A 57,671-nucleotide genomic window follows, 5' to 3' on the forward strand; every position below is an offset into this window, starting at 1 on the left:
AGATATGGTAGAAATTTTTAAACTTGGTGGAATGGAAGTAACGAAAGAAGACGTAGTTGATATGCTTACAAAAATAAAGAGAGCGCCTCAGCACGAACCTGAAAACCCTGATGTGGAAGAAGATGAGTACGTAAAAACATGCGATATGATGATGTTAGAGGCATTTTTAAATGGATTTATTACTTTAAAAAGAGGAAAGCAAGATCCGAAACCAGGACAACCGGCACCTGTACAAAGCAAAGAGAGTGCGAATAACCTTCTTCTAAAGAAAATGAAAATCGCACTTTCATTAACGAGTGAAGATGTACTTGATATACTAGATAGCGTAGGCGTTACGGTGACTAAGGGAGAACTAGGCGCTCTATTAAGAAAAAAAGGCCATAAAAATTACAAAGAGTGCGGCGATAGATACGCAAGGAATTTCATTAAGGGATTAGCTGTAAAGTATAGAGGATAATGAGTCCGTCAAAGCAGCAAATGGTATAATAGGTAGAGTAGGACGTTCGTATCCTACTCTTTTTATATGTAAAATAATACATTAGGTGATGAAATGGTACATACTTATTTAGGTGAGACAATTAATTTTCATATAACTTATAAGAAGAAAAAATCAGTGCGTCTTTTTGTAGATTCTTACGGAAATGTAGAAGTACAAGCTCCGAAAGGGACACCTGTTGAATATTTAGTCCAGTTGCTAGAGGAGAAGTGGGATTGGATTCAGACAACCTGTAAGGAAATGGAGGAGCGAGCGCGTGGACCACAGGAAAAGGATTATGATCAAGGAGAAGGCTTTTTGTATTTAGGAAATACGTATCCGATACAAATTTCTCAAGATACAAATATTACGCAAGACAATGCAGTGTTTGAAGGAGATAAGCTACATATTTATGTGAAAGATCTTAAAGATGAGAAAATACAGCAAGCTTTAAAACGATTTTATTATAAGCAGTGTAAAACTTTAGTAGAGAAGAGTATTAAAGCGCATCAAAGTAACTTTAAAACAAAACCACGTTCTATTCGTATTACAGATAGTAGTCGCACGTGGGGTACTTGTGATTCGAATTTACAACTAACCTTCAATTGGAAGCTAGCGATGGCACCACAGCGAGTAATTGATTATGTAGTTGTTCATGAAATGTGTCATATGGTTCATTTAAATCATGATCGCTCTTTTTGGCGTCTTGTCGGGAAGATCATGCCTGATTATAAGGAAATGGAGAACTGGTTAGCGTTATCTAGTTGGAAGATGACGGTTTAGTGATGCACTTATTGTCAATCTTTGTCGGTAAGTCGATTTATTTCAAAAATCGCTGATATATTTGGGGTTGCGGTCGATATGTTCAAGGAAGAGAAAGCAAAAGGAGATGTTACAGCAGCCATCTCCCTTTTTCTGGTGTAGCAATTATCTCCCAAACTTCACAACAAAATCTTCATCCACCTTCTCCATTTCATACCCACGATACCCTTCCGAAAGCAACGCCTGTTGTCCACCAGCATTGTTCATTGGAACGCTCTTAATCTCCGTCCAATCTTTTTCCTTGTCTTCACGCAATTCCTTCACAAAAACATACCGCATACTACCACCATACTTCTCCTTCAGTGCAGCAATCTCCATCCCTTGTGAGAACTTATCTTTTAAACTTGGAATGTTAAAAGGTGCAACAGTGCAGCACACATAATCATATTTGCCGTTTTCTTTTTGTAATTCGTCCATGATGACTGTCGCTAATATTTTTTGCATCCCATTTCCGCGGCAGTTCGGATGAACGTTTGAGATTTCTTGATAGATGACGCGGTGTAGTTCACTTTCTGGTAAGCCGATATCAAGTCCTAAATGTTCATCGTCGATAGGAGGGACGAGTAGGGCGCGAAATGCGATGAGTTCGTTTTTGATAAAAGCACCGATCATCATGCCATTTCCTTCTAGAATGTATTGAAATTCTTCTAACGATAGTGGTTGTAAGCGACTTTTATCCTCAAGCGTCTCAACTACAACGTTTTGTAGTGATAAGATTTGTTCGATGTTCTCTAGTGTGAGTAATGTAACGTGAAATTGCTCATTATTTTGTTTTAATCTGCCTTCGTATAGAACTGTCATGCGTTAGTCCTCCTTTAGCGTACAACGTCTTGAAAGACGGTAAGTTCTTGCAGGATATCCTCATTTATTTCAATGCCGAGTCCTGGCTTTTCGTTTAAGCGAATAAATGGTACGTCGTAATGTAAGTTTCCGATGTCTTTCGTGAACTTTAATGGACCTGTTAGCTCGACGCTCGTAATGATTTTTTTCGAGAAAGCGACATGGAATCCTGCGGAAGAGGCAACGGATGATTCGACCATAGATCCAACTTGGCATTCAATGCCTGCCATTTCAGCTTGATGAGCGAGTTTTACAGCGGGATATATGCCGCCGCATTTCATTAGTTTTATGTTTACTTTATCAGCAGCGTCTAATTTAATAATTTGGCGCATTTCACGAGAGCTCTTTAATCCTTCATCAATCATAAGCGGAAGGTCTGTTTTCGAACGAATGTGAGCCATTGCGTCAATATCGTCTGCGACAACAGGCTGTTCAATCCAGTCGATGTTTACATGACCTAATGAACGAAGTGCTGTTAATGTGTTGGCGCTATTTTTCCACCCTTGGTTTACATCAACGCGAATCGCAATATCATTTCCTACACGTTCACGTACCGCTTCAATTCTTTTTACATCTTCTTTTACATTTGTACCGACTTTCATTTTGAAAGATTGGTAACCTTTCTGAATCATAGAGGCAGCTTCTTCAGCCATTTCTTCTGGATTTGCGATACTTAAGACGTGAGTGACAGGAAATTCTTCATGGTAGCGTCCGCCAATTAATTGATATATAGGTTGATTTAGTTTTTTGCCCATTATATCAAAACAAGCAATATCTATTGCAGCTTTTGCAGTAGGAACACCGTAAATTGTATTGTCCATCATATCGTGTATTTTCTCGATATTCATTGGATTTTGCCCGATAAGAGCAGGAGCTAGTGTATGCTTTAAAGTATGGAAAGTACTTTCCCACGATTCGCCTGTAACGTGATCATCAGCGACGCCTTCACCATAACCGATAATGCCTTCGTCTGTTTCCATTTTGACAATAATAGAAGGCATATCAGAATAAGAACCGTAACTAATAACAAACGGATCGCGAAGCGGTAAACGAATTGCATAAAGGTGAATAGCTGTAATTTTCATTGAATAAAGACCCCTTCCTGTTTACAATGGTTTTGTACATTTGATATAGTTGACGTTAAATAGTCGTTAATTAATGATAAGGAGTTAGAGAAATGATGATAAAAATTGCAGTTGTCGGTTCAAAAGAGTTTATGGAGACACTTTTACCTATTGCTCATAAAATAGAAGAAATAGAAATTGATCCATATATTTACCTTCATCCGGCAGAATCTTCTGAACTATTAAAGCGTTTAAAGCCTTGTGATTTCATCTTTTTCTCAGGTGCTTTACCTTATTATATGGCAAAAGAAATAAGAGAACAATTACGAATTCCGAGTACGTACTTACAGCAAGACGAGACAACCATCGCATCTTCCATTCTTTCTGTCATGTATCACCAAGGTATTCAACCACATCAAATCTCAATTGATTTAGTAGACCGCTCATTTATTGTAAATGTGCTCGAGGATATCGGTATAAAAGAAAGTCCACAAGTGTTTGATTATGAAAATATGCTGTGGAGTAAAGATGAAATAAATAGAGTTATTGATTTTCATGTAGCTAAATATCAATCTGGAGAAGCTCATTTAGCTTTAACTAGTATTCATGCTGTCTATGATGAACTTCAAAAAATAGGTATTCCTTCAGAACGTATGATAGATCCAAAGCAATCTATTATACATGGGTTAAAAGATGCAAAAATAAAAGCTGAGTTAGCAAGAAGCCATTCAGCTACTGTTGGTGCTTGTATTATTTCTTCTTTAGAATTACGAGATGTTTTGCTTGAGCAATTAAATGTCATTTCAAAAGAACTACGTGGTTCATTTAAAACAATTGATGAAATGACGTTCATTTTGTATACAACTCGTGGTGATATTGAATCCATTATAAAAACAAATATGATAAATAATTTATTTGCGAGTATAGAAGGAACGATAGCTATTGGATTTGGTTACGGAAAAACTGTGAAAGAAGCGGAGCAAAATGCTAAAATCGCCCAAGGTTTCGCGAAGAATAATCCAATAGACCACTGTTTTTATATACTAACAAGTGATAAAGAACTATTTGGTCCGTTCCCGAAAGAACAGAGAGTACAAAGTTTGAAGAACGACAACCCGGAACTAATGAAAATAGCGAAGGAAACGAAACTTAGCCCAGCAAATTTATCAAAGATTATTCAATTTAGTCAATCACATCCGTCATTGAAGTTTACAGCAGCAGATCTTTCTGAATACTTACAAGTGACTCGACGATCAACTGAAAGGTTATTAAAGAAACTAGTTGATTATGGGTATGTTCATATTTGCGGCGAGGAAATGCCTTATCAACAAGGGCGTCCTCGCGCAATATACGAACTGAATTTACCGTTATCTTTAAGCTTCTAATTGAGCTTTTTGTTTTTTTAGTAGTTCCGCTTTTTCAATGTCAGATAGTTTCGTAATTGTGAGACCAGTTATACCGTAAATAATCGAGATAATAGGTACGATGAAATTCAATATAGCATAAGGAGCATATTCGAAAGCACCTACGCCGAGTGTTGCGAGTATAAATACACCGCATGTATTCCAAGGTACAAAAACAGAAGTTAATGTTCCGCCATCTTCTAATGCTCTGGATAAATTTTTAGAATGTAGTCCTTTTTCTGTGTATGCATTCGCGTACATTCTTGAAGGAACAACAATCGAGATATATTGTTCAGAGCAAGTAAGGTTTGTTGCAAAGCAAGATGCGATAGTTGAAGCGATAAGTCCTTTTGCTGATGTCGCTAATTTTAAAATTTGATTTACAATGGAGCGAAGAATACCTGTATGTTCTAATACTCCTCCGAAAGTCATAGCGACAATGGTCATAGAGACGGTATTCATCATAGAGCTTAAACCACCACGATTAAATAGCTCGTCTACTAGCTTGTTGCCAGTGTCTATGACAAATCCACTTTGGAGTGCAGCAACAGCTGATGAGACAGAACCACCTTGAATAAAGACTTGTGATAAAAATCCTAAAATAATACCTACGAGAATAGCTGGTATAGCAGGAACTTTTTTAGCAACTAACACCATAACGACTACAGGTATGATTAGTAGGAAAGGCGAGATAACAAAGTTTTGCTGCAATACTTGTAACGTTTGCTCGATACTTTTTGCATCAATATTGTTAGCGCCGAAGCTTCTTCCTAAGAACGCATAAACGATAAGAGTAATAATTAAACCTGGAATTGTAGTAAATAACATATGACGAATATGTGTGAATAAATCTGTATTTGTTAATCCTGCGGCTAAGTTTGTTGTGTCTGAAAGCGGTGACATTTTATCGCCGAAATAAGAACCGGAAATGATAGCACCGGCAACCATTGGAGCTGGGATTCCCATACTAAGGCCAATGCCCATTCCTGCAACACCAATTGTTCCCATTGTAGACCAAGAGCTACCGATAGCTAATGCAACAATAGAACAAATAATTGTAATTGAAACTAAAAATAGTGATGGAGTTAATAGATTTAAACCGTAATAAATCATTGTTGCGACGATTCCACCACCAATCCAAGCACCGATCGTTAAACCTACTAGGATAATGATAACGATAGCGGGTAATGCGAGGCGAATTCCTTTATACATTGCTTCTTCAATGTCGTTCCATTTGTAACCGTAACGCCAAGCGACGATGGAAGCAACGGTTGTACCGATAATAAGTGGGACGTGAGGGCTTTGTTTTAATACAACAATTGTAACCATCATAACTGCAACTGTAATGATAATAGGAATCATGGCTACACCAAAAGGTATTTCTTTTTTCATAAAGGTCCTCCTTGTTATGTATGTTTGTTTGTATTTTTAGAATTGTCGTAAAATAGACGTTTATTAGGTTATGATAACTAAAAATATATGTAAGCGTCAATATAAAAGACAGAAAATAAGTAATATTCTAGTTGTTTGTTTAGTTTGTAATATAGATGTAGAGTAAGCTTTTTTAGTGTTTAAAAATAAATAATTGACTTTTTTCTTAAAATTCAATATGTTCATAAAAACATCTGTTTTTCATAAGTATAATTAACCTAAATGGTTTTGGAATTTGGGAAGGAGAATGTAGCTTTGAAAACATTAGAACTACAAGAGCGTTTAACTGAAATTTTTCAGCATTTACATGAAAACCCTGAAGTGAGTTGGAAAGAGTATGAAACGACAGCGTATATTACTAACTTTTTAAAAGAAGAAGGAATTTCATATAAAATATTTGATGATTGCCCAGGCGTGATTGCTGAAATTGGAAGCGGAAATCCTGTTATTGCGATTCGCGCTGATATGGATGCACTTTGGCAAGAAGTGAATGGAGAATTTAAAGCGAATCATTCGTGTGGTCACGATGCTCATATGACGATTGTAATGGGACTTATTTTACAATTAAAGAATATGAGATGGAAAAGTGGTACAGTTAGATTTATTTTTCAGCCAGCAGAAGAGAAAGGGAATGGTGCTTTAAAAATGGTAGAGAAAGGTGCTGTGGATGATGCGGATTTCCTATTCGGTGTTCATTTGCGCCCGATTGAAGAACTATCTTTGAAACAGGCTGCCCCATCAATTCGTCACGGAGCAGCAGGATTTTTAGAGGGTACGATTCACGGAGAAGATGCACATGGAGCACGCCCACATCAAGGGATAAATGCAATTGATGTTATTTCCATGATTAATATCGGTTTGAAAAACATATGGCTACCACCGCAAAGTTCCTATTCAGTAAAGATGACGAGGTGCCAAGCTGGTGGTGATAATTTAAATATTATTCCGGGTAACGGGCATTTTAGCTTAGATGTCAGAGCGGAGAGTAATACATTATTAGAAGAATTGAAGAAAAAAATAGAGCATGTCATAGAATCAGCTGCATCGATGGGATCGAAAACTTCATATGAGTGGATTGATCTCGCGCCAGGAGCTGAAGTTTCAGAAGAAGCTGAGCGATTTATGCGTAAAGGTATTCTTGAAGTGTATGGGGAAGATAAATGTACGGGGCCACTTTATACGACAGGAAGCGATGATTTCCATTACTACACAGTGAAGAAACCACATTTAAAAGCTGTCATGCTTGGATTAGGAGCAGACCTACAACCTGGATTACACCATCCGTATATGAAGTTCGATCATAGTTGTATTATGGATGGGGTAGAAATATTAAAACAAACTGTATTGAAAGTGTTAGAAGACAGGGGCTAGGGAGCTCCTGTTTTTTTGTAGGAACTTGTCGTTAAGTCGATATCCTTTGTCGAAACGTAGATATATTGAAAAAATCGTCGATATAATTTCACGTACCTATTATTTCGATGAAAAATGAGCATCCAGTACATGGTGTATAATAATAAGTACCATTTTTTAATAGGAGAAGTCGAATGAACGAACAATATTATGATGCAGTTTTAAATATAAAAACAGTCGGTGAGCAAAAAGGATTTAACAAGTCTATGCATTATCATCGTTATGAACCGACGCCGTATAGCGGATTAGATGAGTTATTGAATCAATATGAAATAAGAAGTAGCGACCAGATTGTAGACTTTGGATGTGGAAAAGGACGATTGAACTTTTATATGCACCATAAGTGCGGTGCTTCAGCGATTGGAATTGAAATGAATGAAGAGTTTTATAAAGAAGCGTTGGATAATCTTGATCGTTATGCACGCAAGGTAAGAAACAGTAAAGATAAAATTGGGTTTGAATGCTGTTTAGCGCAGGAATATGAGATTGATCCGCGTGATAACCGATTTTATTTCTTCAACCCATTTTCTGTACAAGTATTTATGAACGTAGTAAATAACATTTTACTTTCTGTAGAAGAAATGGGGAGAGAAGTGGATATTATTTTATATTATCCTTCTGAGGACTATATTTTCTTCTTAGAAAATCAGACTGCGTTTGAGCTGAAGAGGGAAGTAAGATTGCCTGGGGCTTATGAGAAGAATGGGAATGAGAGGTTTTTAGTGTATAGATTGGAGTGTTAATGTATGGGTGCTTGGGGAGTAGCAATATTATCAGACGATATTGCTGAAGATATTAAGTTACTATATAAGGATTTGTTAGCAAATGAATATTCAAATGAGGAAGCAAGTAGGATTGTAATTGAGGAGTACAAGAATGAATTAGATGATGAAGAAACTATTGCCTTTTGGTTAGTATTTGCTTCCATACAATGGAGGTTAGGGAGACTTCAAGAGAATGTTAAGCAGGAGGCATTGCAAATAATAGAGAGTGGTACAGATTTAGCTCGCTGGGAAGAAGAACCTAAATTACAGAAGAAACGTGAAGTAGTTTTAAATAAATTAAGAGAACAGTTAAATTCTCCGCAGCCAGAAGCGAAAAAAGTACCGAAGAGATTTATAGCTAATACTTCTTTAAAAGCAGGTGATGCTGTTAGTTATGAATTAGTATCGGGGAATTATATTATCCTTAAAGTCATTGAGATTGTTGAGGAATGGCATGGAGATCGATATCCTCTGTTCGAAATGTGTGATTGGGAAGGGAAAGAGATTCCTTCAAAAGAAGAAATAGACCAATTAGAATTGAAAATAAAGATTTATGAGGGTGGAAAACAGGAAGGTGTAAAAATTGCTATTTATCCGGCCGGAAAAAGAGACAGCACATTAAAAAGAATCAAAGTAGTGGCAGAGGATGTAAAAGTAGTATTGGATATAGGGTCGCCGTATACAATACTATGTTGGAAGGATTTGGACGACTACGTAGATACATTGTAATAAAAAGGACGCATTACCTAATTGGTAATGCGTCTTTTACTCACGTCTATATTAGTTACGGATTAAGTAATCAAATGCACCTAAAGCTGCGTTTGCACCTGAACCCATAGAGATGATGATTTGTTTGTACGGATTATTTGTACAGTCACCTGCAGCAAACACTCCTGGTACGTTTGTAGCGCCGTGCTTGTCTGTTACGATTTCACCGCGAACGCGTTCAACTGTTTCGCCTAACCAGTCTGTGTTTGGAACAAGACCGATTTGTACGAATACACCTTGTAATTCAACGTGATGAACTTCTTCAGTTTCACGATCGATGTAAGAAATACCGTTTACTTTATCAGTACCAGTAATTTCTTTCGTTTGAACGTTTTTCAGAACAGTTACGTTTGGTAAGCTGTTAAGACGTTCTTGTAATACAGCATCAGCTTTTAATTCTGGCATGAATTCAAGAACAGTTACGTGATTAACAATACCTGCTAAGTCGATAGCTGCTTCAATACCAGAGTTACCTCCGCCAATAACTGCTACGTCTTTTCCAGTGAATAATGGACCGTCACAGTGTGGGCAGTATGCTACACCTTTATTTTTGAACTCAGCTTCACCTGGTACGCCAACATTACGCCAGCGAGCACCTGTTGAAACGATTACGCTCTTACTTTTCAGAATAGCGCCGTTTTCAAGTTCCACTTCAATAAGTTCTTTTTTCTCTAAACGTTTCGCACGTTGTAGATTCATTACATCGATGTCGTATTCTTTAACGTGCTCTTCAAGACTTGCTACTAGCTTAGGACCTTCAGTGCGTTTTACGCTGATGAAGTTCTCAATACCCATAGTATCCATTACTTGACCACCGAAGCGTTCAGCAACGATACCAGTGCGGATTCCTTTACGTGCTGCATAAATTGCTGCACTTGCACCAGCAGGGCCGCCACCAACAACAAGAACATCGTATGGATCTTTATCAGAAAGCTCTGATGCATCTGGACCGTTACCCATTTTAGCTAAAATTTCTTCAAGTGTCATACGACCGCTTCCGAAAGATTCGCCGTTTAGGAAAACTGTTGGTACTGCCATGATGTCTTTGCTTTCTACTTCCTCTTTGAATGCAGCGCCATCAATCATAGTATGTGTAATACCAGAATTAAGAACGCTCATTACGTTAAGAGCTTGTACAACATCAGGACAGTTATGACAACTTAGGCTGATATAAGATTCAAAATGATATTCGCCTTGAATGTTTTTAATTTGATCGATTAATTTTTGTTCAACTTTTGGAGCGCGTCCACTTACTTGTAGTAAAGCTAACACTAATGAAGTAAATTCGTGTCCTAATGGAATACCAGCGAATACGACACCAGTGTCTTCACCAGGGCGGTTTACGCTAAAGCTTGGTGTTCTCTCTAATTCAACTTTTTCTACTGTAATCTTAGATGACATAGTAGCTAATTCGTCTACTAGAGCTAACATATCTTTAGATACGTCATCGTCTCCTGCGCTTACTTTAAGTAAAATATCGTTCTCCATTAATTGAAGATATTGGGATAGTTGTGTTTTTATATCTGCATCTAGTATCATTTTGATCGAACTCCTTAGATTTTGCCTACAAGGTCAAGGCTTGGTTTAAGTGTTGCAGAACCCTCTTGCCATTTAGCTGGGCAAACTTCACCTGGGTTGTTACGTACGTATTGAGCTGCTTTAATTTTGTTAACAAGAATGCTTGCGTCACGGCCGATACCGTCAGCATTGATTTCCATAGATTGGATAACGCCGTCTGGATCGATGATGAATGTACCACGAGCAGCAAGACCTTCTTCTTCCATTAAAACGTTGAAGTTTGTAGTGATTGTGCGAGTTGGGTCACCAATCATGATGTACTCGATTTTACCGATAGTTTCTGAGCTATCATGCCATGCTTTGTGAGTGAAGTGAGTGTCTGTAGATACAGAGTATACTTCAACGCCTAACTCTTTAAGAGTTGCATATTGGTTTTGTAAGTCTTCAAGTTCAGTTGGGCAAACGAATGTGAAGTCAGCTGGGTAGAAACAAACTACACTCCATTTTCCTTTTAAACTTTCGTCAGTAACTTGGATAAATTCTCCATTATGGTAAGCATTAGCTTTAAACGGTTTTACTTCTGTGCCGATTAATAACATATTAAAATTCCTCCTAAATGTTGGTTTTGAGCATCAAAAAATAGTGTGCTCATAAAATATATTTTTTAATTAACTATAATAATTCTAATTCGATATTAATTATCATATAGAAGTGGTTATTTTGTCAAGAGAATAAACGAACTTTATATCAATTTAATTAATATTTATTCTCAATTAAGGATAACAGGGAACTGAAAGGTAACTTTAAGTTTATAAATTTTCAATGATTGTTTGAAAGAGTAGTGTGTATGTTAGAGATATGGTGTAAGTGTAAATTGTTAGGAAGGAAATATTTCTTAGAAGTTGTCTTTTTGAAAAGGAACTGCTTATTTCTATTTTACAAAGAATTGTGTGATAAATAAAATAAAATGAACTAGAATCTTTTTGAACAATTTTTGTCCTCTCAAATATATAATTAGGAAGCATATTGCAATGATATAGAAACATTGACTCAAGAGGTTAACAAGATATAATAAAACCTAGATATACCTTTCAAAAAGAAGAAGATATAATATAGGATGAAAAAATTTCACCCTATTATTTTTTATAGCTTTTAGAAAACGCTTACAATTAGTGTGGAGGGGAAACCATGTCTAAGTTCACGAAGTATTTTTTAATGGAAGCTAACGATGTGATTGTATATGTGAAAGAGAAATTATGTAAGTTTGAACATGCAAAGGGGCTAAAGTGTAAAGAAATAGGTGATGGATTGGTTACAATCGACAATGGTAGAGGTAATTGATTTATTTAAGAAGAAGTTTTTAGACGCTTGGGATATTCATGTGCCAGAGATTATGGCGAAGGAAGAAGGCTTTAACGAAATCTATTTACAATCTGTATTAGAGGATATAGCTGCGGTGACGGGTCTTGAGTTAATTCGTCGTATTGTTGGGCTAGCGAAAGTAAAAGACATTACTTGTATTGAGAATGAGGAAGCACGTGCTAGAGCGGAACGTATTTGTCTTCAAGTTGCAAAGAAATTTATTTTACGAGCGAATCAATATAAAACAGGTACAAGCTTTGTAGAAACGTTAAAAGAACAGTCAATGCACTACGCGAAGTAAGGGGAGAAGATGATGGAAGAGCAATTAATACCAATCCAGTGGAAAGAGATGCTTCTGAAGTGATCAATCGCTTCGGGCAATATTCTGCTCCGAAAGAAAGTAAAGTATATAATCCAGCATTTGATGTCACGCCATATGAAAATGTAACAGCGATTATTACGGAAAAAGGGATTGTAAAAGCACCGTTTACAGAGAACTTAAAAAAGTTATTTCAATAAGTAGATAGAGTTAAAAAGTCAGTCATCATAAGCTTCATACTTAGGGGGATGTATATGTTATTACAAAAAGAAAGAGAAGAAATTGTAGCGTATGGAAAGAAAATGCTTTCTAGCGGTTTAACAAAGGGGACAGGCGGTAATATTAGTATTTTCAATCGCGAGCAAGGTCTTGTTGCCATTAGCCCAAGTGGTTTAGATTATTATGAAACGAAGCCTGAAGATGTAGTTATATTAAACTTAGATGGCGATGTAGTAGAGGGAGAGAGAAAACCATCGAGCGAACTCGATATGCACCTTATTTATTATAGAAAGCGTGAAGATATAAATGCGCTTGTGCATACACATTCTCCTTATGCGAAGACGATTGCATCATTAGGATGGGAACTGCCCGCAGTATCGTATTTAATTGCTTTCGCAGGCCCTAATGTTCGTTGTGCACCGTATGAAACATTTGGTACGAAGCAATTAGCAGAGGCGGCTTTCGAAGGGATGATTGATCGCCGTGCTGTTTTACTTGCGAATCACGGTTTAATTGCGGGTGCAAATCATATCAAAATGGCATTTACTGTTGCAGAAGAAATTGAGTTTTGTGCGCAAATTTATTATCAAACGAAAAGCGTCGGAGAGCCTAAGTTATTGCCAGAAGATGAGATGGAGAATTTGGCGAAGAAGTTTGAAGGGTATGGACAGCAATAGAATGAAACAAGAAAGACCCTCAAGATTTGACTCTTGAGGGTCTTTCTATGCCTTCTTAAGCAATAAATACATAAAGTAAGGGGCACCAATTAAAGCGACAACAATACCTGCCGGGATACCGTTAGGCTCAACGATATTTCGTCCAATTGTGTCTGCTAATAGTAATAGCCATCCGCCGATTAAAAGGGCGATAGGCATGAAGATTTGATGCCTTGGACCTACTAAAGATTTTGCGATGTGAGGAGCCATTAGTCCAATAAAGCTAATTCCTCCTGTTACGGAAACAGCTGCAGCTGCAAGCGCAACGGCCGCCACTAATAAGTATCTGCGTTCTTTTTCAATTTCAATTCCAACGCCAATTGCGACCGGTTCGTTTAATGCTAGAATGTTTAATCGGTTTGCCTTATAGAAAACAAACGGAATGAATACGATTAACCATGGAAGCATTGCTAAAACAAAGATCCAGTCATCTCCCCAAATGTTACCGGCAATCCATTTGGCGATAAAGTCCACTTTCATACGATCTGCGGATGAAATAAGGACAATCATCATTCCAGATAGTGCAAATGCAAAACCGATACCGGTTAATGTTAATCGCACCGGCTGAAGTCCAGTTGATTTACTATATGAAAATACGTAGATTAGAACAGCTGTTAGAAATGCTCCAATAAATCCAACGACAGGTAGTAAGTAAAGAAATGAACCTACATCTATTGGAAAGTATAAGAAGAAAATAGCAACAGCAACACCGGCCCCAGAGTTGATTCCGAGAATACCAGGTTCAGCTAAATCATTTCGGGTAAGTCCTTGCAGAATAGCTCCTGATAAAGCGAGAGCCATACCAGCTAATAATGTAATGACAATTCTAGGGAGTCTTAATGAGTATAAAACGAACTCCTCTTTAAAAGTTCCTTGTCCCATTAATGTTGGGAGTAGTCGATCATAAGATAAAGATGCTGAACCGAGCCCCATTCCAATTACAATAGTTGTAATGGTTAGGATAAGTAAAGCGAGTATAATAAGACGTTGTTTTCTTAGAATAGATGGGATCATGAGAACATTTTTCCTCCTTTACGTACAATGAATAGGAAGAATGGTAATCCTACAATTGCGACAATAGCAGCAACTGGTGTTTCGTACGGAGCGTTAATGGTACGTCCGATTGTATCTGCAAGTAGCATAAAGGAAGCACCAGCAATTGCTGACATCGGTATAACAAATCGGTAATCTGGACCGACAATTGGGCGTACCATGTGAGGTACCATTAAACCGATAAATGCCATATTTCCGACAAGTGCTACAGACGCACCTGCAAGTAAGATAATAATGATAAATAGAATGGTTTTAATAACAATAATTTTTTGACCTAGTCCAATAGCTACTTCTTCACTGAAACTAAGAACTGTCAATTTTTTTGCTAGTAAGATGGCGATAAAGATACTAATTGAAATGACTGGAATAATAATTTTTAATTGTCCCCAAGTTGTTCCAATTACGCCCCCAGCAGTCCAAAGTGATACCTCTTGTGAAATTTTAAAATAAATGCCGACACCTTCTGAAATTGCAAGCAAAAATGCTGAAACGGCAGCACCAGCTAATACAATTCGAAGAGGGGAGAGTCCACCTTTTTTCATCATGCCAATGCCAAATACCATAATTGCGCCAATTGCAGCACCTATAAAGCAAGCAAATGTTAAGTAAAGATAGCTGATGGAAGGGTTGAAAGCAAGTGTTAGTGCAAGCGCAGCATTTGCTCCACCAGATAGCCCTAATAATCCAGGATCGGCAAGTGGATTTCTTGTTAATCCTTGCATAATTGCTCCAGAAACAGCAAGTCCAGCTCCTACAAAAATAGCAGCAACTTCACGGGGCAAACGTATTTCGCGAATAATAGATATTTTATCCCCTTTAGCGGAGGAAGTGAGTGCTAACCATACGTCTTTTATTGAAGTATCTGCAGCACCTAATACCATTGCCACCATAAAAATAAGAAAGAATGCAATTATGCTTAAAATTAATTTGTATGTAAAAGCTATAGAACGTGTATTGTCATGTTCTTTTGTCATTCGTTTCACATCTTTTCTTTTCATAGAATAAAGGAAGAGGAATTCTTAATTTAAGAATTCCTCATGTTTGTATTATTTACCAAGAAAGCTCTTCTTGAAGAAGTCCAGTTGGAAATCTAATGTAAGTGGATCATTGAAATAGAATTCCATCATGTTTGCTTCGTATACGCGATTATTTTTTACTGCTGGGATGTTTTTATATGATTCTGTCTCTTGGAATGAGTTATCAGTATCTTTGTTTTTACTTACGATTAAGTAATCACCAGCAAACTCAGGTAATACCTCAGTAGATAATGCGTAGTAACCTTCTTTTAATGCTTTTTCTTTTACCTTTTCAGGCATTTTTAATTTCATTTCTTGGTACAGAATTTCTGTTCCACGGCCCCAGTTCTCGCCGTATACATAAAGCTGTTTGTTGAAGTTTTCTACAACAGACACTGTAGCATCTTCACCGATTTTTGCTTTAATTTCTTTACCAGCTTCTTGTGCACGTTTCTTGAAGTCATCAACCCAAGTTTTTGCTTCTTTTTCTTTGTTTAATAACTTACCAATTTCTAAATGCTGTGTTAAGTAATCAACTTTTCCGTAAGTGTATGTTACAGTAGGAGCGATTTTCTTTAACTTATCAACATTTTTAATATTTTCTAAACCGATGATTAAATCTGGATTTAGTTCAGCGATTTTTTCAACATTTTCATCTGATACTTCAGCAACATCTTTAAGTTTGCTATCAAAACGTGGGTTTTGTTTAGACCATGAATCTACCCCAACAAGATTTACACCTAATGACATTACGTTACCAGCGAATGATGATAAAACAACAACGCGTTTTGGATTTGCAGGAACTTCTACTTTACCATTTTCAGATTGGTATGTAATTGTTTCTGATTTACTACCTTTTGCATCATTCTTTTTGTCTGTAGAGCCATTGCTACAAGCGCTCATAACAAGGACGAAAAGAACTGTTAGTGAAATAAATAACTTTTTCATCGTCTGTCTCCTTTAAATAGATGATATGTGTATACAATAATTTGTTTAATTGCAATCTTTTTGAAAGAGTAGTGGTAATACAAAATATTTATTAAAAATCTTGAATGTGAGATATCACAATATAGTATTAACCATACTAATAAAAGAAGATGTAATCTCAAATTTTCTAATTATTAACAAATTGATAATGATTATCACTATTGATTCATTAAATAATATAATTTTATCTAGTTTTATTGTCAATAGTAATTTTAATTGTAAATTTTGCGGAAACAGGTTATATTTTATTGAGAATGATAATCAATGATTAGTAGCTGAGGAGTGAGCACGAATGAATCGAGAAGAATTGTTTGATGTAACTGTGATAGGTGGAGGACCTGCAGGGCTTTATTCAGCTTTTTATAGTGGACTCAGAGAAATGAAAACGAAAATAATAGAATTTCAACCACAGCTAGGTGGAAAAATACATGTTTATCCAGAGAAGATGATTTGGGATGTAGGTGGACTATTACCAGTTACAGGTGATAAATTAATTGAGCAACTTGTACAACAAGGGTTAACATTTCAGCCGGAAGTTGTATTAAATACAAAAGTAGAATCGATTATTCGTAATAAAGATGGCACTTTTACGTTAAAAGCAAACGATGGAAAAGAACACTTTTCAAAAACAGTTATTGTGGCAACTGGAAGTGGTATATTGAAACCACAAAAGTTATCAATTGAAGGTGCTGAGCGATTTGAAGTATCGAATTTAAATTATACAGTGAAATCTTTAAAGCGTTTCAAAGATAAAACGATCATTATTTCCGGCGGAGGAAATTCTGCCGTTGATTGGGCAAATGAATTAGAACCAATCGCGAAAAAAGTATACGTAACATATAGAAAAGAAGAATTATCTGGTCATGAAGCACAAGTGAAGCAACTGCTGAACAGCTCAGCTGAGTGTTTCTTTCATACATCGATTACAAAATTAATTGCTGGTGATAGTCATGAAGCGATTGAATATGTAGAATTAACGAATCATGAGACAGGTGAAGTTTCTCATTTACTGATTGATGAAGTTATTATTAATCATGGATATGAACGTGACATTACATTATTAGAAAATAGTGAGTTAGACGTTGCGATTATAGATAATTTTTATATTGCAGGGAATGCAAATAGTGAGTCTTCAGTAGACGGATTATATGCCGCTGGGGATATTTTAAAGCATGAAGGAAAATTACACTTAATTGCGGGAGCATTCCAAGATGCTGGAAATGCTGTAAATAAAGCGAAACAATTTATTCAGCCAGATGCAAGTGAGTATGGAATGGTTTCTTCGCATAATGAAGTATTTAAGAAGAGAAATCGTGAATTGATTAAACAGATGATGAAATAGTAAAGGAACAAGTATACCCCCATTTACTTCTCTATTCAAATGACGAGAGAGATAAATGGGGGTTTTCCTGTTTACTATATTTTCAATCATTATAATGACACCGGTTTCATCAGTTCATGTGAAATGAACGTTTTATTTGTAAATCCTCCTATAAAACAATGAATCTATGTTTTGCTGACGCAGAACAGTATTACATTATGCTGTTCCTTTAGCTCGTTCGTTAGGAAATGGCATATTTAATATAGAAGCAATGTACTGTTTTCCATGCATTCGAGCTAATGATTCTAATATTTGGCGAACACGTTTTGTAAGATGACCTTGTTTTTTTATTTCCTCACAATATGCGTCATAGAAAACGTATTTAGCCCAAAGGAAATCATCTTGTTGGAATAAGAAATGATTTTTGTACCATTCTCCAATTGTATGGTAACAATTGTTTTCCTGTATTGCTGCACTTTGAGAAAGAATACGATCAGATAAAGATGCAGTTAAATGAGAAATTGTGTTTTCTGTTTCAATTTGTAATGTTTTTTCTAACATTGTAATGATGTGACGAGTAGCCATATGTTAACTCTCCTTTGTGTAAATGGGTAATACCATTCTATATTTAAAAAATTCTTACTATATACTATTATACAATATATGGAATGCATCTACCTGCTTTTTAGGTTGCATTTACAAAATCTTTTTTATTTGTTTACAAAAATAAAGTAAGATACAGTATATAGGAAAAAATAATAAAGGAATGAACGAGTTGTATATAACAGTAGAAGAAGCTGCGGAGTATTTGAATTTACCAAAGTCGTATATTGAAGAGTTAATTCAGCAAAAGAAAATTCGTGCACTATTTGATGGAGAGCAATATTTATTAAATAAAGAACAATTCAATACACATTTAGAACAAATGGAGAAATATAAGCAATTAGTGGAAGAAATATTGAACGAACCCATTCCAGAAGATATGGATGTTAAAGACGAAGATTAAACTATGGGAAATCCCTTATGAAGATATGCAGAAATGTATCTTCATAAGGGATTTTTTGTTTAAAGATATTAAAGCATAAGGAGTTGTTAGCCTTTCTTCAAATTTTGATAGGTAGTAGTCTACCATGTTAAAAGCATATTTTTTTCTAGCTAGGACAAACATAGAGAACGTAACCTGTACAGATACATATACTATCAGTGCAAAAGCTTATAAATTAATGGAAGGGGTTTTCTCGTGAGTTTATTTCATTGTGATTTCTTGGAAGATTTAATTGGATCTTTTGTGAGAGTAAACAGGGGTGGTCCAGAATCTCAAAAAGGAACAATAGTCGCAGTATGTTCGGATTACTTTGTATTAAAGAATGAAAAAGGAGAGCTCTATTACTATCAGATTCGTCATCTGAAAAGCGTTACAAAAAATGTGAAAGATTGTAAAGCAGATGATTGTGGATGGTTGGAATGTGAGTGTGAAGGTGACTTTGAAAAGCTACTTCAAAGCTTCAAATATCGTTGGGTGAAAATTAATCGTGGTGGCCCAGAGAAAGTTGAAGGTATCTTACAAGATGTTTCTTGTGAGTTTGTGACATTAATTGTAAAAGAAGAAGTTATATTAGTTGCAGTACCTCATATTAAGAGTGTCACAGTAGCGTGCGAAGAGAGCGAAGAAAGTAATAATGAAAGCTGTTGTTCAGGTCGAGAGCGCGCACAAAGACCATCAAGTAGAGGAAGATAATAAGAAAGGAGGATATGAATTTGGAGAGTGTATTATGCTGTGAGCAAATTAAGTGCTTAGTTGGTGAGACTGTAAAAGTAAATCTTCGTGGCCCAGAGAGTCGAGTGGGGGTACTTGTATCGTTAGGAAGAGATTACCTTACATTACAACTCCCTCTTGGTGAATTAGTATATTACCAATTGAAACACGTGAAGAGTCTAGTTAAGAAAGTGAAAGAAAGTAAATGTGATGATTGCTATGTTTCATGTTTCTGCTCTGATGATGATACTTTTGTCGATGTATTATGTGACTTGAAGTATAAGTGGGTAAAGATTAATCGTGGCGGCCCAGAGTGTGTAGAAGGCTTATTAAGTGAAGTGCATGAGGAATGTATTACACTAGTAAACTGTGATGAGGTCATTTATATCATTAATTATCATATTAAGAGTGTGAGTCAAGTAGTTAAATGTAAAAAGAATGAAGATGAATAATGTTTAATAAATAAGAGGGGCATTATGAGGGAAAGAGAAGCACAATTTCTTATTTCGATAGTATGAAAAGGAATTACTTACTATTAAGACAGAACTTTGCCCTGATTATTTTTTTACCGAAGACAGAAAAGAAGAAATTCATAGGAAGGAGGATATAGATGAATGAGTTGAATAAAAATATTGGAGAAAATATATATATTAAATTAATCGGTGAAAAAAGATTTAAAGGTGTATTAATAGACGTAGGAAATGATATCGTTGTTCTTTACAATGGACAAGACTACGTATATATATCTTTATATCATGTACAACATTATAAAATTTTACGACCACATGATGAAGAAGTAGCAAAACCAGATGTTGATTCTGTCATTAAGAGAGAATCTCCTTCAATTTCTTTGAGGAAAGTATTAAGTACCTCTAAAGGGATTTTCACAGAAATTTATGTAGCTGGAAATGCTCCAATACATGGATATGTTACAAGTGTAATGAACGATTATATCGTTTTTTATAGCCCGGTTTATAAAACAGTGTATATATCTTTAAAGCATTTGAAATGGTTAATTCCGTATAAAGAAAATCAAGTGCCTTATGCCCTCAATAAAAATGAACTCCCCGTGAATCCATTAAATATTACGTTAGCTCGAACTTTTGAAGAACAGCTTATTAAAATGGCTGGCAAAATCATGGTGTTCGATTTAGGTGAGGAATCTAATAAAATCGGAAAGATGGCAAAAATTGATGAAGGTCATATTGAAATATTAAAGGCGCGTGATGCGAAAATGTATGTAAATATTCAACATGTAAAATCTGTCCATTGTCCGTAAGTTAATTGAAAGGGCTGGCTTTTTCTTTTATATGTAGAAGAAAAGGTCGAGCCTATTTGTTTAGTTCGATTTGAATATGAGGGAAAAAATGAATTGAATATAAATATGTTAGTATGACTGTTGAAGAGGAAATTTTGTGCGAAATTATAAAAAATATGTACGAGCTATCTTTTGATGTATTCAATTTATTTTTTTGAGGGAGAACTGCTTAACTAATATATTAAAGGGGTTTTGTTGGTGGAGCAGTTTCCAAATTCGTTATCGATTACATTACTTGGCAGTGCTGGTGGAGCAGCAAAAGCAGTTTTAGCGATTTTAAATCAAGCGATAGTAAATGAAAAAGACCCGATTTATGAAGTCATAAAGAATGTTACATTTTATTTGGTTGATATAAAACAAAAAGATAGGACGTATTATGACGAGTTGTTTCCAAATTTGAAAGATCAATTGTTTTTATCCGAAATAGACCTCCAAGATGTAGTGACATTTAAAAAGCATTTAAAAGAAAGTAGTACGAGCGTTGTTATTGATGTTTCGGGGGCAGATACGATCAGAGTATTAAGCTGTTGTAATGAACTTGGAATTTGTTATATTAATTCAGCTTTGGAAAACGAGGCAGTAGATCAGGACGATAGTTTAATCGGCTTTCAGCTTACGGAAAGATATACGAGATTTGAGAAGGAAAAAGATAAATTTACAAATACAAAAGCAATTATAGGCTCAGGTATGAATCCAGGTGTCGTGCAATGGATGATTGTTGAACTTATGAAGGAACGCCCGAATGAAAAGCCAAGAGCATGCTATATAGTAGAACATGATACGTCATTTTTGAATGATACAGCACTTATAAAGCCTCATACACTGTATGCTTCATGGGCAGTAGAGCGATTTCTAGATGAAGCGATATGGAGTTATCCGATGTATATGAGTCATCGTCGTCCTCTTTACTTTTATGAAGATGTATATGCTTCAGAGTATAAAGTAAAGTTGGGAGAGAAAGAGTTTTATGGTTGTTTGATGCCGCATGAGGAAGTTTTAATTTTAGGGAAAAACTTTAACATGGAAGTAGGGTTTCTTTACCGAATTAACGAGTATACAACAAATATAATTAGACAGAATTTAGATAAGGTAGAAGATCTATGGAATTGGAATCGTAAAGTATTTAATCCAGCCGAAGAAGAGATTGTGGGCGAGGATCTAGTCGGTGTATTACTCGTTTATGAAAATAGCGAGACCTATATGTATAACGTGATGAATAGCAGTCAAGTTTTTCATAAATATAAAACGAATGCGACATACTTCCAAGTAGGATGTGGCATTTATGCTGGCTTGTGTAGTTTACTGTTCGATAACTTTAAACAAGGTGCCTATTATGTAGAGGAATTATTATTAAATACAGAAAGTAAGTACGGAGAATATTTGAATTTATATATGAATGATTTTGTAGTTGGTGGAAATGACTTTACGGATGGATTGCTACATGATCGAGTAAGGTGGATATAAATTGTGATGAAAAGGAAGGGGAAATCTCCTTCCTTTTCCCGTTATAAGGTTACAGATTGCTCTGAAAGTAATTTCATACTTATAATTTAATGAGATAATATATATAGTTTTTGTATTGATCATGAGGAGTAGCAAGGAAGTATTGCGATTCAAAGTAGCGGAGAACTAGGAATGAAAGTGGAGATTTTTTTACCGATAGCATAATGTGCTAGAAGAAAATATTTTTCAGAAAAGTGTTCTTGTTGCGTAAATATAAACATTTTATAAAATGTTTCGAGAAGGGTTTTTTTTATAAAATACTTCGTTTATAATGGAGGAAAATATCGACATGAGATTTGTTATTCATGTAACGGTTCGGTAGTGTTAGAAAAAGAAGGGGTGCACGCGCATCCTTTTTTCTATGCAGATATTATGAAAGAGGTGGTATGATGGAATTAACATTAAATTCGACTGTATGCTTGCACACAATTCAATTTCGAAAAGAGCAAAAGAATTATATTGTAAAAGATACAATTACAGGAGAAAAATATGAAATGCCGCCACTTTGGATTGATGCATTGGCAATGATGCGTGACGGTTTTTTATTAGGGGAAATTGAGGAGAAATTAAAAGAAGAGTATCCGGAAGAAGAAATAAATATGTTAGCATTTACGAGGCAACTGTTAGAGCTAGAGCTTGTCGAAATGGTCGATGGGGAAGAAATAGCTTGTACAAAGAAGAAAGAGAAAGATTATTTAGCTTGGTTACGTCCTCGCGTTGAGCAATTCTTTCTTAGTTTAAATAAAAGAAATAGAAGCAAAGGTCAATGATGATCTTTGCTTTTTTGTATAGTTTGTTTAAAAAATTACAGCGAATGCTCTTGCGAAAGCACCGTCGCTATTTTTAATTTTTAAAGGTGCCGCTGAGAAAAAGAAACGTTTCGCATTAATGGCATCTAAGTTTGTTAAGTTTTCGATTAAATAAATATTATTCCCAAGTAGTATGTGATGAATCGGTGATGTTTCTGTCGTTACCTCGTCAGGAGAAATGAAATCTAAACCGACAGATTTTACTTTTAATTGAACTAATTCTGCAGCTAATTCTTCGGAAAGATAAAAGGCTTCTTGTTCATACGCTTCTGTATTCCATTTATTAGATAGGTTGGAATGGAAAATGACAATATCACCTTCTTTTATGTCAGCATTGTGTAATACTTCTTTAGGTAGTTTTCGTTCTTGTACATGAGTTACATCAATAAGAACAGCTTCACCTACAAATTGATCTAGGGGCAATTGATCAATAGTCGTTGCGCCTGAAATGAAATGAGCAGGAGCATCACAATGTGTACCAACATGAACGACAGAATGAAAATCTGTAACTTGATAGCCTGTCTCTTCAACACTTGTAATGGCTTCTAAATTGATTTTTGGTGTTCCAGGAAATTGAGACATATTGTTTTCAAATGTTTGGGATAGGTCAATTACTTTCACTTTAAATACCTCCAAGTATATATTTTGAAATATAAAAAACTCACCTTTCATAATCAAGAAAGATGAGTTTTGCACACAATAGTTACGTTTTATCTTTCAAAATGCAATGCATTTTGCAGGAATTAGCACCTATTCAGTTTGTATAAACTGAGGTTGCTGGGCTTCAAAGGGCCGGTCCCTCTGCCTCTCTTGATAAAGGTATATTCAATTTAAAGTTCTGAATTTTCTTGATATTAAAATTGTAATTCATTTCCTTTTTCTGTGCAACACAAAATAGGTATTCACCCAAATAAAGTTGCTCGCATATTGTAGCTTATGTAAATAGAATGCTGCGAAGGAGTGAGTGCAGTGACAGGGAATGTATTGAATTATTATGCTGGTGGAAATACAGCTAGAGGATTTCATAATTTATATGAAGAGAATTTAAAAGGACTAAACAGATTATTTATTTTAAAGGGTGGACCTGGAACGGGAAAATCTTCTTTAATTAAGGCAATAGGTCGTGAATGGGTTGAAAAGGGATATGATATTGAATTTTTACACTGTTCTTCTGATAATAAATCGGTTGATGGTGTCATTATCCCGAAGTTAAAAGTAGGAATTGTTGATGGAACATCACCGCATGTTATTGAGCCAAAAATGCCAGGAGTTGTCGAGGAGTATATTAATTTAGGGATTGCTTGGGATTCAGATAAGTTAAGAAAGCAGAAAGTGGAAATTGAACGATTTGTTTCAGAAGCAAGCAAAGCTTTTCAAGCTGCTTACGCTCGTTTTAACGAGGCATTAGTTATACATGATGAGTGGGAGAAAATATATATTAGTAATATTGATTTTAATAAAGCGAATGAACTAACCGAGCAGCTCATTCAGAAATTATTTACAGATAGAGTTGGGAAACAATCGCTTGTGAAACATCGGTTTTTAGGAGCAGCTACACCGAAAGGAGCAGTTGATTTTGTTCCTAATTTAACAGAAGGATTACCACATCGTTATTTTATAAAAGGACGCCCAGGTTCTGGGAAATCAACAATGCTCAAAAAATTAGCTAAGGTAGCAGAAGAAAAAGGATTTGAAGTTGAAGTATATCATTGTGGGTTTGATCCAAATAGTCTTGATATGGTTATCGTAAGAGAATTAGGGTTTGCGATTTTCGATAGCACCGCACCACATGAATATTTTCCGAGCCGTGAAGGTGATGAAATTATAGATATGTATGCCCTTATTGTAACACCAGGGACGGATAAGAAGTATGCGGAGGAAATTCGTGACGTCTCTATTCAATATAAAGCAAAAATGAATGAGGCGATGTCTTTTTTAGCGAAAGCGAAATCAGTTCGTGATAAATTAGAACGAATTTATATTGCTGCTATGGATTTTTCAAAAGTAGATGCATACAAAGAGGAGATTCAAAAAGAGTTTGAACGAATTGCGGTTAGTGTAACTGAAAAGAACAAGTAAAAAATAACGAATTTTGACAGGCTGTCGGAAATTTTCTGACAGCTATTTTAGTATGTAGTAAACTTAGTAATATATTTGTCGAATTTCCAAGGAAATAATCAAAAAATGGAGAGGGTATGAAATGAGAGAGAAAATTAAGTTGGAGTTAGAACGAATTGAGAAAGAAAATGATGTGAAAATTTTATTCGCTGTGGAGTCAGGGAGTCGTGCATGGGGATTTCCATCAAAAGATAGTGATTATGATGTTAGATTCGTTTATATGCACCCGGTAGAATGGTATTTATCCATTCATGATAAACGAGATGTAATTGAGTATCCGATTAGTGATGATTTAGATATAAGCGGATGGGATATAAAAAAAGCGTTACAACTATTTGCAAAGTCAAACCCAGCTTTACTCGAATGGATTCGATCACCCATTTTTTATTCGAAAAACTCTAATTTTCCAGAACAGCTTCAGCAAATGAGTGAAAAGAATTTTGATCCAAAAGCAACGATATACCATTACTTACATATGGCTTCAAAAAATTATCGTGAATTTTTGCAAGGTGAGAATGTAAAATTGAAAAAGTACTTTTATGTATTGCGTCCTATTTTGGCTTGTAAGTGGCTAGAGGAGAAAACAACTTTGCCTCCTGTAGAATTCGATCGATTAATTACAGAATTATCAATAGAGCGTAGCGTATTAGATGAAATTGAACGGTTGTTAATAAAGAAAAAGGCAGGTACTGAATTAGATGTTGGATTGAAAATTGAGGTGTTGAATCAATTTTTAGAAGAACAAATTCATTACTATCAGCAATACGTAAAAGGAATTGAAAAGGGATCAGGGATCGATATTGAGAGTTTAAATACATTGTTTCGAGATATGTTGTTTGCGGTATACGAAAAAGAGCACAAGTAAGTTTGTGCTCTTTTTATTTTGTAGGAATAATGAAAACAGATATAGCTGCAAGAAGACCTGCAAATGAGAATAAGTAAAAATTCCATGCTAAGTCATATTGCATTGTCATAATAATACCGACAAGAATAGGACCAGTAATTGCGCCAACTCGGCCAAGTCCAAGTCCCCAGCCTAAGGAAGTAGCTCGGATATGTGATGGGAAGTATTGTGTTACATATGCATTTAATATTTGAGTAATGCCAACTGATCCAATTCCAGCAAGACCAATTAAAAGATAGATGATTGTAACAGATGGTTTAATTGTTAATAGTCCAATACATATAGCTGCCATAAGATAGGAGATGCTAATAACAATTTTAGCTCCTATACGATCGGCGATTGCTCCAGCAAATAATGCACCGATAGCGGCAGTAATATTTAGCATAAGTAGGAATGATAAACTAGATCCAAGAGGGTATCCTGCCTGTCGCATCATCTGAGGTAACCAAGTATTTAAACCGTATATTAAAAACATACCCATTATATAAGTGATCCAAAAGAGCAGCGTTGCTTTTCTGTATTCTTTTGAGAATAAAGTAAGAAATCCATTTCTCTTTCGCATATTAGATGAGGGTTGATGCGTTTCATCTTTCACATAGAATTCAATTTGAAAACGATTAAGGATTTGGTCAACTTCTTTTTGGCGATTACGTGATAATAAAAATTGAATGGATTCAGGTAAATAACGAATAATGAAAGGAATAAGGAGTAGTGGAATCATTCCGATGCCAAACATAGTTCTCCATCCGAAACCTTCTAACATAAACATCGACAAAATAGCGCCTAACACGATCCCTAAAGGATAGCCAGTAAACATAAGAGCATAAATAAAAGATTGTCGCTTTTTTGGTGAATATTCAACAGTAAGTGCTGAAGCTGTTGGAATAACACCACCTAATCCGATTCCTCCGATAAACCGAGATAAACCAAATAATTCGGGAGAAGGAGCAAGTGCAGCTAGGCCCATTGTGATAGAAAAAAGTGCTAAACAGCATATAAGCGTCCATTTCCGTCCAATTAGATCTGTAATGGTTCCAACTAGAATAGCGCCAATAAACATACCAAATAAAGCATAGCTAGCAATTGTACCAGCATGTGCCGGCGAAAGTGCCCAGCTTTTGTCTTCTAGGAGCTTTGGCAGAACGGCACCGTAAATACCTAAATCATATCCATCAGCTAGAATAGCTAGCCAACAAATAAAAACAACAAGTTTTGTAATAGAGCTCGAAAAGATAGTTTCTGTAGATTCTAGATGAGGTGGAGCTGAAGGTTGCATAGTATTCCCCCTTTTAATTTGTAGATGAGTATATTATTTTATTTGGTGTTAATATTTTCCTTCTTGTATCGGAATTTATATGAAAAGGTTTTATAACAAATAAAGAAGCTCAACAGTCATTCTGTTGAACTTCTTTATTTGTTTACTCATTATCAACTCGTTTTAACGGTTGATCTGCCGGACCTTCAATAACATCTCCCTCAATTGAAAAGCGTGAACCGTGGCAAGGACAGTCCCAAGTACAATCACCATTATTCCATTCAACTTCGCAGCCGAGATGTGTACAAGTTGTATCGACAATATGTAATTTTCCATCTTTGTCCTTATAAGCACCTGCTCGTTTCCCATTAACATGTACGACAGATCCTTCACCAACTTCGAGATCTTCTGGTTTACGTAATGCAGTTTCAATCTTTCCTTCAATTAAATGTTTCGCAACATCAAGGTTTTGGGAGAGGAACGTTTTTATATCTGGATTTGCATGGAAGCGTGATGGTGCATACAGTTCTTTATATGGACTGTCTACTTTTAGAATGGAATCCTTCAGTAAATGAGCGGCAGCAGTTCCAGTTGTCATTCCCCATTTACGATATCCAGTTGCAACAAATATATTTGGATTACTTTCGTTAATATGTCCGATATAAGGGAGCTTATCTAGCGTAATTAAATCTTGTGCTGACCATCTATAAGGAACTTCATCTATTCCAAACGTTGCTTCCGCAAAAGAATAAAGTGCTTCGTAATGAAGCATCGTGTTTATTCCTTGTCCTGTTTTATGACTTTCTCCGCCAATTAAAATTAATTTTTCCCCATTGCTTGTTGTGTAGCGTAAGGAGCGTTTTGGGTCATCAATACTTAAATACATGCCACCTGGATAATCTGTTTTTGCTTTAATAGCAAGAGCATAAGAGCGTTCTGCGTACATTCGCGTAAAGAAAAAGCTATTCGCATCATAAAAAGGAAAGTGTGAACAAGAGACAACATATTCACAAGTAATGCGATGTCCGCCCTTTGTAATGACTTGTGGAGAATCTCCTTTTTCTACATCCATAGCAGTCGTTTGTTCGTAAACTTTTCCGCCCATCTCCACAAACTTTTCTAAAAGTGTTTTCAAATAAAGAAGGGGATGAAACTGGGCTTGATTTTTCATGACAAGTGCAGATTGTACTGGAATTGGAATCGATAGAGATTGAACATAGTCACAAGGTATATTTAATTTTTGATAGGCTTCATATTCTTTCGATAAACTTCTTAATCCCTTATCGGTAGTTGTATATAAATATGAATCTTCATTTGAGAAATTACAGTCGATTTTATATGTTTGCACAGTTTCATTAATAAATTGTAGAGCATGATTATTTGATTCATAGTAAAGCCCGGCTTTTTCCATACCGAAATGATTGATTAATTCATCATAAATAAGATCATGTTGCGCTGTTATCTTTGCTGTTGTATGCCCAGTCGTCCCGTTTAAAATAAGACCAGAATCAAGTAATACAACATCGATGCCTTCTTTTGCAAGTAAATAGGCAGTAGTAATACCTGTAATACCAGCACCGATAACAGCAACTTTTGTCTTTATATTTTCAGATAAAGGGGGAAAAGTCGGGATTTGAGTAGATTCAATCCAATAAGATGATGGGAATTGTGGAAATGTATCGCTTGTCATTAAGGAAACCTCCTGATTTAGAACAATTTTCCTTTTAATATTTCCATATGATATGAAATTCATGTGTGCTGTTTGAGAGGGAGGCTATTTTTATTTAAAAGAAAGATGAAATTATCTTAATATAATTATCAGATGTTGTCGGTATGAAGAGGTAGAAGTTGTGTAAAACTAGATTTAGATGAGTGTATTTGTTGTTTACATAGAGAGTTCTTGAATAAGATAGAGTCTATAGCATGGCAAAGTACGTATATGCATAATGGATGAAACCTTATAAAATCTATGTTTTTTCTTTAGTGAAATAAAGTATAATTATAAAAATATAACCAACTTTTATTACTAGGTCATAAAAGTTATTGACAATGTGGAAATTCTATTGATATGATTTATCATGTGGAAAGGTTGATAGAGAGTAAAAAGAGAAATGTTTTTCATTGATAATAAAAGCGAAAAGTAAGTGACGATAGAGTGAGTATATTTTCCTTATAATAGAGGCTTTTTTAATCACCTAGTAAAATCAATCTGGAAGCAAGAATTGATATATGTAAGTTGCGCAAGGCGCGGCATAAGAAAGGGGCAAAAGGATGAAGGAGCTTCATACGTTTGGGTGGTATGCAGCACGTGTATCACCACATTTGCCGAAAAAGGCATTTAAACCAGTTCCTACTCGTCTGTTTGGTGGACTGGCTTATTTGCTTGTGGCATTGGCGGGGTTAATATCGATTGGTGTATTTGAATTGAATGTGTGGGCTAATCTAGGAATTGCAATCGTTCTTGGATTATGTTTTGCTTCACTTGGGTTTTTAGGGCATGAGATTTTACATGGAACTGTTGTAAGAAAGGCATGGCTTCGTGATTTCTTAGGAGCGATTGCATTTATGCCATTATCAACAGGTCCTAAACTTTGGCGAAAGTGGCATAATGCAACGCATCACGTTCATACACAACATGAAGAGAATGATCCAGATGCATGGCCTACACTTGAGAAGCTTAAAAAGAGTAAGTTTTTGAGCTGGGTATATCGCATGCCTCTTCATGTACGTTCATTCTTTAGTTTTCTGTCACTAACAATTCAATTTACATTGCATTCGACTCGAATGTTCTTTCATTTTATAAAAGAGTTTAAGTCATCCAATCAAAAATCTGTATGGCTTCAACTTCTTTTGCCTTGGACTGTTTGGATTAGTTTATTGTTTATTATGGGACCTGGAAAATGGTTATTTGCATATGTGATTCCATTGTTAATTGCTAACTTTATTGTAATGGCATATATCGCAACAAATCACCGCTTAAATCCAATTGTTCCAGTAAATGATCCGTTAGCAAACTGTTTATCAGTAACAGTGCCGCGTTGGATAGACGTTTTACACTTCAATTTCTCATATCATACAGAACATCATTTGTTCCCTGCTATGAGCTCTAAATACTACCCGTTAGTAAAAGAGAAAATTAAAGAAATGTGGCCGGAACGCTATCATGAGATGCCGATGACAAAGGCTTTGGCAGCGCTATGGAATACACCACGTGTGTATTATCAAGGAAGTGAATTAGTGGATCCGCATAGAGAGCATTTCTATGGTTCTTTAGGAAATGGGCTAGATCCTCATAATATTTCATATCGTGAGGAACATATAGAGGAAGAAGAGAGTATTAAAAAAGTAAATCAGTAAAAATTGATATATGTTACAGTGAAAAAGCAAGCCATCTCAGGCTTGCTTTTTCTTATAAAGAGACTTCCTTTTTGTTCTTTGTATGGAATTGGACGGAGTTAGTTTCTTTTCGTTGTAGTCGTTTTTCCAAAAGGTTAACAAGGTAAGTGAATAGGAGAACCAGCACGAGATAATATAAACCAACAATTATGTATGTATCTAATTGTTGGAAGTTACCTGCAGCAATGGATAAACCTGATCCCCATAATTCGGACAATCCTACATATGCAACGAGGGAAGAGTCCTTTAATCCAATAATAAACTGATTTCCTAAAGGAGGAATCGATTGACGGAATGCTTGTGGTAATACAATACGGCGCATCGCTAAAGGATACGGCATACCTAGAGAGCGAGCAGCTTCCATTTGCCCACGATCGACAGATTGGATAGAGCCTCGGAAAATTTCAGTAATATATGCACCGTTATGAATTGCTAAAGCAATGGCTCCTGCCCAAAAAGGAGTAAAAACAACAACGGATGTAATCCCAAAATAGAGAATGGCGATTTGAACAATTAAAGGTGTACCACGAATAATGGCGATGTATACGTGAGCAATACTATTTAAAACTTTATTGTTAGAGATTCGAAAGAAAGCGAATAGTAATCCAATTAGTGAACCGAGTAATAGGGATGTTAGTGTTAATTGTAATGTGACAATAGTAGCTTTTAAGAGTGTGGGATAGGTAGAGATAAAAATTTCAAACATGCGTTTCACCTCATATTGTATAGATTTTAGTAGAGAATGAAATGCCCCACACAAAGTGGGGCATGATTTATGGAAACTTTGAAGGGCTAAATTACTTCGTTTTTTCCTCTTCACCAAGAATATTACGGCCAAACCATTTTTTACTGATTTTTTCATACGTACCATCTTTAATAATTTCATCTAAAGCTTTATTTACTTTCTCGACCATTTCTTTATCATCTTTACGAATAGCAATTCCCATTTCATCAAGGTTTAGTGGTTTTCCAGCTTCTTTTATATTTGATTTACCTTCTTTGATCATGCGTAAACCAACCATTTGATCTGTAATTACTGCGTCAATACGTCCAGGCTCTAAGTCCATAAGTGCAGTAATATCGCTATCGTATTCTGTAATTTGATCTGTATGTTTTGCAACAAGGTCTTTAAAGGTACTAGCTTTTACAACACCAATTTTCTTACCCTTTAAATCTTCTGGAGAAGAGATAGATGTATTCTTTTTAGCTACAAAAATTTGGGCACCAGAACGATAATAAGGATTTGAGAAATTAACAGCTTTTAAGCGTTCTTCTGTAATTGCCATACTGCCTAGTATTACATCATACTTTTTCGCTTTGAGACCTTGGATTAGCGTTTCCCATGGATTTGTAATAGGGGTTGGTTTCATATTCATTTTTTTCGCAAGTGCTTCACCTAGTTCTACATCAAAACCGACAAGTTTTCCGTCATTTTCTTTATAGTTAAAAGGTTTATATAAGCCACTCATCGCATAACGAAATTCTTTTTCACCATTTGAAGAAGTAGTAGCACTTTCCTTACTACAGGCTCCTAGTATAAAGGAAGCGCATAATGTAATACTCGCAACAATAGTTAATAGTTTTCTTTTCATAAAACCCCTCCTATATATTGATCATACGGATGGTTTTAAGTATGTTATTGAAATATTTTATTTAGATGATTAGTTGTGCACCGTATGAATGTATTTCTTTTCGTTTGAAACAGAAGTTATATTATAAAACGTTGCGTAAAAATTGTTTCGCTCGTTCATGTGATGGAGCTGAAAAGAATTGTGCTGGCGGAGCATCTTCTACAATTTTTCCATCATCCATAAAAATGACGCGATCAGCTACATCTCTTGCGAAATTCATTTCATGAGTAACAATAACCATGGTCATTCCTTCTTCAGCAAGTTCTTTCATAACTTGCAATACTTCTCCAACAAGTTCAGGGTCTAAAGCTGAGGTAGGTTCATCAAATAGCATAATTTTAGGATTCATAGCAAGCGCTCGTGCAATAGCAATACGCTGTTTTTGACCACCTGATAGGAGATGGGGCGTTACATCTGCTTTATCTTGTAGGCCGACTTTTTGCAGAAGCTGATTTCCGATTTCTTTTGCATTTGCTGCTTCTAATTTTTTTACATGAATAGGTGCTTCTATGATGTTTTCTAGTGAGGTCATATGAGGAAAGAGGTTAAAGTGTTGAAAAACCATACCGACATTTTCGCGGACTTTGTTTAAATTTGAATGCTTTGGATCAATTCGTTCACCTTGTAAGTGAATTTCACCTTCATCGTACATTTCTAAAAAGTTAAGACAGCGAAGTAATGTACTTTTACCGGAACCACTGGCACCAATTAAAACGACAACTTCTTTTTCTTGTACTTCTAAATCAATTCCTTTTAAAACGTCAAGTGAGCCAAATGATTTTACTAGATTTCGAACCTGAATCATACAAAACCCCCAGTCAAAAATATATTTTACAAATGTTGCCCCTTATTTCTGTTATTAGTCACAAATTGTCAGAATCCTTTATTTTTTTCGTGGATTTGATATTAAAGGAAATAATAATTTTTTGAAATCTCTATATCCTTCTATAATGAAAATATGGATAATAATATATAGGTAGTACTTATATTACTTATACAAAGGGGGAAAGAAGAGATGGAAAAAGAAAGGAAGACATTTTCCTTTGGCTTACGTACACAACTTATGCTATTCACTACAGTTTTAGCTTTAATTACATATTCAACAAGTATATTTTTTATTTATGTGATATATGATTATTTTCAAGGTTATGTAAGTCAAACTGCATATAATATTATCGTTATGTTATTAGGGGTAGTATGGTCTGGAATTTTAGCATATGGAGCAGCCATATTTTTAATTAAACCGCTTCGGAAGTTAGAGGAGGCGGCGAGAAAAGCGGCTGAAGGAGACATTCGTGAAGATGTTCCGTTACCGAAGACTGATGATGAAATTAAATCTTTAAGCGTTGCATTTAATATGATGCTTGGGAACTTAAGGGGCATGGTAAAAAATATTGATACAACATTTTCGTATACAAACAATCAAGTACAGCAAATTAGAAAACAAACAGGCGAAGCAACGAAACAAGCACAAGGTGTTTCTGAAACTCTTGCAGAGATTTCTTCTGGCGCTGAGCAATCAGCGGCATCAATTCAAGCGATTGTTTCCGCTGTTGATACAACAACTTCTATTGCAAGTGAAGTAGAAGAGAAAGCAAAACAGTCTGATGAGTTGTCTTCAGAAATGGTTCAAGCTTTAGGGCATAGTACTCGTGTCTTTACGTCTTTAATTCAAGGTATTCAAACATTGGCGAAAGAAAATGAAGATTCAATGCAAAATGTACAGAAGTTAGAGGAAAGAATGAAACAAGTAGAACATATTGTATCTGTTGTGAGTGAGATTGCTAGCCAAACGAATTTATTAGCACTTAATGCTTCTATTGAGGCTGCTCGTGCTGGAGAGCATGGACGGGGCTTTGCCGTTGTAGCTGAAGAAGTACGTAAACTTGCAGATGAAAGTGACCATTCTGCAAGAAATATATCGCAGTTATTACGGAATATGCAAGAGGAAGTGCAACAAGTTGCAACGAAAATGACAGAACAAGTGAAAATAGCTAAGGAAGAGGCGAAACGTGGAGAAGCTACCGAATTAATTTTAAAAGAAATGTCATCAAGTGTTATGGAAGTAGCGGATGCAACGAAGCAAATTAGTAGCTATATGAATGAACAAGTGAGTCATATTCATCAAACAGGTGCACAGACGAAGGCTGTAGCAGCAATTGCTGAAGAGACGTCAGCTGGTTCACAAGAAGTAGCACGTGTAACGTTGCAACAATCTAAAAATATGATAGCGATCGATCAATTATTAAAGGATTTAGAGAAACAAGCAACAGACTTGAAACAGACAATTGAAAGATTTTCAATGTAGAAAGGAAGAACGGTATTTTGTTCTTCCTTTTTACGTATGAAAGGGTGGGATACTTTGTTGAAAACGAAAAACGTTGCAAGGATCATATATGGTTTTCACTTTACGTAATCTTTGAAAGTTAGGGCCATAATAACTAGTTTGCCAATTTTTAATGTCGATATCGGGCCAATTGACATAGTCACCTAGTGTATAAGGATCTAAGCTTTCTCGTAAATCTTTAACCCAGCGTATATTTCGATTTTCTTCATCATCACATTTCCAAGAGGTAATGTATTCTTGCGCAATAATTGCTTTGCGATGGAAATAAGCTGTTTCAGTAGGCGGAATATTTTCAACAGCACCTACGAGCGATTGGTGCCAAATACTCGCATCTTTATTTGGTGCATGTGAAAGAAAATACTGCATGATTTGAATTCCTTTAAGAGGAATAGGTTTATATACGTAGGAACCGGAGCGCTTGAAATTTTCAGGGATGTTACCACTGTTAAAAAATTCAACAGCCTTTATATAAGGAACTTCATCTATAAAGAGAGAGGGGGTACCAGTTTCAAGAAGAGGAGATAATAAGGAATGGAGTTCAGAGGGAGGGCCAACAAATTCACCTTTTACTTCAATTTTATTTCGTTGCTTTGCGAATAATTCAATTGATGAAGTGAGACGTTCGTCTATATAAGGCGCCCAGTTTTGCCACGCTTGAAATGCAGCGATAAAATCTTCCCATTCCCATGTAATGGAGAAGATTGATACATTCTTTATAGGATGCACTCGAAAAGTTAAAGAAGTAACAATTCCGAAGTTTCCACCACCACCACCGCGGCATGCCCAAAACAAGTTATGGTTTTCATGTTCGTTTGCACGAATGATTTTTGCTCCAAATTTACCACATGCTTGTACCATTTCAACTTCTATTAATTGATCACATGTTAATCCAAATAAGCGTGAAAGCATACCGATGCCCCCGCCAAGTGTTAATCCAACAATTCCAACGCTTGCACTTGTACCAGCCGGTATTGTCACACCATAATTCCAAAGCTCTTTATAAACAGTGCCAAGGTTTGCACCAGCTTCAATTGTTGCTGTTAATGTATCTGTATGAACAGTAATGCGATGCATTTCACTCACATCAATAATAAGTCCTCGATTTAAAAGAGAAAAATTTTCATAGCTATGACGTCGGCTTCTTAAGCGAAATGGTACATGACGCTCGCGTGCCCATTTTAAGGCGTTACATACATCAGTTTTATTTTGGCAAAAAACAATAATGCAAGGGAGTTTTGGAATACTTAAATTTAAGTTCATTCGGGCTATGTCATAGTTAGGATCTGAAGGAACAACGATACGACCTGTTAATTTTGTTTGTTTCAATTTATCACTCCTTTCTAAAATAAGCAGTGCTTTTTATTAATATATGAAAAGCATATGTAACGTGCGTGGACAAGAGCAGATGAGGAATGAGATTTGCTCTTGTGAGAAATAAATAAAGCATAAGAATAAGGAATCTACATAGAGTTCAATGAAAACAGTTGCAAACTATTCATATTTTGTTATGATAGTGTTACGAAAACGTTTGCATAAAAATTTCCGATGGGATGCAAAAGGAGAGAATGACTATGAATAAAACATGGTGGAAAGAAGCGGTTGCTTATCAAATTTACCCACGTAGCTTTATGGATTCAAATGGTGATGGTATTGGGGATTTACAAGGTATTATTGCAAAACTGGATTATTTAAAAGATTTAGGTATAGATGTAATTTGGATTTGTCCAATGTATAAGTCACCTAATGATGATAATGGTTATGACATTAGTGATTATCAAGATATTATGGATGAGTTTGGTACGATGGAAGACTTCGATGCTTTACTAGATGAAGTTCATAAGCGTGATATGAAGCTTATTATTGATTTAGTTATTAATCATACAAGTGATGAACATCCATGGTTTATTGAGTCTCGTTCATCTAAAGACAATCCGAAGCGTGATTGGTATATTTGGCATGATGGTAAAGATGGTGCGGAACCAAACAACTGGGAAAGTATTTTTAATGGTTCGGCATGGGAATACGATGAAGTAACAGGACAATATTATTTACACTTATTCTCACGTAAACAACCAGATTTAAACTGGGAGAATAAAGAAGTTCGCGAAGTGTTATACGATACAGTTAATTGGTGGCTTGATAAAGGAATTGATGGTTTCCGTGTGGATGCGATCAGCCATATTAAAAAAGAAGATGGCTTTAAAGATATGCCAAATCCAAAAGAACTAAAGTATGTACCATCTTTTGATAAACATATGAATGTGGATGGTATTCAACCTTTATTAGAAGAGTTAAAAGAAAATACGTTTTCTAAGTACGATATTATGACTGTTGGTGAAGCGAATGGCGTTAAGATTGAAGATGCTGAGCTTTGGGTTGGAGAAGAGCAAGGTAAGTTCAATATGGTATTCCAATTCGAACATTTAAGTTTATGGGATGCAGAAAAGAAGAAAGATCTTGATGTTGTAGGGCTGAAAAAAGTATTAACGAAATGGCAAAAAGGGTTAGAAAATAAAGGATGGAATGCTTTATATATTGAGAATCACGATAAGCCACGTATCGTTTCAACTTGGGGAGATGATAAACAATATTGGCGTGAAAGTGCAACAGCTTTAGGAGCAATGTATTTCTTTATGCACGGTACACCGTTTATTTATCAAGGACAAGAAATTGGGATGACAAATGTTCAATTCCCAAACATTGAAGATTACGATGATGTAGCAATTAAAAATTTATATCGCGAGAAAATTGCAGAGGGCGTATCCCATCAAGATATGATGGAAATTATATGGGCTTCTTGCCGCGATAATTCACGTACACCTATGCAGTGGAGCGATGAGATGAATGCTGGCTTCACAACAGGTGCCCCTTGGTTTGGGATGAATCCAAACTATAAAGAAATTAATGTTGAAAAGCAAAAGAGTGAAGAGAACTCTATTTTCAATTTCTATAAGAAAATGATTGCCTTGAAAAAAGAGCACGATGTACTGAATTATGGTACGTACGATTTACTTTTAGAAGATGATCCGCAAATTTATGCATATACTCGTACATTAAACGATGAAAAAATAGTCGTAATTAGTAATATCTCAAAAGAGGAAGCTGTATATAATGAGGGTTCATTCGCGCTAGAATGCAAACGTTTGCTTTTAAATAACTATGAAGTTGCAGAACATGAAGAAGTAACAACAATTGCTTTAAAGCCTTATGAAACAAGGGTTTATCGCATTTCATAATAAAAAAGGATGCTCTTAGAGCATCTTTTTTTATGAAAAAAAATAAATTTCTATTGCAAAGTGAAAACGCTTTTATTAAAATAGATTTATGAAAACGGTTGCGTAAAGGATAAGAACAAATTAAAATGAGGAATCGTTTTCATAAAGGGAACAGAAATTATAATTTAAATCATTATGTTGTTATAAATAAAGGGGAGGAAGAACAGATGAAAATTACGTCTTTTGATTTTTGGCAAAAGTTCGGGAAAGCGTTATTAGTTGTTGTAGCTGTAATGCCAGCAGCTGGTTTAATGATTTCTATCGGTAAGTTAATCGGGATGTCTGCTGGGGATATTAACGCAGTTCATACGATCGCTCGCGTAATGGAAGACATCGGTTGGGCAATTATTACAAATCTGCACATCTTATTCGCGGTAGCAATTGGGGGATCTTGGGCAAAGGATCGCGCAGGTGGTGCATTTGCAGCGCTATTAGCATTCGTCTTAACAAACAGAATTACAGGAGCTATATTTGGCGTAAACGCTGAAATGTTAGCGGATTCAAAAGCGAAAGTTTCTTCAGTATTAGCAGGAGATTTAATTGTAAAAGATTACTTTACTTCTGTACTTGGTGCACCAGCATTAAACATGGGGGTTTTCGTAGGGATTATCACAGGTTTCTTAGGAGCTACTTTATATAACAAATATTATAACTATAACAAACTGCCACAGGCATTAGCATTCTTTAACGGAAAACGATTCGTACCATTCGTTGTAATTGTTTGGTCTACAGTAACTGCAATTGTATTATCACTTTTATGGCCATTCATCCAAAGTGGATTAAATGAATTTGGTCGCTGGATTGCAGCTTCAAAAGATAGTGCACCAGTTGTTGCACCATTTGTATATGGAACGTTAGAGCGTTTACTATTACCATTCGGTTTACACCATATGTTAACGATTCCGATGAACTACACAGAGTTGGGCGGAACATATACGATGTTAACTGGCTCAAAAATTGGACAAGTTGTAGCAGGACAAGATCCTTTATGGCTTGCATGGATTACAGATTTAAATAACTTATTAGCAAATGGAGATACAAAAGCATATAACGATCTACTAAATAATGTTGTACCAGCTCGTTTCAAAGCTGGACAAGTTATCGGTTCATCAGCAGCGTTAATGGGTATTGCATTCGCAATGTTCCGTAATGTTGATAAAGAAAAACGCGCAAAATATAAACCGATGTTCTTATCAGCAGCGTTAGCAGTATTCTTAACAGGTGTAACAGAACCAATTGAATTCATGTTCATGTTTATTGCTCCAGTATTATATGTTGTATATGCAATTACAACAGGACTTGCATTCGCATTAGCAGACTTAATTAACTTACGTGTTCACGCATTCGGATTTATTGAGCTAATTACTCGTACACCGATGATGGTGAATGCAGGACTAACTAGAGATTTAATCAATTTCGTTATCGTTTCATTAGTATTCTTCGGTCTGAACTTTACACTATTCAATTTCTTAATTAAAAAGTTCAACTTACCAACACCAGGACGTGCAGGTAACTACATTGATAACGAAGATGAGTCATCAGAGGGAACAGGAAATGTACAAGATGGTTCATTAGCAACAAAAGTTATTGATTTATTAGGTGGAAAAGAAAATATTGCTGACGTAGATGCTTGTATGACTCGTTTACGTGTAACAGTAAAAGATTTAGATGTTGTTGCACCAGAAGCACAGTGGAAACAAAATGGTGCTTTAGGACTTATCGTAAAAGATAAAGGTGTACAAGCTGTATATGGTCCGAAAGCTGACGTATTAAAGTCAGACATTCAAGATATGTTAGGTGCGTAATAATATGAAATTGCTAACTTTAAACTGTCACTCTTGGCAAGAAGAAAATCAAATAGAAAAGATAAAATATCTTGCTAAAGTCATTCAAGAAGAAGAGTACGATGTCATCGCATTGCAAGAAGTAAGTCAGTCGATAGGGGCTAAAAATGTATGCGGTAACAAGAAAGAAGATAATTTTGGACTTTTACTATTAGAAGAGTTAAAAGCGTTATATGTAAAAGATTACAATATTACTTGGGATTTCTCTCATATTGGTTATGATGTGTATGAAGAAGGATTAGCGATTATAACGAAGCATAATGTTGTAAAAGAAGATACGTTCTTTATTTCAGAAAATAAAGATACAACGTATTGGAAAACACGCAAAATTGTAAGTGCAACAATTGCTTATAATGGTAAGAACATCACGTTTTACTCTTGCCACCTCGGTTGGTGGAATGATGAAGAAGAATCATTTAAAGATCAAGTGAATCGTTTGATGGAGCGTGTAGATAGCAATGAACTTTCCTTCTTAATGGGTGATTTTAATAATAACGCTCGTTTGCAAGGGGAGGGCTATGAATATATGATGCAAAAAGGTTTGTACGACACATATGAACTAGCAATAGAGAAGGATGAGGGAACAACTGTCCAAGGTGAGATTGCTGGTTGGGATGAAAATAAACATAATTTGCGAATCGATCTAATATTGTGTAACCGAAGTGAAAAAGTTCGTTCTTCAAAAGTTATTTTTAATGGTACAAACCGAAATGTAATTTCAGATCATTTCGGTGTAGAAGTACAAGTAGATATATAATAGAAGAAATCCTCACAGATGATAAAAAGCTGTGAGGATTTTTTTAGGAATACAAGTATTTCCAAGAGAAAATACTTGTATTTTTTATGACATTTCCTATATATTTGTTATTATTGAATGTAAAACCGATTTGGTCATTTTGTATTCATACTTTGACTGACTTCGTTATATAATGTAGTAAGTCAAAGTTAATGGGAAAAAATAGTTCGTTTTTGGTTAATCCACGATGTAGAAAGTGATATAATTGCAAAATGTATGTATCATTTTCTAAAGAAGGAAAAATATATAATTAGGTGATAACTTCTATGAAACAAATTTGGCGTATTTATAAGACAGATTTACGGAATGTAGCGAAACATTGGGCTGCAATTGTTATTGTTGTAGGGTTAATGATTTTACCATCGTTATATGCATGGTTTAACATTAAAGCTTCCTGGGATCCATACGGAAATACAAAAGAAGTTCCCATTGCAGTTTCTAACGAAGATGCAGGCTCTAATTTAAGAGGAAAAGATATCAATATCGGGAACGAGATTGTAGATTCTCTGAAGAAAAATAAAAATCTTGGCTGGAAATTTGTAGATGAAAAACAAGCAATTTACGGAGTTGAACGCGGGGATTACTATGCAAGCATTACAATCCCAAAAGATTTCTCTGAAAAGATTGCAACTGTTCTGGATGAAAATCCACAGAAACCAGAACTTGATTACTATGTAAATGAAAAGGTAAATGCGATTGCACCGAAAATTACAGCAAAAGGTGCATCAGGTATTACAGAAGAAATTAGTAAAAACTTTGTTAAAACAGCGAACGGTGAGATTTTTAAAATCTTCAATGACCTTGGAATCGATTTAGAAACAAACTTACCAAGTATCGAGAAAGTAAAAGATCTTGTATTTAAACTAGAAGCGCAGTTCCCAGAAATGAATACATTGATGGATAAGGCGTTAGATGATGCGACTCGAGCAGAGGATGTTGTGAAAGTAGCGCAGAAAGAATTGCCGGTTGTAGAAAGTGTTATGAATGATGGGCAAGAGGCGTTAGGGAATTTAGATAAATTCTTTGCGAGAAATGATGAAACATTGAATCGTGCTCCAGGAACTATTAAAAATAATTTAACCGTAATGAAACAGGGATTGGATGCTGCAGCGGAAATTACGGATTACTTAAAGAATCCGTCATTTGATTTTAATTTGACACTGCCAGATCCAGCTAAATTACCAGAGTTACCTAATATAACTATTCCACAAATACCACAAATACCTCGAATACCAGAGATTCCAGCGTTACCGGAAGTGAATGGGGAGGGGTATAAAAATATTGCTAAAAATATTAATCAAACTGTAAATAATGTTTTTAGTTCAATACGTGTTGGAACAACTTATGCACAGGGAGTTATAAACGGGTTACAAAATGGAAACTTTGATCCAGAAAAAGCGAAACAAGATCTTAATAAGGTTTCTGAGACTCTTCAGGGGCGTGCGGATAGCGTTTCATATTTAATTGATATCTTTACTAAATTTAAAGAATTTGCACCAACTGATTCTGGTAAAGACTTCTTCCAAAAACGAATAGATAAATTAACGAATCTTAAATCAGCTATTGAAAATGCAAATGGTGGCGTTAAAGATATTGCTAATATTATTGGTACAGGGCAAGAAGTGAAACAAGACGTAAGAGATGCCGCTAATAAAAAGTTAGATGCAATAAATAATTTGGTAAACCAAGCGGAAGCAGATTATAATGCTACGTTCGTAGCGGATTTTGAAAAAGCAGTTAGTACAGCCGAGCAATTGAAGGATAAGGCTGAAGGTGTAAAAGAAGGTGCTCAGCAGCTAAGAGGTAATTTAAATCAAGATATAAAAAAAGCAAATGAGTTAGTAAACCAGACAAATGAGTTAGTAAACCAAACAAATGAAGCGTTAGACAATGGTAGAGAAAAGTACGATAAAGCTGTAAGTGATTACAGCAGATTAAAAACGGAGCTTGAAAAAGCAAGAGAAGACTTAAGCAATAAAGGTGTTAACGGACTAGATTCTACAAAAGTAGCTTTAAATGATTTAAATGGCCAGTTCAAAGCAGGGTGGAATTTAGTTAATGATATGATTCCAGTTCTGGAAAGTACAAATAAAGTGTTAGCTGATGTGAATAGTGATAAAAATCTTAATGGTACAATTGCTAAGCTAAATAAAGCAAAAGATGGTTTGCAAAAAGGAATGGATTTAACTGATAAAGGAATTGACGCTATTAATAAAGGTCAAAAACCAGCGGCAGATGTTATTGAGAGTATTAATGAAGTATCTAAAAATGTTTCGGGTCAAATTGGTGACATTTTAGCTAAATATGATTCAGAAATCACTCCAAATTTCAATGCGGCTATTGCTCGTACGAAAGAGATGTCTAAAAACACATCTCAAATTTTAAAAGAAGCAGACAAAAAGCTTCCGGATGTTAAAAAAATACTAGAAGATTCATCAAAAGGCTTAGTAGATGGTAAAAAGAAATTAGCAGACATTAAAGCTGAAATGCCAGCTACTGAGAAAAAGATTAAAGAATTGGCAGATAAAATTCGTGATTTTGAATCTGAAGAGGATTTAAAAGATATCATACGCTTATTGAAAAACGATGTTGAGAAGCAAAGTGATTACTTCGCGAATCCAGTCAATTTAAAAGAGAATAAGTTATTTGCGATGCCAAACTACGGTTCAGCGATGTCACCATTCTATACAGTGCTTGCATTATGGGTAGGCGCATTATTAATGGTTTCATTATTAACAGTAGAAGTACACGAAGAAGGCGCGAATTATAAGAGCCATGAAATTTACTTCGGACGTTTATTAACATTCTTAACGATAGGTCTTTCACAAGCGTTTATCGTATCAATGGGAGATATATTCTTACTCGGTACGTACGTAGTCGATAAGTTCTGGTTTGTATTATTTAGTTTATTTATTGGTGGAGTCTTCGTTTGTATCGTATACTCACTCGTTTCTATTTTCGGAAACGTTGGGAAATCGATGGCGATTATTTTACTTGTACTGCAAGTAGCAGGATCGGGCGGAACATTCCCAATTCAAATGACACCAGCGTTCTTCCAAGCAATTTATCCGTTCTTACCGTTCACATACGCAATTAGTGCAATTCGTGAAACAGTAGGCGGAATGCTTTGGGATATCGTAACGCGAGATTTACTTGTGTTAAGTGCTTTCGTAGTAGTTATGATTGTTGCTGCGTTATTATTGAAAACACCAATTAACAAATCGAGCGAAAAATTCGTTGAGAACGCAAAAGGAAGTAAAATCATTCACTAAAATAAAAGGTTCCTACCGATAGAGGTAGGAACCTTTTTGTTTAATCAAATTTTAATTTCTTTAATGCTTCTGCAAATGGGTTATTTAATGGTTCTTCTTCTTTTTTCTGCTGTTTCATATATTTTTGAACGTCGCGCTTATCAGCTTTGTTTCCAGATTCTTTTTTACGTCTTTCTTGGAATGTGGATAATTTCTCGCGATAGCCACATTTACATGCAAAGATTTGTCCTGCACCTTCACCGCGTAATTCTAACTTCTTCTTACACTGAGGGCAACGAGCGTTTGTTGTACGAGATACATTTTTACGATGACCACATTCACGGTCTTGGCAAACGAGCATCTTTCCTTTTTTGCCGTTTACCTCTAGCATTGGTTTACCGCAATCTGGACAAGACTTTGTTGAAATGTTGTCATGTTTATATTTTTTATCACTGGATTTAATTTCAGAAACAATTTCTTTCGTATAGTTTTTCATTTCGGAAATGAATACTTCTTTTTTCAGTTTACCCTTTGCAATTGCCTCTAGCTTTTGTTCCCACTCACCAGTTAGTGTAGGTGATTTTAACTCTTCTGGTACTAAATCAAGTAACTGACGGCCTTTTGAAGTAATATGAATATCTTTACCGCGTTTTTCAATTAAGAATGAATTGAATAGCTTGTCGATAATATCAGCACGCGTTGCTACAGTACCTAATCCACCAGTTGATTTTAGCGTATCAGCAAGTTGTTTATTTTGCGTATCCATATATTTTGTAGGATTTTCCATTGCTGAAAGTAAAGTCGCTTCGTTAAAACGTGCAGGTGCTTTCGTTTGACCTGATGTTTGCATAATTAATTTTACAGTTAATGTATCGCCTTTTTCGATGCGAGGTAAAAGTTGTTCTTTTACGTCATCAGTTACATCATCATCTTCAAAGCGATTTTCATATACTTCTTTCCAACCGGCATGTAAAATTGTCTTTCCGCGTGCAATGAATGTTTCATTGCCGACCTTTGTGCGTAACGTTAGTTGTTCGTATTCGAATGCTGGGAATAAAATAGCTAAGAAACGTTTTACAACTAAATCATAAATTTTACGTTCTTTATCTGTGAAGGCGGAGAAGTTAACGTATCCTTCTGTCGGAATAATTGCGTGGTGATCGCTTACTTTACTGTCATCAACAAATGATTTATTAGCCTTGATAGGCTTTTGTAGTACTTTATGTGCTAAAGGACGATATTCCCCAACGCCGCACGCCTTTAGACGTTCTGGAAGTGTTCCGACGATATCAGATGAAATGTAACGCGAATCTGTACGAGGGTATGTTAGCACTTTATGTTGTTCATACAATTTCTGCATAATGTTTAATGTTTCTTTCGCAGAGTAACCGAACTTTTTATTTGCATCACGTTGTAATTCAGTTAAATCGTAAAGACCAGGAGAGAATGACTTCTTCTGTTTTTTATCAATTTCCATAACAGTAGCATTATGTTTATCTAAACCTTTTACAATACCATCAATTTTTTCTTTATTAAAACTGCGGCTATTGCCATTTGCATCTTGCCAAGTTAGTTTTAATTGATTTGTCGTTTGAGCTTCGATGCCGTAGTAAGTTTGAGCTTTGAAGTTCTTTATTTCATCTTCACGATTAGCGATCATAGCGACAGTAGGTGTTTGCACACGGCCACAGTTAAGCTGGGCATTAAAGCGAGTCGTTAAAGCTCGAGTCGCGTTAAGACCGATATACCAGTCAGCTTCTGAACGTGCGACAGCTGAAGCGTATAAATTGTCATATGCTCTACCTGGTTTTAAATTTGCGAAACCATCTTTAATTGCTTTATCAGTAACAGATGAAATCCATAGACGTTTAATTGGTTTGTTAATTCGAACCTTATCAATAATCCAACGAGCGACTAATTCTCCTTCACGCCCAGCGTCTGTTGCTACAATAATTTCATTTACATCTTTTCTAAGTAGCTGACTTTTTACAGCATTAAATTGTTTCCCAGTTTGTTTAATAACCGTTAATTTCAAACGCTCAGGTAGCATAGGTAAATCTTCTAAATTCCACTTTTTATATTTCACATCATAGCTTTCTGGATCTGCTAATGTAACAAGGTGACCTAAAGCCCAAGTTACAATATATTTACTACCTTCAAGATAGCCATTTCCTTTTTTATCGCACTTCAGTACGCGAGCAATATCACGTGCAACGGAAGGCTTTTCAGCGATTACAACGCTTTTTGACATATTTAAAACATCCTTTCAAATTTCCATACGTTAACTATAGCATACATCTTCTTGAGATTCAGTTTCGCTCCAGATTTGAACGTTTTTTAATGGGATAACATCTGTTTGAAAGTGAATGATCGTGACAGAACATAATATGCACCATGATGAGACTGTGAGAAATAGAAAAGTAAAGAACTTGTTATTTTAGTAGAATAAGAGTAGACTTTGAAGTAGATGAATACTAAACACATGGGAGTTTGTGGATACAAACTGAGAGTATGACTAGTCCGTCATTGACCATTTGAACCTGTTGGATAATGCCAGCGTAGGGAGAGTGTAAAAGCACATGTTCAGGCACTTTGCGTACGCGCAAAGTGCCTTTTTGTGTATCTCCCATAACTATAGTTAGGAGATGAGAAGGATGAATATGAAAGAAATTAGTAAAGTAGTGGATTTGGTGAGAGAATCTAATCCGCTCGTTCATAATATTACAAATGTTGTTGTAACAAATTTTACAGCTAACGGTTTGTTAGCGTTAGGGGCATCGCCTGTAATGGCGTATGCAAAAGAAGAAGTGGCAGAAATGGCTAGCATTGCTGGAGCGCTAGTATTAAATATGGGGACACTTCGTCCTGAAGAAGTAGAAGCGATGTTACTTGCTGGTAAATCTGCAAATGTGAACAATGTACCAGTACTGTTTGATCCAGTTGGCGCAGGAGCAACGTCGTATCGAACAGAAGTTGCGAGACATATTCCGGCTGAAATTGAATTAGCGATTATTCGCGGAAATGCAGCTGAAATAGCGAACGTAATTAATGAGAGATGGGAAATTAAAGGGGTAGACGCTGGTGCTGGAAATGGTAATGTCGTAAGTATTGCAAAGCAGGCAGCAGATGAACTAAATACAGTTGCAGTAATTACTGGAGAAGAAGATGTTGTTACAGATGGAGAGCGAACGATTGTTATTCAAAATGGTCACTCTATTTTAACAAAAGTTACGGGAACTGGTTGTTTGCTAACTTCTGTAATAGGAGCATTTGTAGCGGTAGAAAAGGATTATGTAAAGGCAGCGATAGCGGCATTAACGTTTTATGGTGTAGCCGCGGAACTAGCAGCTGCTAAGACAGTAGAAAAAGGACCTGGTAGTTTCCAAATTGAATTTTTAAATCAGTTAGCGAATACCACTTCGGGTGATATAGAGAAGTATGGGAAGATTGAGGTTATATAGTAAGGAGGGAAAATAAATGTCGCGTATTTCAAAGGCAGAAATGTCTAGGTTGTTATCCGTATATTTTATTATGGGAAGTAACAATTGTACGAAGGATCCACTACAAATATTGAAAGATGCACTTGAAGGCGGTATAACAATTTTTCAATTTCGTGAAAAGGGAGAAGGGGCTTTAACAGGAGAAGAACGTATTTGTTTCGCAAAAGAATTACAAGCAATTTGTAAGGAGTATGGTGTACCATTCATCGTAAATGATGATGTGGAACTAGCACTTGAGTTAGATGCGGATGGTGTGCATGTAGGGCAAGAGGATGAAGGAATTACTTCTGTTCGTGAAAAAATGGGGGATAAAATTATCGGTGTATCTACACATACAATTGAAGAAGCGCGCTGGGCAATTGAAAACGGAGCGGATTATTTAGGTGTTGGCCCTATTTTCCCAACGAGTACGAAAAGAGATACGAAAGCGGTGCAAGGAACGAAAGGTTTAGCTCATTTTAGAGAACAAGGAATTACAATACCTATTGTCGGAATTGGAGGCATTTCAATTGAAAATACCGCTTCGGTTATAGAAGCAGGTGCGGACGGTGTTTCAGTTATTTCAGCGATTAGTTTAGCTGAATCTGCGTATGAAAGTACGAAGAAGCTAGTAGAGGAAGTGAGTAACAGTTTGTAGAAGAAGGCTATGTAGTATTAAAACGCTACATAGCTTTTTATGTTTTGATATCGATAGTTAGAAAAAGGGGGAGGATTGTTTGAAAAGGAAACAGTTTATAGAGTTGCAAAATGAGTTGTTTCGTTTATTCGAAAAAAGGGAATTCGAAGCGATTTATAGATGCATAGATAAAGCAAAAGGGGAGTTTCCTGAAAGAATAGAAAAAACTAGTTTTTGGGAAGTGTGTGCACTTTCGGCAGAAGGTAAGTATGAAGAAGCAATTGTTAGTTTAAACGAAGCTTTAGAAAAGGGGATTTGGTGGAATCCACATACACTTATGGGGGATAAAGATTTAAAGGGATTACGAGAGAATGCAGCTTTTAAAATGATAGTGAAAAAGTGTGAAGAAATCTTTAAGAAACAGCAGCTAACAGCCGAACCGAAATTATTTACTTATGGAAATAAAGAGGCGAAGATAGGGTTATTTTCTTTGCATTGGAGAGGATCAAATATAAATGATTTTGCACCATATTGGTGTGAAGAAGAAATACTAAATGAGTATATATTAGGTTTTCCCCAATCCTCACAAATACATGGAATGAAGTCGTATAGCTGGGATAATCATGAAATAGCTATAAAAGACGTTATGGAAACTTTTAATGATTTTGTAAATAAATATAACTTGGAGGACATCATCATCGCGGGAGCTTCTCAAGGGGGAAATATAGCGATAGAGTTGGCGTTAAAGAATATGTCAGCGACTCAAAAATTTATTGCAGTTATACCTGCTATTCGAGATGTTAAGGAAATTGAAAGTATAGTTGTATCAAATGATATAACGAATGTAGAAGGATATATTGTTACGGGAGACAAAGATCCATTTTATGAAAACACACTTCAATTAATGTCTATGTTTGAGGAATATAATGTGGACTGTAAATTAATTGTGAGAGAAGGTTTGGGGCATCTTTTCCCAGCGGATTTCACACAAATATTAAAGAACATAATGGAAGAATGGACAGTTAAAAATATTTAAACAAACGTTTGATTAAAAAAGCACAAACCCTTTAAAACTTTGGGTTTGTGCTTTTTCTTTAAAACATAATTGAAATTAAGAGCATTCCAATTCCGATAGAAGTGAATGTTGCGATTAGGCCTGGAATCATAAAGCTATGATTTAAAACATATTTACCAATGCCAGTTGTACCAGTACGATCAAAGTTAATGGCAGCAACGATTGTTCCGTAGTTTGGAATGAAGAAATATCCATTTACTGCAGGGAACATCGCGATCAGTAGTGCTGGTGGAATACCGAGTGATAATCCAAGAGGCATTAAAGCACGTACTGTTGCGGCTTGGCTATATAGTAAAATAGATAGAATGAATAATGCGATGGCAAATAGCCATGGCGCACTTGTTACTAGATGCTGAATTGATCCTTGAATCATATTTAAGTTTCCGTTAAAGAAAGTATCTCCCATCCAAGCGATACCGAAAATAGCAACAACTGCTGTTGCCCCCGCTTTAAAGACGTTACCAGACACGATGCTTTCTACATTTGGTTTACAGAAAATAATAATAAGAGCTGCAATCGTTAACATAACCATTTCAATTGTGTTTGGCATGGAAAGACGGGCTAACTTCCCATCAACTATCCATCCTGGACGAAGTGCTTCAAATGAACCGAGAAGTACGACAAGAAAAGTTCCTACTAGGAAAAGGATAACTGATAATTTAGCGCCTTTTACACCAACAAATTCTTTTTTCTCTTCAATCTTAGGAATCATTCCTTCTTTTAATCGTTTTAAGTATTCAGGGTCTTCATTTAATTCTTTCCCCATTTTGCTAGCAACAAATGCAGCTACCATACAAGCGATGAAAGTAGAAGGGATACTTACTTTTAAAATATCTAATAAGGTGATTTTATAGTCAGCTAACATTGCTAAAAGTGCAACTGTTGCAGCTGATATAGGACTAGCTGTAATTGCTTGTTGGGAAGCAATTACGGCGATTGACATTGGTCGTTCTGGTCTAATCCCAGATTCGCGAGAGACTTCTGCGATAACAGGAAGTACAGAATAAGCAACGTGACCAGTTCCTGCACAAAGTGTAAATAAATAAGTAACAATTGGAGCAAAGAATGTAATGCGCTTTGGATTTTTTCGTAATGCTTTCTCAGCCAGATGAACAAGGTAGTCCATTCCACCAGCAGCTTGGAGTGCACCAGCAGCTGTAATTACTGCTAAAATCATAAGCATTACATCAATAGGAGGAGCTGTAGGTTGTAAGTGGAAGACGAAAACAAGTATTGCCATACCAACGCCACCCATTACCCCTAGACCAACTCCGCCTAGGCGTGCGCCAATAAAAATGCAGAGTAGTAACGTAAGAAATTGTAGCCAAAACATGATAAACTACCTCCGAAATTCATTAGTTAAGATATATTCGAATAATTTAATTTAAATGAAAATTAAAATAAATACTCAAAACAATCCTTGTGTTATATACATTTTTTATTATATAACACAAGAAATGTAACATTCACGTACTTTGTTAAATTATTTCGAAAAAATAATACATTAAAACTTTGCATTTGCATCTCTAAATAGGTAGACATTTTAATTTTTATGTTGTAATCTTTGATAGAGAACAATGTAATTCTCATAGAACTCCCATATCGTTCAACTCGTTCAGCGAGAAAGGCAAACTGGTGGAAACATTAGGACGCAAAACTACAGGAGCTAAGGCCGAAAGGCTACGCTAGCCAGTTACCGGACGGATAGGGTTGGTCTTGACCAATGCTTTTTCATTGGTCTTTTTTTTATTTGCGAACAAATGAGAAACCTTATCAGCTGTTGATAAGGTTTCTATTTTAATAGTTTTCCTTTATATTAATTTAATTAAGAAAGGTGATGTTGATGAAAAAATATTGGCACAAGCTATCATTTCTTCAAAAGAATGTATTGTTAACTGTGCTAGTTATTTTGACGCTTGTTGGTACTATGGGAGCGTTAAGTTTTAACATGTTTCAAAATAGCATGATGTCTATATTTGAAAGGCATTCTTTTGAAACAGGAGATACGGTATTACATAAATTAGACGAACAAATAGTGAGAGATGTTACAAAGGATCCAGTGGCACAAAGAGAAAAGAGAGAGAAGTTAACAGAGAAATTAGATGAAGCAAAGGAAGAATTGAATAGCGTTGGACAAATCTATATTGTTGGAGCAAAAGAAAACGAAAAAGGTGAGTTACTAATCGTCGATTTGTCTACAGAGTTAGCAAATGTTGTTGAAGTAAGGCCGGGAGAATATTATAAACAACCAGATCTTTGGATGAAAGCATACGATAAGGTAATGAGCACGAAAAAAGCAAACATGACAGTAGTATATGAAGATCTATTAGGATCATGGGTAACGATATTAGAGCCAATTAAAGATGGAGACGGAAATATTGTGGCAATTGTTGCAGCCGATGTAGATGCTTCTATTGTTCCTATTACAAAGGAAAAGTTCATTATACAAGGTTTAATGTTTATTTGTATTTCTGTTTTAATTGCAACTGTTATTCAATTCTTAATCGTACGTAACGCACTTGCTCCATTGCGGGATTTACGTGAAGGATTACGCAGAGTTGGTGAAGGTGATTTAAGTATTAAATTAGAGGAAAGACCAGATGATATTGGTATTATTAATGCGTATTTTAATAATACCATCGAGAAGTTTAAAGGAATTATAGATAAAGTGAAGCAGACAGCAGAACAGGTTTCCTCATCTTCACAAGAATTGTCAGTGAGTACGAAAGAAAATAGCATGGCAGTCAAAGGAATCGTAAGTTCTATAGTTGAGTTAAGGGCTGGCGTTCAATTGCAAGAAAAGTCAGTACCAAAGTATTTAGATATTGTATATGAAATGGAAGATAGGATGGAAGAGATAACTAATATTGCAAAACAAATGACGAAAGAGTCTGAAGGTACGAAGCATCATTCAGAAAAAGGAAATGGTATTATTGAACAGACGATGAATCAAATGAACATAATACAAAATGCAGTACAAGATTTATCTTCTATCATTTATTCTTTGGAAGTAAGATCAAAAGAAATTAGTGATATTGTAACTGTAATTACAAGTATTTCAAATCAAGCGAATTCGCTAGCTTTACATGCTACTATTGAAGCTTCACGTGCTGAGGAAACTGGAGAGGGATTTGCCGTTGTTGCTGATGAAGTGCGTAAATTAGCAGAGCAGACGGAAGCATCAGCAAAAGATATAGCAAAATTAATAGGGGAAACACAAGCCAGAACGGAAGAAGCTGTTGTTTCAATGCAAAAAACCTCAAAAGAAGTAGAGTCTGGAATGAAACTTGTTGAAAGTAGTGGTGCTTTCTTTGAAAAAATTTCGAAATCAGCACAAACTGTTACCAATCAAGTTGGAGTTGTTTCTAGCAATTCAAATAATATATTGCAAAATAGCCAAAATATTGTTCGTGTTGTAAATGAACTATCACTTATTGCAAATAAGTATGCGAATAGTAGTAGTAATGTTGAAGAAAGTATGAAAGAACAGGAAATGTCTGTACAGGATATTGCTGAATTAGCCAGTTCTTTAAGCTGGCTCTCACAGGAGCTACAAGAGTTAATTGGGGAATTCAAAAGTTAAATGAAATGATTATACATGCTTTTGTTTGTTCAATAAAATAAATCATGCTACAATGAAAACGAATTAAGGACCGGGGAGCCAATTGGCTGAGAGGATGTGAGCAAACATCGACCCTCAACCTGATCTGGATAATGCCAGCGTAGGGAGTTACTTAAAGTGATGTAGCATATGTTATTCTATAATAACTTGCATACAAGGCTTTCCTACGCAGTAGGAAAGCCTTTTCTTGTTTTAAAATTTAATTTCATAAGGGGGATTTTACTATGTCACAACAAGTTACAATTTCGTTTTCAGTAGTACCACAAGCAAAGAACAAAGACGTGTATTCTGTTGTTGATAAAGCGATTGAGGTTGTACAACAATCGGGAGTTCGTTATGAAGTAGGGGCAATGGAAACAACGCTGGAAGGAGAATTAGATGTACTTCTTGATATCATTAAACGTGCACAACAAGCTTGTGTGGATGCTGGAGCAGAAGAAGTGATTACTTCTATTAAAATCCATTATCGTCCAAGCACTGGTGTAACGATAGATGAAAAAGTTTGGAAGTACCGTGATGAATATGCAAAACCAGAAGCAATCTAAAATAATTACAGCAATTTGGCTTATCCTTCTCATTGCGATATGGGAAGGATCTGTTTCATTATTTAAAATTGAACCGTGGATTTTACCGAAGCCTTCTGCCATTGTTCAAGAATTAATTGGAATGAAAGATTTACTATTACCGAATACGATGCAGACGCTGCAAGAGGTTATAATTGGACTTTTCTTTGCGATTTTAATTGGGACAAGCATTGCAATTCTTATGGACGTTATCCCTTTATTTCGTATTTTAATAAATCCGTTGCTTGTTATTTCGCAAACGATTCCAATCGTTGTACTTGCACCGTTATTTATTATTTGGTTTGGATATGGAATGCTACCGAAAGTAATGGTAGTCATACTCGTTTGTTTCTTCCCGATTGCGCTTAGCATTTTAGAAGGTTTTCAAACGGTAGATAAAAATATGTTGAAGTTGTTGCAAACGATGAAGGCAACGAAATGGCAAGTTTACCAGAAAGTAAAGTTTCCAGCAGTGCTTCCATACTTTTTCTCCGGTTTAAAAATTGCAGTTACATATAGCGTAATGGGAGCGATTATTGGAGAATGGCTCGGTGCCAGTGAAGGATTAGGAGTTATGCTTACAAGGGCTACGAAATCCTTTTTAACAGCCCGAGTATTTGGTGTTGCAGCAATTATTGTTATGGTGACATTATGTCTGTATTTTATCGTGGAGTTTATGGCAAGAATAACAGCACCATGGATATATAGAAAGGACGGCAGAAAATGAAAAAAGGTTTAAAAGTTATGTTGGCTACCTTATTAGCGGTAGGTGTGGCTGGATGTAATCCGGCGAAGAAAGAAGAAAGTGCAAGTAAAGATCAAAAAGTAAAAGTAGTGCTAGATTGGTTTCCAAATACGAATCATACTGGCTTATATGTAGCGAAAGCGAAAGATTATTATAAAAAGCAAGGCTTAGATGTAGAAATTATTCAGCCTGGTGATAATGTGACGGCAGAGCAAATGATAGCTTCAGGAAAAGCTGACTTCGCAATAAGCGCGCAAGAAAATGTAACGTTGGCTCGTGTGGAAGGTATTCCTGTTGTATCAGTAGGAGCGATTATTCAGCATAATACTTCAGCTTTTGCATCGCTTAAGAAAGATAACATGACTTCGCCGAAAGATTTTGAAGGTAAACGTTATGGTGGCTGGGGAGGACCAGCGGAAGAAGCTACATTAAAGACAATTATGGAGAAAAATCAAGCCGATTTTAATAAAGTGGAAAAAATCATCTTAGGACAAACAGATTTCTTTAAATCAATTGGTCGTGATGCAGACTTTGAATGGATATATTACGGATGGGACGGTATTGAAGCGAAGCGCCAAGGAAAAGAGTTAAATACGATTATGGTGAAAGACTTAGACCCAGCGCTTGATTTCTATAGTCCTGTTATTATTACGAGTGAAAAACATACGAAGCAAGATAAAGACTTTGTGAAAAAGTTTATGAGTGCAACGACAGAGGGGTATAATTTTGCAATTAAAGAACCGAAAGAAGCTGCTGATATTTTAATTAAAGCCGTTCCAGATGTAAATAAAGAGTTAGTACAAGAAAGTCAAAAATGGTTAAGTACGAAGTATCAAGATGATGCAAAAGCGTGGGGAGTACAGAAGGAAGAAGTTTGGACGAATTACATGAATTTCTTATATGATAACAAAGTTATTAAGAAGAAAATTGATGTGAAAGATGCCTTTACAAATGAGTTCCTTCCAAGTGAAAAATGAGCGGATTACAAATAAAAGATATTGTGAAATCTTTCGATGGAAAGAATGTATTAGCAAATATTAGTGCTTCTATACGAGAGGGAGAGTTCGTTTCTTTTGTAGGACCGAGTGGTTGCGGGAAAAGTACACTATTAAATATGATCGCAAATGTTGAAAATCCAACAAGTGGAAGTGTAACGTATAACGATAAGCAAATGCAAGAGCAAGATGTTGTAAGTTATATGCCGCAGCAGGATTTATTACTACCGTGGCGGTCAGCTTTGCAAAATATCGTCCTTCCGTTAGAAATTGAAGGAAAGCCAAAAAAACAAAGGCTAACAGAAGGAATGGAAGCATTAAAGCAGTTTGAACTAGATGAATATGCAGACCATTATCCAGATGAATTGTCTGGTGGTATGCGTCAAAGAATTAGTTTTCTGCGCACATATTTATGTGAAAAGCCAATTATGTTACTTGATGAGCCTTTTGGTAAATTAGATGCTTTTACAAAAATGGAAGTACATAGCTGGCTTTTAAACTCTTGGCACCAAGAGAAGCAAACAATCGTTATGGTTACACACGACTTAGATGAGGCAATCTTGCTTTCGGATCGCGTATTTATTTTATCTCAAAGACCAGCATCAATAGTTGGTGAGGTACAAGTGAAATTACCTAGGCCGAGAACGATGGATATGTTAACATCACTTGAGTTAAAGAAGGATAAGGAAGAAATTTTGAGAGTATTAGCACCTTATATGAAAAAATAGAAAAAGTCTTTTAACAGTTTTTAGTATAATTACTGTTAAGAGGCTTTTTTATATAGGGGGAGAAAGGTGAAATCTATAGAGCAAATAGTGGATGAATTAACAGCAGATAATCTCGAAGAAGGAAAATCTTTATTAAAAAATCATATTTTATTAATGAAGTATGGTATGGAACATCATGAATTAAACGAAGAAGAAATGACAGAAATTTTAAAGTGGGTTCAAGGCCGGGATCAATTGAGAAAAGATGTTCCAGAATTACGTGATTTACATTTAATTAAAAAGTTTCAAGCGGTATTAGATGAATTTATTCATTCAATAATTTTAAATGGTTATGTAGAAGACGCGGTAGAAATTCTAGAGAGTGTATTAAAAAGTATGGGGGCAGTCGCTCATATTGTAAAAATTATGTTTATTGGCAAAAGGAAAGTTAATAGAAATTCTTTAGAAATGGTAGAAGAGTTGAAACGAGAGTGCTACAACTTAATGGAACAGCGTGCTGCTGTCGGGTTACATGCTCAAATCTTTCACGTTTTAGGTTTCATTCATTCGGTTCAGTTTGATTTAGAAGAAAGGTCACAGGAACATGGGCGAAGTGTAATAGGATTTTTAACAGATTTTAAAACGAATGAATTGAAGTCTGTGCAACAATTTCAAACTGAAGATCATATCCCAGAAGTGAAAAATATAGTGAGTAAAGAGTATGGGATAGAATTACAAAGAAGAATTTATATGTGGAAATCGTTAACAATTATCTTTACAAGTCCATATGCATTAGAAAAGATGTATAAAGAAATTTATGCAGAGAACGATAAAACGTAGAAGGAACAAAAAGAACAATAGAGAATAGAATATAAAAGAGTAGTTTATACTCTTAATATAACGAATGTTAAAGGAGTGAAAGGATAAAATGACTTTATCAACTGTTCTTCAAATGGTTTTAGCTTGATAAGGGAGAAGTCTGCCCATTTTTATCGGTTAAGCTAAATTGAAGACAGCAGGTAAAGAACCTTAATCCTTTTTTACGATAATATGTAATGGGTAAGGTGTATTCACCTTACCCATTTTTTATATGCACAATTAAAAAAGGCTTTATACTGTTGCTCTCTCTATTTAGCTTATGGACTATAAGTAGAGGAGAGAAAAAAATGAGTATATTAACGGTAGAAAATGTAAGTCATTCGTATGGTGAGAAGACCATTTTATATAATGCATGTTTTCGATTATTGAAGGGCGAACATGTTGGGTTAGTAGGGCAAAATGGAATTGGAAAATCAACATTGTTAAAGATTTTAACAGGAGAACTTATACATGATGAGGGGAATATTGAATGGTTTCCTCATGTGAAGGTAGGTTTTTTACAGCAGCATATAGATTTACAAGAAGGAATTACAATTGAGGGATACTTGCAAAGTGCATTTGCTGATTTGTATGTGATTGAATGCGAAATGTTAAAAATTGCTGAAGAAATGAATGGAGCAGGAGAAGTAGAAAAACTGTTAGTAAAGTATGGAGAATTACAAACTATATTGGAAAGCTCTAATTTCTATCACATTCATACAGAAGTTGAAGAAGTAGCAATCGGTTTAGGTTTATTTGAAATAGGTTTGAAAAAGGATGTATCGAAGTTAAGTGGGGGACAGCGAACAAAGTTATTACTTGGGAAGCTTCTTTTAGAAAAAGCTGATGTTTTATTACTAGATGAGCCAACAAATTATTTAGACACAGCCCATATAGAATGGTTGCAATCGTATTTGAGACTATATGAAAAAGCTTATGTAATCATTTCGCATGACGAATTATTTTTGAACAGTATTACAAATGTTATTTTTCATCTAGAAGGAGGGAAAGTGAAGCGATACGTAGGAAACTATGAAAAGTTTGTACAAAGTTATCAAGTGCAAAAGAAACAATTGCAATCGGCGTATGTGAAACAACAGAAAGAAATCTCTCAGTTAGAAACATTTATTCAAAAAAATAAAATTCGTAAAGCGAAACAGGCTAAAAGTCGAGAGAAAGTATTGGAGAAAATGCAAAGGATTGAAAAGATTCATCCTGTACCTCGATCCCGTTTTGATTTCAATGTTTATGAGGAGCCGGTGAGTCGTATATTGCAAGCTGAGAAACTAAGGATAGGTT

General features: G+C 35.6%; 50 protein-coding genes, 4 pseudogenes and 4 riboswitches (1 of these 58 running past the window's edge). Of the genes and pseudogenes, 36 read left to right on the forward strand and 18 right to left on the reverse strand.

What is annotated here, in order from left to right:
• Positions 1-457, forward strand: a 457-nt coding sequence (locus MR083_RS09590; protein ID WP_242269070.1) for a YehS family protein, incomplete at its 5' end; no start/stop codon positions are given.
• Positions 458-550: 93 nt separating this feature from the next.
• Entirely contained in the window at positions 551-1,258 is a 708-nt protein-coding gene (locus MR083_RS09595) for a M48 family metallopeptidase (RefSeq protein WP_242269072.1), read from the forward strand.
• A gap of 144 nt (positions 1,259-1,402) precedes the next feature.
• On the opposite strand, the gene MR083_RS09600 is transcribed toward MR083_RS09595, so the two are convergent.
• Entirely contained in the window at positions 1,403-2,098 is a 696-nt protein-coding gene (locus MR083_RS09600) for a GNAT family N-acetyltransferase (RefSeq protein ID WP_242269074.1), read from the reverse strand.
• Between the two features lie 14 nt (positions 2,099-2,112).
• Positions 2,113-3,222, reverse strand: coding sequence for a mandelate racemase/muconate lactonizing enzyme family protein (locus tag MR083_RS09605; RefSeq protein WP_139869451.1), 1,110 nt, complete (start codon positions 3,220-3,222; stop codon positions 2,113-2,115).
• A gap of 92 nt (positions 3,223-3,314) precedes the next feature.
• Between MR083_RS09605 and MR083_RS09610 the strand changes: the two genes are divergently transcribed.
• Positions 3,315-4,586 (forward strand): hypothetical protein, encoded by a 1,272-nt coding sequence (locus tag MR083_RS09610; RefSeq protein WP_000972831.1) that lies wholly within the window; start codon positions 3,315-3,317, stop codon positions 4,584-4,586.
• On the opposite strand, the gene nhaC is transcribed toward MR083_RS09610, so the two are convergent.
• Complete coding sequence (gene nhaC / locus MR083_RS09615; protein ID WP_000711544.1) at positions 4,575-5,996, reverse strand: Na+/H+ antiporter NhaC; 1,422 nt, start codon at positions 5,994-5,996, stop codon at positions 4,575-4,577. The two genes, MR083_RS09610 and nhaC, sit on opposite strands and share 12 nt — an antisense overlap.
• 294 nt (positions 5,997-6,290) lie before the next feature.
• Here nhaC and MR083_RS09620 point away from each other — a divergent pair, with 294 nt between their 5' ends.
• The 3 genes from MR083_RS09620 (at position 6,291) to MR083_RS09630 (ending at position 8,938) form a co-directional block, all read left to right on the forward strand.
• Positions 6,291-7,406 (forward strand): M20 peptidase aminoacylase family protein, encoded by a 1,116-nt coding sequence (locus MR083_RS09620; protein WP_242269075.1) that lies wholly within the window; start codon positions 6,291-6,293, stop codon positions 7,404-7,406.
• Between the two features lie 173 nt (positions 7,407-7,579).
• Positions 7,580-8,188: an SAM-dependent methyltransferase gene (locus MR083_RS09625; RefSeq protein WP_001005654.1), complete on the forward strand. Its 609-nt coding sequence runs from the start codon at positions 7,580-7,582 to the stop codon at positions 8,186-8,188.
• Positions 8,189-8,191: 3 nt separating this feature from the next.
• Positions 8,192-8,938: a hypothetical protein gene (locus tag MR083_RS09630; RefSeq protein ID WP_242269076.1), complete on the forward strand. Its 747-nt coding sequence runs from the start codon at positions 8,192-8,194 to the stop codon at positions 8,936-8,938.
• 51 nt (positions 8,939-8,989) lie between these two features.
• On the opposite strand, the gene ahpF is transcribed toward MR083_RS09630, so the two are convergent.
• Together ahpF and ahpC are read right to left on the reverse strand one after the other, a co-directional pair.
• Positions 8,990-10,516 (reverse strand): alkyl hydroperoxide reductase subunit F, encoded by a 1,527-nt coding sequence (ahpF, locus tag MR083_RS09635; RefSeq protein ID WP_000599493.1) that lies wholly within the window; start codon positions 10,514-10,516, stop codon positions 8,990-8,992.
• Between the two features lie 14 nt (positions 10,517-10,530).
• On the reverse strand, positions 10,531-11,094 hold the full coding sequence (ahpC, locus tag MR083_RS09640) for an alkyl hydroperoxide reductase subunit C (RefSeq protein ID WP_000924422.1): 564 nt from the start codon (positions 11,092-11,094) through the stop codon (positions 10,531-10,533).
• A gap of 589 nt (positions 11,095-11,683) precedes the next feature.
• Here ahpC and MR083_RS09645 point away from each other — a divergent pair.
• The 4 genes and pseudogenes from MR083_RS09645 to MR083_RS09660 all read left to right on the forward strand — a co-directional run bounded on the left by MR083_RS09645 (position 11,684) and on the right by MR083_RS09660 (position 13,072).
• The gene (locus tag MR083_RS09645; protein WP_000033245.1) at positions 11,684-11,836 is read left to right on the forward strand and encodes a hypothetical protein; all 153 of its coding nucleotides are present in this window, start codon (positions 11,684-11,686) and stop codon (positions 11,834-11,836) included.
• Positions 11,799-12,158: pseudogene (locus MR083_RS09650) on the forward strand (5-methylthioribose kinase); the annotation flags it as partial. The gene MR083_RS09645 and the pseudogene MR083_RS09650, both read left to right, overlap by 38 nt.
• 41 nt (positions 12,159-12,199) lie before the next feature.
• Positions 12,200-12,376, forward strand: a pseudogene (locus tag MR083_RS09655) (S-methyl-5-thioribose-1-phosphate isomerase); the annotation flags it as partial.
• Between the two features lie 54 nt (positions 12,377-12,430).
• Entirely contained in the window at positions 12,431-13,072 is a 642-nt protein-coding gene (locus MR083_RS09660) for an L-fuculose-phosphate aldolase (protein ID WP_000926569.1), read from the forward strand.
• 45 nt (positions 13,073-13,117) lie between these two features.
• Here MR083_RS09660 and MR083_RS09665 read toward each other — a convergent pair whose 3' ends face one another.
• From MR083_RS09665 to MR083_RS09675, 3 genes are read right to left on the reverse strand one after another with little or no spacing between them, the layout of a single operon-like run.
• Positions 13,118-14,125, reverse strand: coding sequence for a FecCD family ABC transporter permease (locus MR083_RS09665; RefSeq protein ID WP_000613093.1), 1,008 nt, complete (start codon positions 14,123-14,125; stop codon positions 13,118-13,120).
• Positions 14,122-15,162 (reverse strand): FecCD family ABC transporter permease, encoded by a 1,041-nt coding sequence (locus MR083_RS09670; RefSeq protein ID WP_011039957.1) that lies wholly within the window; start codon positions 15,160-15,162, stop codon positions 14,122-14,124. The genes MR083_RS09665 and MR083_RS09670 overlap by 4 nt, the downstream gene beginning before the upstream one ends.
• 48 nt (positions 15,163-15,210) lie before the next feature.
• Complete coding sequence (locus MR083_RS09675) at positions 15,211-16,128, reverse strand: iron-hydroxamate ABC transporter substrate-binding protein (RefSeq protein ID WP_000732573.1); 918 nt, start codon at positions 16,126-16,128, stop codon at positions 15,211-15,213.
• A 331-nt stretch (positions 16,129-16,459) separates the two neighbouring features.
• Here MR083_RS09675 and MR083_RS09680 point away from each other — a divergent pair, with 331 nt between their 5' ends.
• Positions 16,460-17,509 (forward strand): NAD(P)/FAD-dependent oxidoreductase, encoded by a 1,050-nt coding sequence (locus MR083_RS09680; protein WP_001078292.1) that lies wholly within the window; start codon positions 16,460-16,462, stop codon positions 17,507-17,509.
• Positions 17,510-17,704: 195 nt separating this feature from the next.
• On the opposite strand, the gene MR083_RS09685 is transcribed toward MR083_RS09680, so the two are convergent.
• On the reverse strand, positions 17,705-18,073 hold the full coding sequence (locus tag MR083_RS09685; protein WP_000235471.1) for a hypothetical protein: 369 nt from the start codon (positions 18,071-18,073) through the stop codon (positions 17,705-17,707).
• A gap of 181 nt (positions 18,074-18,254) precedes the next feature.
• Between MR083_RS09685 and MR083_RS09690 the strand changes: the two genes are divergently transcribed.
• From MR083_RS09690 to MR083_RS09715, 6 genes are all read left to right on the forward strand, one after another.
• Positions 18,255-18,494, forward strand: coding sequence for a helix-turn-helix domain-containing protein (locus MR083_RS09690; RefSeq protein ID WP_001004507.1), 240 nt, complete (start codon positions 18,255-18,257; stop codon positions 18,492-18,494).
• A gap of 234 nt (positions 18,495-18,728) precedes the next feature.
• Positions 18,729-19,226, forward strand: a complete 498-nt coding sequence (locus MR083_RS09695; protein WP_073530562.1) for a spore coat protein — start codon at positions 18,729-18,731, stop codon at positions 19,224-19,226.
• Positions 19,227-19,246: 20 nt separating this feature from the next.
• Positions 19,247-19,696 carry a hypothetical protein gene (locus tag MR083_RS09700; protein ID WP_000446703.1) on the forward strand — a complete coding sequence of 150 codons (450 nt, stop codon included), beginning with the start codon at positions 19,247-19,249 and terminating at the stop codon, positions 19,694-19,696.
• Positions 19,697-19,854: 158 nt separating this feature from the next.
• On the forward strand, positions 19,855-20,523 hold the full coding sequence (locus tag MR083_RS09705; protein WP_001004262.1) for an LSm family protein: 669 nt from the start codon (positions 19,855-19,857) through the stop codon (positions 20,521-20,523).
• Positions 20,524-20,760: 237 nt separating this feature from the next.
• On the forward strand, positions 20,761-22,026 hold the full coding sequence (locus MR083_RS09710; protein WP_242269077.1) for an S-adenosylmethionine decarboxylase related protein: 1,266 nt from the start codon (positions 20,761-20,763) through the stop codon (positions 22,024-22,026).
• Between the two features lie 428 nt (positions 22,027-22,454).
• Positions 22,455-22,835: a hypothetical protein gene (locus MR083_RS09715; RefSeq protein ID WP_242269079.1), complete on the forward strand. Its 381-nt coding sequence runs from the start codon at positions 22,455-22,457 to the stop codon at positions 22,833-22,835.
• A gap of 27 nt (positions 22,836-22,862) precedes the next feature.
• Here MR083_RS09715 and MR083_RS09720 read toward each other — a convergent pair whose 3' ends face one another.
• Entirely contained in the window at positions 22,863-23,495 is a 633-nt protein-coding gene (locus tag MR083_RS09720) for a cyclase family protein (RefSeq protein ID WP_242269081.1), read from the reverse strand.
• Positions 23,496-23,581: 86 nt separating this feature from the next.
• Positions 23,582-23,694, reverse strand: a riboswitch (SAM riboswitch).
• 149 nt (positions 23,695-23,843) lie between these two features.
• On the opposite strand from MR083_RS09720, the gene MR083_RS09725 reads away from it, so the two are divergent.
• Positions 23,844-24,953 (forward strand): PRK06851 family protein, encoded by a 1,110-nt coding sequence (locus tag MR083_RS09725; RefSeq protein WP_242269083.1) that lies wholly within the window; start codon positions 23,844-23,846, stop codon positions 24,951-24,953.
• 121 nt (positions 24,954-25,074) lie between these two features.
• Positions 25,075-25,857, forward strand: a complete 783-nt coding sequence (locus MR083_RS09730; RefSeq protein WP_049113706.1) for a nucleotidyltransferase domain-containing protein — start codon at positions 25,075-25,077, stop codon at positions 25,855-25,857.
• 13 nt (positions 25,858-25,870) lie between these two features.
• Here MR083_RS09730 and MR083_RS09735 read toward each other — a convergent pair whose 3' ends face one another.
• Positions 25,871-27,172, reverse strand: a complete 1,302-nt coding sequence (locus MR083_RS09735) for an MFS transporter (RefSeq protein ID WP_242269085.1) — start codon at positions 27,170-27,172, stop codon at positions 25,871-25,873.
• Between the two features lie 142 nt (positions 27,173-27,314).
• Positions 27,315-28,841 (reverse strand): FAD-dependent oxidoreductase, encoded by a 1,527-nt coding sequence (locus tag MR083_RS09740; protein ID WP_000199953.1) that lies wholly within the window; start codon positions 28,839-28,841, stop codon positions 27,315-27,317.
• A 581-nt stretch (positions 28,842-29,422) separates the two neighbouring features.
• Between MR083_RS09740 and desB the strand changes: the two genes are divergently transcribed.
• Positions 29,423-30,508: a Delta(10) desaturase DesB gene (gene desB, locus MR083_RS09745; protein WP_000661214.1), complete on the forward strand. Its 1,086-nt coding sequence runs from the start codon at positions 29,423-29,425 to the stop codon at positions 30,506-30,508.
• Positions 30,509-30,560: 52 nt separating this feature from the next.
• On the opposite strand, the gene MR083_RS09750 is transcribed toward desB, so the two are convergent.
• The 3 genes from MR083_RS09750 to MR083_RS09760 all read right to left on the reverse strand — a co-directional run bounded on the left by MR083_RS09750 (position 30,561) and on the right by MR083_RS09760 (position 32,983).
• The gene (locus MR083_RS09750; protein ID WP_000461541.1) at positions 30,561-31,253 is read right to left on the reverse strand and encodes an amino acid ABC transporter permease; all 693 of its coding nucleotides are present in this window, start codon (positions 31,251-31,253) and stop codon (positions 30,561-30,563) included.
• A 91-nt stretch (positions 31,254-31,344) separates the two neighbouring features.
• Entirely contained in the window at positions 31,345-32,139 is a 795-nt protein-coding gene (locus MR083_RS09755; RefSeq protein WP_242269087.1) for an ABC transporter substrate-binding protein, read from the reverse strand.
• A 121-nt stretch (positions 32,140-32,260) separates the two neighbouring features.
• Positions 32,261-32,983, reverse strand: a complete 723-nt coding sequence (locus tag MR083_RS09760) for an amino acid ABC transporter ATP-binding protein (protein WP_000616944.1) — start codon at positions 32,981-32,983, stop codon at positions 32,261-32,263.
• Between the two features lie 375 nt (positions 32,984-33,358).
• On the opposite strand from MR083_RS09760, the pseudogene MR083_RS28340 reads away from it, so the two are divergent.
• Together MR083_RS28340 and MR083_RS28345 are read left to right on the forward strand one after the other, a co-directional pair.
• Positions 33,359-33,544, forward strand: a pseudogene (locus tag MR083_RS28340) (HAMP domain-containing protein); the annotation flags it as partial.
• Between the two features lie 369 nt (positions 33,545-33,913).
• Positions 33,914-34,486: pseudogene (locus MR083_RS28345) on the forward strand (methyl-accepting chemotaxis protein); the annotation flags it as partial.
• 30 nt (positions 34,487-34,516) lie between these two features.
• Here the strand turns inward: MR083_RS28345 and MR083_RS09770 are convergent.
• A complete protein-coding gene (locus MR083_RS09770) occupies positions 34,517-35,851 on the reverse strand; it encodes an FAD-binding oxidoreductase (RefSeq protein ID WP_242269091.1) in 1,335 nt (444 codons plus the stop codon).
• Positions 35,852-36,096: 245 nt separating this feature from the next.
• On the opposite strand from MR083_RS09770, the gene MR083_RS09775 reads away from it, so the two are divergent.
• The 4 genes from MR083_RS09775 to MR083_RS09790 all read left to right on the forward strand — a co-directional run bounded on the left by MR083_RS09775 (position 36,097) and on the right by MR083_RS09790 (position 43,712).
• Entirely contained in the window at positions 36,097-37,761 is a 1,665-nt protein-coding gene (locus tag MR083_RS09775; RefSeq protein ID WP_242269093.1) for a glycoside hydrolase family 13 protein, read from the forward strand.
• Positions 37,762-37,967: 206 nt separating this feature from the next.
• A complete protein-coding gene (locus tag MR083_RS09780) occupies positions 37,968-39,605 on the forward strand; it encodes a PTS transporter subunit IIBC (RefSeq protein ID WP_000705540.1) in 1,638 nt (545 codons plus the stop codon).
• A gap of 4 nt (positions 39,606-39,609) precedes the next feature.
• Entirely contained in the window at positions 39,610-40,401 is a 792-nt protein-coding gene (locus tag MR083_RS09785) for an endonuclease/exonuclease/phosphatase family protein (RefSeq protein ID WP_000771972.1), read from the forward strand.
• A 305-nt stretch (positions 40,402-40,706) separates the two neighbouring features.
• A complete protein-coding gene (locus MR083_RS09790; protein ID WP_242269095.1) occupies positions 40,707-43,712 on the forward strand; it encodes a YhgE/Pip family protein in 3,006 nt (1,001 codons plus the stop codon).
• 40 nt (positions 43,713-43,752) lie between these two features.
• On the opposite strand, the gene topB is transcribed toward MR083_RS09790, so the two are convergent.
• Positions 43,753-45,942, reverse strand: coding sequence for a DNA topoisomerase III (gene topB, locus MR083_RS09795; RefSeq protein WP_242269097.1), 2,190 nt, complete (start codon positions 45,940-45,942; stop codon positions 43,753-43,755).
• 221 nt (positions 45,943-46,163) lie between these two features.
• A riboswitch (TPP riboswitch) is annotated at positions 46,164-46,273 on the forward strand.
• Positions 46,274-46,336: 63 nt separating this feature from the next.
• On the opposite strand from topB, the gene thiM reads away from it, so the two are divergent.
• From thiM to MR083_RS09810, 3 genes are all read left to right on the forward strand, one after another.
• The gene (gene thiM / locus MR083_RS09800) at positions 46,337-47,152 is read left to right on the forward strand and encodes a hydroxyethylthiazole kinase (protein ID WP_338083326.1); all 816 of its coding nucleotides are present in this window, start codon (positions 46,337-46,339) and stop codon (positions 47,150-47,152) included.
• Positions 47,153-47,168: 16 nt separating this feature from the next.
• Complete coding sequence (gene thiE / locus MR083_RS09805; protein ID WP_242269099.1) at positions 47,169-47,828, forward strand: thiamine phosphate synthase; 660 nt, start codon at positions 47,169-47,171, stop codon at positions 47,826-47,828.
• 79 nt (positions 47,829-47,907) lie between these two features.
• Complete coding sequence (locus tag MR083_RS09810) at positions 47,908-48,843, forward strand: alpha/beta hydrolase (RefSeq protein ID WP_242269101.1); 936 nt, start codon at positions 47,908-47,910, stop codon at positions 48,841-48,843.
• Positions 48,844-48,901: 58 nt separating this feature from the next.
• On the opposite strand, the gene MR083_RS09815 is transcribed toward MR083_RS09810, so the two are convergent.
• On the reverse strand, positions 48,902-50,215 hold the full coding sequence (locus MR083_RS09815; RefSeq protein WP_000498715.1) for an anaerobic C4-dicarboxylate transporter family protein: 1,314 nt from the start codon (positions 50,213-50,215) through the stop codon (positions 48,902-48,904).
• Between the two features lie 283 nt (positions 50,216-50,498).
• Positions 50,499-50,583, forward strand: a riboswitch (cyclic di-GMP riboswitch).
• Positions 50,584-50,725: 142 nt separating this feature from the next.
• Here MR083_RS09815 and MR083_RS09820 point away from each other — a divergent pair.
• From MR083_RS09820 to MR083_RS09850, 7 genes are all read left to right on the forward strand, one after another.
• On the forward strand, positions 50,726-52,465 hold the full coding sequence (locus tag MR083_RS09820) for a methyl-accepting chemotaxis protein (RefSeq protein WP_242269104.1): 1,740 nt from the start codon (positions 50,726-50,728) through the stop codon (positions 52,463-52,465).
• Positions 52,466-52,526: 61 nt separating this feature from the next.
• Positions 52,527-52,628, forward strand: a riboswitch (TPP riboswitch).
• A 100-nt stretch (positions 52,629-52,728) separates the two neighbouring features.
• On the forward strand, positions 52,729-53,049 hold the full coding sequence (locus MR083_RS09825; RefSeq protein WP_000082897.1) for an MTH1187 family thiamine-binding protein: 321 nt from the start codon (positions 52,729-52,731) through the stop codon (positions 53,047-53,049).
• The gene (locus MR083_RS09830) at positions 53,021-53,794 is read left to right on the forward strand and encodes an ABC transporter permease (protein WP_001057149.1); all 774 of its coding nucleotides are present in this window, start codon (positions 53,021-53,023) and stop codon (positions 53,792-53,794) included. Before MR083_RS09825 ends, MR083_RS09830 begins: the two co-directional genes overlap by 29 nt.
• Positions 53,791-54,789, forward strand: a complete 999-nt coding sequence (locus MR083_RS09835; RefSeq protein WP_000715579.1) for an ABC transporter substrate-binding protein — start codon at positions 53,791-53,793, stop codon at positions 54,787-54,789. The genes MR083_RS09830 and MR083_RS09835 overlap by 4 nt, the downstream gene beginning before the upstream one ends.
• Positions 54,786-55,535: an ABC transporter ATP-binding protein gene (locus MR083_RS09840; RefSeq protein ID WP_049114345.1), complete on the forward strand. Its 750-nt coding sequence runs from the start codon at positions 54,786-54,788 to the stop codon at positions 55,533-55,535. The genes MR083_RS09835 and MR083_RS09840 overlap by 4 nt, the downstream gene beginning before the upstream one ends.
• Positions 55,536-55,601: 66 nt before the next feature.
• Positions 55,602-56,354: a hypothetical protein gene (locus MR083_RS09845; protein ID WP_000835394.1), complete on the forward strand. Its 753-nt coding sequence runs from the start codon at positions 55,602-55,604 to the stop codon at positions 56,352-56,354.
• 326 nt (positions 56,355-56,680) lie between these two features.
• Positions 56,681-57,671, forward strand: partial view of an ABC-F family ATP-binding cassette domain-containing protein gene (locus tag MR083_RS09850; protein WP_073530576.1) — the 5' portion only. 554 nt of this gene lie beyond the right edge of the window; only the first 991 of its 1,545 coding nucleotides appear in the window; the start codon lies at positions 56,681-56,683; its stop codon lies beyond the right edge, outside the window.

It is taken from the genome of Bacillus cereus group sp. BfR-BA-01408 (assembly GCF_022663305.1).
Lineage (GTDB): Bacteria > Bacillota > Bacilli > Bacillales > Bacillaceae_G > Bacillus_A > Bacillus_A pacificus.

Excerpts from the sequence above, each read along its gene's own strand:
- MR083_RS09680 (WP_001078292.1), top strand. The coding sequence starts at position 16,460 with ATGAATCGAGAAGAATTGTTTGATGTAACTGTGATAGGTGGAGGACCT.
- MR083_RS09730 (WP_049113706.1), top strand. The coding sequence starts at position 25,075 with ATGAGAGAGAAAATTAAGTTGGAGTTAGAACGAATTGAGAAAGAAAAT.
- MR083_RS09735 (WP_242269085.1), bottom strand. The coding sequence starts at position 27,172 with ATGCAACCTTCAGCTCCACCTCATCTAGAATCTACAGAAACTATCTTT.
- MR083_RS09835 (WP_000715579.1), top strand. The coding sequence starts at position 53,791 with ATGAAAAAAGGTTTAAAAGTTATGTTGGCTACCTTATTAGCGGTAGGT.
- MR083_RS09760 (WP_000616944.1), bottom strand. The coding sequence starts at position 32,983 with ATGATTCAGGTTCGAAATCTAGTAAAATCATTTGGCTCACTTGACGTT.
- MR083_RS09830 (WP_001057149.1), top strand. The coding sequence starts at position 53,021 with ATGAATATGCAAAACCAGAAGCAATCTAAAATAATTACAGCAATTTGG.
- MR083_RS09670 (WP_011039957.1), bottom strand. The coding sequence starts at position 15,162 with ATGAAAAGAAAAGATGTGAAACGAATGACAAAAGAACATGACAATACA.
- MR083_RS09600 (WP_242269074.1), bottom strand. The coding sequence starts at position 2,098 with ATGACAGTTCTATACGAAGGCAGATTAAAACAAAATAATGAGCAATTT.
- MR083_RS09820 (WP_242269104.1), top strand. The coding sequence starts at position 50,726 with ATGAAAAAATATTGGCACAAGCTATCATTTCTTCAAAAGAATGTATTG.
- MR083_RS09660 (WP_000926569.1), top strand. The coding sequence starts at position 12,431 with ATGTTATTACAAAAAGAAAGAGAAGAAATTGTAGCGTATGGAAAGAAA.
- MR083_RS09690 (WP_001004507.1), top strand. The coding sequence starts at position 18,255 with ATGAACGAGTTGTATATAACAGTAGAAGAAGCTGCGGAGTATTTGAAT.
- MR083_RS09750 (WP_000461541.1), bottom strand. The coding sequence starts at position 31,253 with ATGTTTGAAATTTTTATCTCTACCTATCCCACACTCTTAAAAGCTACT.
- nhaC (WP_000711544.1), bottom strand. The coding sequence starts at position 5,996 with ATGAAAAAAGAAATACCTTTTGGTGTAGCCATGATTCCTATTATCATT.
- MR083_RS09605 (WP_139869451.1), bottom strand. The coding sequence starts at position 3,222 with ATGAAAATTACAGCTATTCACCTTTATGCAATTCGTTTACCGCTTCGC.
- thiE (WP_242269099.1), top strand. The coding sequence starts at position 47,169 with ATGTCGCGTATTTCAAAGGCAGAAATGTCTAGGTTGTTATCCGTATAT.
- ahpC (WP_000924422.1), bottom strand. The coding sequence starts at position 11,094 with ATGTTATTAATCGGCACAGAAGTAAAACCGTTTAAAGCTAATGCTTAC.
- MR083_RS09685 (WP_000235471.1), bottom strand. The coding sequence starts at position 18,073 with ATGGCTACTCGTCACATCATTACAATGTTAGAAAAAACATTACAAATT.
- ahpF (WP_000599493.1), bottom strand. The coding sequence starts at position 10,516 with ATGATACTAGATGCAGATATAAAAACACAACTATCCCAATATCTTCAA.
- MR083_RS09610 (WP_000972831.1), top strand. The coding sequence starts at position 3,315 with ATGATGATAAAAATTGCAGTTGTCGGTTCAAAAGAGTTTATGGAGACA.
- MR083_RS09790 (WP_242269095.1), top strand. The coding sequence starts at position 40,707 with ATGAAACAAATTTGGCGTATTTATAAGACAGATTTACGGAATGTAGCG.
- thiM (WP_338083326.1), top strand. The coding sequence starts at position 46,337 with ATGAGAAGGATGAATATGAAAGAAATTAGTAAAGTAGTGGATTTGGTG.
- MR083_RS09665 (WP_000613093.1), bottom strand. The coding sequence starts at position 14,125 with ATGATCCCATCTATTCTAAGAAAACAACGTCTTATTATACTCGCTTTA.
- topB (WP_242269097.1), bottom strand. The coding sequence starts at position 45,942 with ATGTCAAAAAGCGTTGTAATCGCTGAAAAGCCTTCCGTTGCACGTGAT.
- MR083_RS09715 (WP_242269079.1), top strand. The coding sequence starts at position 22,455 with ATGGAATTAACATTAAATTCGACTGTATGCTTGCACACAATTCAATTT.
- MR083_RS09785 (WP_000771972.1), top strand. The coding sequence starts at position 39,610 with ATGAAATTGCTAACTTTAAACTGTCACTCTTGGCAAGAAGAAAATCAA.
- MR083_RS09825 (WP_000082897.1), top strand. The coding sequence starts at position 52,729 with ATGTCACAACAAGTTACAATTTCGTTTTCAGTAGTACCACAAGCAAAG.
- MR083_RS09775 (WP_242269093.1), top strand. The coding sequence starts at position 36,097 with ATGAATAAAACATGGTGGAAAGAAGCGGTTGCTTATCAAATTTACCCA.
- MR083_RS09840 (WP_049114345.1), top strand. The coding sequence starts at position 54,786 with ATGAGCGGATTACAAATAAAAGATATTGTGAAATCTTTCGATGGAAAG.
- MR083_RS09815 (WP_000498715.1), bottom strand. The coding sequence starts at position 50,215 with ATGTTTTGGCTACAATTTCTTACGTTACTACTCTGCATTTTTATTGGC.
- MR083_RS09595 (WP_242269072.1), top strand. The coding sequence starts at position 551 with ATGGTACATACTTATTTAGGTGAGACAATTAATTTTCATATAACTTAT.
- MR083_RS09630 (WP_242269076.1), top strand. The coding sequence starts at position 8,192 with ATGGGTGCTTGGGGAGTAGCAATATTATCAGACGATATTGCTGAAGAT.
- MR083_RS09740 (WP_000199953.1), bottom strand. The coding sequence starts at position 28,841 with ATGACAAGCGATACATTTCCACAATTCCCATCATCTTATTGGATTGAA.
- MR083_RS09755 (WP_242269087.1), bottom strand. The coding sequence starts at position 32,139 with ATGAAAAGAAAACTATTAACTATTGTTGCGAGTATTACATTATGCGCT.
- MR083_RS09705 (WP_001004262.1), top strand. The coding sequence starts at position 19,855 with ATGAATGAGTTGAATAAAAATATTGGAGAAAATATATATATTAAATTA.
- MR083_RS09675 (WP_000732573.1), bottom strand. The coding sequence starts at position 16,128 with ATGAAAAAGTTATTTATTTCACTAACAGTTCTTTTCGTCCTTGTTATG.
- MR083_RS09625 (WP_001005654.1), top strand. The coding sequence starts at position 7,580 with ATGAACGAACAATATTATGATGCAGTTTTAAATATAAAAACAGTCGGT.
- MR083_RS09780 (WP_000705540.1), top strand. The coding sequence starts at position 37,968 with ATGAAAATTACGTCTTTTGATTTTTGGCAAAAGTTCGGGAAAGCGTTA.
- desB (WP_000661214.1), top strand. The coding sequence starts at position 29,423 with ATGAAGGAGCTTCATACGTTTGGGTGGTATGCAGCACGTGTATCACCA.
- MR083_RS09645 (WP_000033245.1), top strand. The coding sequence starts at position 11,684 with ATGTCTAAGTTCACGAAGTATTTTTTAATGGAAGCTAACGATGTGATT.